Genomic DNA, 57,022 nt, shown 5'->3' on the forward strand with positions numbered 1-57,022 from the left:
CCACAACAGCCCGTTCGGATGATGCCTGATGCCCACTCTGCAGGAAATCCAAGACCTTCGATTCTCCGCTCTGGAAGAGGCCAAGGAGGAATGGGGGCGGTCGGCGCATCGCTTCGGCGGCTACCAGGACCGTGTGGAAACCTACATGCGCCGCCCGTTGAAAAGTGACTGGTCCGGCAAGGCGGCTGATGCGGCACAGGTCCGACTGCAACGCCTCGGGGAGAACTTCCATTTCGGATCCCAGGAGTGCACGCTCATCGAGGCCACCATCGACGGTTTCGTCACCGAGATGAAGGAACAGCAGAAACGGCTGAGCAAGCTGCTCGATGACGCCGCCGCGAAGGGCCTCAAGGTGTTGCCCAGCGGGGAGGTGACCTACAAGGATGAGGGTTCCATTCCGACGGGGGATCCGGATGCAGGTCCCCCGGACGCGGAGATTGAGCGGCGTGACCTTGAGGGGGAAATCCTCGGTGTCCGGCGCACCGTCGAGGAGATCGACGGCCGTTACACGATCGCCATCGCGCGCCTCCAGGCCGACCGCGGGCTGAAGGTCGACAGCCAAGAATACCGGCGGGACGCATCCGACATCTCCCAGATCGCGGGAACGGCGGTCGGCCTCAATGCCGCTCCGCATCAGGGCACGGACCCGAAAAAGGTCAACGGCTGGTGGAATGGCCTGAGTCAGGAGGAGCGGGACGAGCAGCTGGCGCTGAACCCCGAGGTGATCGGAAATCTCGACGGCATACCCGCCGAAACCCGCGACGAGGCGAACCGCGTCAATCTCGACCGGCTGATCGATGCGCATCCGCCTGGTACGCCGATGTCGGAAGCGCAGGCTGAAAAGCAGGAGGGTTACCGTGCCATCAGGGACCGTCTTGACCGAGATGATGGGAAGGTGCCCGAGCCTCTCCTCCTGGGAATTGGAGAAGAGGGGCAGGGGCGGGCCATTCTGTCGTACGGAAACCCTGATAAGGCGGACAACGTCGCAGCTTATGTTCCGGGGTTCACTACCACAATGAAGGATGTGGGCGGAGACGACGGCGACCGCGCTCACAGGGTCTGGCAGTCCGCAAGAGAGTCAGATAACAGCAAGACGACTGCATCGATCGTCTGGCTTGGATACGACGCTCCTCAGAGTGCAGAGGTTGCCCTCGAAAGCGATGGCAAGAACGGAGGAGCCGAATTTGGAACCTTCCTTGACGGAGTCCAGGCGACGCATCAAGGGGATCGGCCACATGTCACCGCGATCGGCCACAGCTATGGGTCGTTCACTGTAGGGCAGGCAGCTCAGCGTCCGGGAGGAATTCCCGCCGACGACATCATTCTCGTGGGGAGTCCTGGTACAGGGGCGCAGAAAGCGGATGAGCTCGGCGTTGGAAAAGATCACGTCTGGGTGGGGGCTGCGGAGAACGATCCAGTCACTCATGCGCCTTCCAAGAAGGAAGTCATCGGTAGCAGGTTCGGGTTTGCTGGCGGAATAATAGGTCACATGATGGATCCGCATGAATTGTGGTTCGGGCAGGATCCGGCCAGCGAGGAATTTGGCGGAAAGCGTTTTGGCGTGAACCCTGGAAACCCTGTTGATCCGGTCGATGGTGTTGATTCTCACTCTGAATACTTCGACCCGGGTTATGGGATCGAGGGTGAGTCGTTGAGGAATATGGGAAGAATTGTTTCCGGGCATCCGGATACTATCAGCGAGCAGTCCCGGAGGTGATTTAAATGCGTGCGCGTAAGGCTTTGGTCGTCGCAGTCGGTCTACTGGTTGTATTTAATGGAATTAGCGGTTGCTCTCTCCTTTCGGATACTCCCGGCCTCACTGGCGCGCAAGCTCTCCGGAAGATCGACTCAACCCTGGAAGGTGTTTTCGGGGCGATACATCCCCGAGTCAAGTGGCGGGAAGGTCCTGGCGAGATGGATGTGCACCGCAACTCGTTCACCAATAGGCCGAACGGCGTGGTGGGCGTCCACCGGGCGCGCTATCTTCGGACCAAGGTTTCAGCGCAAAAGTTCGACAAATTGACAGAATCAGTGCGCGCGTACCTGAAGAAATCTGGGTTTGAGATGGAGAGGGATTTCTCGCGCCCGCATTTCGTTTCCGCTAAATCATCCGATGGTCTTGAGGTGGGTTTTTCGGTGGAGGGGAGCGGGGGAATTGCCATCGGTGCGAGTGTGGATGCGAAGTCCCCAGGTCACGGTGGGGAAATCGAAGGCGAAGAAGGCGACAAGTTCCCCGCAGCGCCTGATGGCGGGCCGGATCACGCACCCGACCTCCGTGACCCCTACTGGTCGAAGTAACGGCCATCTCGAAGGCCGTAGTAGTGCGCCCGACCGGGTATGCGAGCCCCCTCCCGTACCCTTCTGGGGCGTTTTCCGCCGCTGAAGAATCGGAAGGACCCCCGCCCCATGACCGACCCCGCCGCTCCGGGCCCCCGCCACGTTCTCATCCTCGGTGGCACCGCCGAGGCGCGGGAGCTGGCCGGCGAGCTGGTCGCAGGCGGCGTGCGGGTCACGTCCTCCTTGGCCGGGCGGGTGGCGGCGCCGCGGTTGCCTGTGGGGGAGGTGCGGGTCGGGGGGTTCGGCGGGGTTGCGGGGCTGGTGGGGTGGGTGCGGGAGCATGCGGTGGATGTGCTGGTCGATGCGACGCATCCGTTCGCCGAGGTGATGAGCGCGAACGCGGCGGGGGCGGCCGCTGCCGCCGGGGTGCCGCTGCTGGCCCTGCGGCGTCCGGGCTGGGTGCCGCAGGACGGCGACGTATGGCATCGGGTCGGGTCGTTGGACGAGGCGGCGGACGCGCTGCCCGGGCTCGGGCGCCGGGTTTTCCTCACCACGGGGCGCATGGGTCTCGCGCGTTTCGCGCACCTCGACGCGCTCTGGTTCCTCGTACGGTCCGTGGACGCGCCGGAGGGGCCGCGTCCGCCGCGGATGGAGATGCTGCTCGACCGGGGCCCGTTCACGCTCGACGGGGAGCGGGCCCTGCTGGCGGCGCACCGTATCGACGTGCTCGTCACCAAGGACAGCGGGGCCGCCGCCACCGCCCCCAAGCTCACCGCCGCGCGGGAGGCCGGGGTGCCCGTGGTGCTGGTGACCCGGCCCCCGGCGCCCGTCGGGGTGGCGACGGTGCCGGGGCCGGCGGAGGCGGTGGCGTGGCTGCGGGAGCGGCTGGGCTGACGGCGTGCCGCCCGCCGGTCAGCGTTTGCGGGCGGGGCGGCGCCGTCGCGTACCGCGGCAGGCGCAGGCGAACGCCTCGTCGCGGACCTGACGGTAGGTCGGGGTGACCTCCCGGCCGCACTGCGTACAGCGGCACGGCCAGGGCTCGTACGCGCCGGGGCAGGGCATCAGGGGGAGGAACCCGGCGGCGTGCATGGTGCGTTCGGCGACGGTCGCCGGGGGGCCGACCGGTGCCTGGCCCGTCACCGGGGGCGCGGCGGGCGGCTGACCGGCCGGGGGCTGCGGCCCGGCGGGGGGCTCGGCGGACTGCGGAGGCTGCGGCGGGCCCGTCGGCGCATCGAGGTGCGGCGGCGGGGGCCCGGCGGGGGCGGACAACGGGACGGCGCCGGCCTGCGGCGGGGCGAGGCCGGCCGCCGGGGCGCCGGCCGGCAAGGGCGCCCCGCCGCCGTCCGCCACTACGGGCGCGAGCGGGGGCAGCGGCAACGAGGTGCTGCCGTTCGCGGACGGGGCGGGGAGCGGGGCGGGCGGCCCGTAGGGGGAGGGGGCGAGGGCAGGGATGGCGGCTCGCTCCGCGCCTGCGGCCTTGCCCTCGTCCGTGCTCGCTGCTGTGCCCTGGTCGGTGCCCGTCATGCGCTGTTCTGGACCGGGGGTTTGGCCCGTGCCGGTGGCCTGGCCGGTGCCCGCCGTGTCCTGTTCCGTGACGGGGGCCTGGGCGGCGGCTGCGGCGAGTTGGCCTGGTGCTGCGGTGGCCTGTGCAGTGTCTGCGGCGAGCTGGCCCGTTTCTGCGGCGGCCTGTGCAGCGCCTGTGGCGAGCTGACCTGGTGCTGTGGCGGTCTGTGCGGCGCCCGCGGCGAGTTGACCCGTTTCTGTGGCGATCTGCGCAGCGCCTGCGGTGGCCTGGCCCGTTTCTGCGGCGATCTGTTCCGTGTCCGCGGGACGGTCGGTGCTCGGGGGGCGGTCGGTGCCTGCGGGCCGGTTGGTGCCTGCGGGGCGTGCGGCTTCGGTGGGCCAGGTCGCCTCCGCAGTGCCGGGCTGCCCGGTGGCGTCGGCCGGTTCGGAGCGATCGGCCGGTTCGGCGGGGCGGCGCGGCTGTTCCTGCGGTGCGGGGGCCGGGGGCGGGGCGGCGGTCGTGGTCAGACGTGCGGACGGGTCCGGCGGGGCGAGGTACGGGCCTGCCGGGGGGCGCGGGGCCGTCGCCTCCGGGGACGTCGTCGGCCCGGGGAGCATCGGGGCTCCGGCGGCGACCGCGGCTTCCGGCGCTGTAGGCGCCGCGGGAGCCGGTGCAGGGGGCGCCGCGGCCGTCATGGGCTCCGCGGCCGTCGTGTGGTCCGGGGGCGCCGCGGGCTCCGGCGCGGCCGGAAGGAGAGCCGGGCGTACCGCGGGCGCGGCCACCGAGGCCACCCCGGGAACGGGCACCGGCCCCGGGACGGCCGGTTCCGCGGCGGGCAACTCCCGTGCGGGGCCCGGCAACGGGACGTGCGGAGCGGCCTGCACCGGAACCGCTCCCGGCGCCGCATACGGGTTCGGCGCCGCCGCGACCTCCGGGTACGGGGTGAAGCCCGGCGGACCCGGGGCCGGCCCCTGGCCGGGGACGGTGGGCCGGTCGGCCGTATACGGGGTGCCACCCGGTGCGCCCGGAGGCGCCGCCCCCACCACGGGCGCCTCCCCGTACGCACCGGGGACCGGCGCCCCGGCGCCCGGCAGCTGCTCGGGGACCGGCATGCCGTACCCGGCACCGGGGCCCTGGCCAGGGGGGATCGGCGCAGTGGACCCCGGTGCGGGCGCCGCTGCCTGCGGGTAATCGCTGGCGTGCCACTGGTGGAGGCAGTCGGCGCACCACCACAGGAGTTCGCCGCCGCCGTAGACGCCCTCGTCCTCCCACAGGAGGTCGGTGCCGCCGCAGGACGGGCAGGGGGTGGCCGGGGTACGGCGGCGCCGTGTGCGACGGCTCATGAGTGAGACCTGGTCATGGTTCTCCGACTTCATCTGTTCTGCGCCGTGAGGGCAAGGGCACGCCCCGCCGTCGCCCATGGTGGGCGTGGTTTCCCCGGGGCGGAAGCGGTGGCCTCCGCGCCGGGGCGGGGCGCGCACAGCAACAATGTGCCACCTGTCCGTGGACAACAGCCGACAGTTCGGTCAATTTGGCGGACCGGCCTCGCGGGGAGCGCCCCGAAGGGAGCGGGCCCGTACGGATGTCCGGGGCCGCCGTGCACTCCGCCGCGATGCCGTTCGTCCGTAACGTCCCCCGTCTCCCGTCGTGTTCACCCTCGTCCGACCCCGAATCCTCCCGGATCCGGACCCGGACTCACCCCTCCGGGTAGCGGCGCGGCGTCCACACGGAGGCGGTGCCGTCCGCGCGCGGTGCCGTCCGGGTCTGGGACGAGCCGATCAGCAGGATCGTGCGCATGTCGACCTCGGCGGGGTCGAGGTCGGCGAGGCGGACGGTGCGGACGGACTCCTCCGGGCCGCCGACATCGCGGCCCAGCACGACCGGGGTGTCCGGCGAACGGTGCTCCAGCAGCAGGTCACGGGCCTTGCCGACCTGCCAGGTGCGGCTGCGGGAGCCCGGGTTGTAGAGCGCCAGGACGAGGTCGGCGGCGGCCGCGGCGCGCAGCCGTTCGGCGATGACCTCCCAGGGCTTGAGGCGGTCGGAGAGGGAGAGGACCGCGTAGTCGTGGCCGAGCGGGGCGCCCGCCTTGGCCGCCGCGGCGTTGGCGGCGGTGACCCCGGGGAGCACCCGTACGGGTACGGCCCGGTAGCGCTCCTCGGCGGCGACCTCCAGGACGGCGGTGGCCATCGCGAAGACGCCCGGGTCGCCGCCGGAGACCACCGCGACGCGGCGGCCGCGGCGGGCCAGGTCGAGGGCGAGTTCGGCGCGTTCGGACTCGACCTTGTTGTCGGAGCCGTGCCGCAGCTGACCGGGGCGGTGCGGCACCCGGTCCAGGTAGGTGGTGTAGCCGACGAGGTCGTCGGCGGCGGCCAGCGCGCCCCGCGACTCCGGCGTCAGCCACAGCGGTCCGGCCGGCCCGGTACCGACGACGACCACTTCGCCGGAGTTGGAGCCGGAGTCGGAGTCGGAGCCGGGCTCGGCCCCGGACACGTCATCCGACGCCTCGTCGGGGGCGTGCGCCGCCTCGCCGGGCGCCCCTGACACGTTCTCGGGGACGCCCCCGGACCCGGTCTCAGGGGCGTACGCCGCGTCACCGGGCGCCCCTGACACACCCTCGGGGACGCCCCCCGACACCCCCTCGGGCACATCCCGCTCCGCGACCCGGCTCGGTACCACCGCGACCGCGAAGTACGGCACGGAATCGGGGTCGACGTCCGTCAGGGCCCCGGTCCGTTCGCCCGTCATCGTGGCGCGTTCGACGTAGCGTGCCTCCGGCAGTCGGCCCGAGCGTTCCATGGCCCGGCGGACGGCGGGGAAGGTGCGGCCCAGCTTCATGACGACGGCGGAGTCGGTGGCGGCCAGCCGGGCCGTCAGCTCCTCCTCGGGGAGCGTGCCGGGCAGCACCGTCAGCACCTCGTCGGCCTCCACCAGCGGCCTGCCCAGCCGGGCGGCGGCCGCGTTGATCGAGGTCACGCCGGGGATGACCTCGGTCGGGTAACGGTGCGCCAGACGCTTGTGCATGTGCTGGTACGAGCCGTAGAAGAGCGGGTCGCCCTCGGAGATCACGGCGACGGTGCGGCCCGCGTCCAGGTGCGCGGCGAGCCGGGCCGCGGCCTCCTCGTAGAAGTCGTCGAGCGCGCCCCGGTAGCCGCCGGGGTGGTCGGTCGACTCGGTGGTGACGGGGTAGACCAGCGCCTCCTCGATGTGGTCGGGGCGCAGATGCTCGGCGGCGATGGCGCGCGCGATGGACCGGCCGTGGCGCGCACTGTGGTACGCCACCACATCGGCCTCGGCGATGACCCCTACGGCCCTCACGGTCATCAGGGACGGGTCTCCGGGGCCGAGCCCCACACCGTAGAGGCGGCCCGGGGTGCGGGCGGCGGACTGCTGCTCGGGCACGCTCATTCCTCCTCGCTCGCCAGGGCGTTGACGGCGGCCGCGGCCATGGCGCTGCCGCCGCGCCGCCCGCGCACCACCAGGTGCTCCAGGCCCGACGGGTGGGCGGCCAGCGCCTCCTTGGACTCGGCGGCGCCGATGAAGCCGACGGGTATGCCGAGCACCGCGGCGGGCCGCGGCGCGCCCTCCTCGATCATCTCCAGGAGGCGGAAGAGCGCGGTCGGGGCGTTGCCGACGGCGACGACCGCGCCGTCCAGCCTGTCCCGCCACAGCTCCAGCGCGGCGGCGCTGCGGGTGGTGCCCAGTTCGGCGGCGAGCGCGGGCACCGACGGGTCGGCGAGGGTGCACACCACCTCGTTGTCCGCGGGCAGCCGCTTACGGGTGACGCCGCTGGCGACCATGTTGGCGTCGCACAGGATCGGCGCACCGGCGCGCAGCGCGGCGCGCGCGCTCGCCACCACGCCGGGGGAGAACGCGAGGTCGCGGACGAGGTCGACCATGCCGCAGGCGTGGATCATCCGGACCGCGACCCGGCTGACGTCGGCGGGCAGCCCCGCGAGGTCCGCCTCGGCGCGGATGGTGGCAAAGGACTGGCGGTAGATCGCCGCCCCGTCCTTCTCGTAGTCGAACACGGTGCCCTCGGTGTGGTGGGTCGGTGGGGGAAACAGGGGGTGGGGTGCGCGCCTACGGGGACGGAGCCCGGGACGCGTACCCGTTAGACGGTCACGGTGCGGTGCCGGGTGCCGCCGGGGGAACCCGGGGCGCGACGGCGTCGGCGACCTGCCGCACGGTGGCGCCGGCGGCGAGCGGCTCGGGTGGTGCCCCCGGCCGGATGACGGTCACGTCGTAGCCGCCGTCGGTCGCCAGGACGTCGATCCAGGTGCCGTGCGGGTGGCCGCAGCAGCGCGCGCAGCCGGACCACTGCACCGGCAGCGCGGTGGCCCGCCCCAGGGCCGCGGCCACGGCGGACGCGTCGGCCCGTACGTCGGTCAGGGACTTGGCGCACCCGGGGCGCCCGGTGCAGGCGCCGAGCCGGTACCAGGGCGAGTCCGGGTCGGTGACCAGGCCCGCGTCCGCGCACTCCCGCAGCCGGGCGGTGGCCACCGGTGCGCTCAGCCCGGGGACGAGGACGCCGCGCCACGGGGTCAGCCGGAGCGTGCCGTCCCCCTCGGCGGCGGTACGGGCCAGGAGGCGCCACTGTGCGCCGGTCAGCCGCCCCAGCGGCGCCCGGACGCTCAGCACACGGCGCCCGCCGGGCCCTTCGACGAGGCCGGGCGCCGGGGTGCGCGCGCCGCGCCCGGGCCGGGCCGGGACCTCGCCGGACGGGACGTACGTGGCGGATATCCCGGCGGCGCGCAGCCGTTCGCCGACGGCGCGCACGGTCGGCGCCGCGCCCCCCGGCAGCTCCCGGAACCGCCAGGCGCCGCTGCCGCTCGCCTCGACCGCGTCGAGGAAGGCACGGGCGGCACCGAGCGCGGCGCGGGCGGCATCGGCCCCCGCGATCCGGAGGGCCGGGCCGGGGCCGTCGTCGGGGCCGATGCCGTTGCCGGAGTCGGGGCCGGAGTCGGGCCCGCCGAGGAGGAGAAGCGCGGACGCCCCCGGCGCCGCGGCTTCCGATCCCGCAGCGTCCGCTCCCGCGCCTCCCGGCACCGCCACTTCTGCGACCAAGGTCACATCGCCGCCGAGGCCCGCCACATCGCCGCGGCCGTCGTCCAGGACGAAGAGGAAACGCCCCGAAAGCCGCGCCGTCCACTCCTGTCCGCAGAGCAGTTCGTCCAGCTCGCGGGCCCAGTGCCGCACGTCGGCGGGGGTGCGGCGGTCGATTCCGGCGAGCGGTGAGGCGACGAGGTTGCGGACGCGTTCATGGCGTACGGAGGGCAGCAGACCGGCGTCGGCCAGCAGTGCGGCCAGCTCGCCGCCGCAGCCGTCGCCGAGGCCGCGCAGCTCCACGTTGCCGCGCGAGGTGAGGGAGATCCCGCCGTCCCCGAACCGCTCCGCCGCGTCCGCCAGCGCCGTCGCCTGACGTCCGGTCAACTCCCCGGCGGGCACCCGGACACGGGCCAGCGCGCCGTCCGCCGCCGCGTGCAGCCGGAGCGCTCCCGGGCAGGCGTCACCGCGCTCGCGCAGCGGCGGCGGGGCCCCGTGGGGCCGGTTCGAGGGGGAGGGCGGCATGGCCGCGAGCATACCGACGCGCCACAGGGGCCGACGGTGGCCCGGGCCCCGCCCCGGGTGCTCCGACGGACGCCCGCGCCCCGGTACGGGCACCCCGAAGCGGCCCCGATCCGAACCCCGTACGGGCCCGGAACCGACCCTCGTACCGCCCGCCCGTAGGGGCACCCCGTACGGCCCGCGAGCTGGGGGCCGAGCCCTGCCCCCGCTCCACTACGGACACCCCGAGCGCCCTCCCCCGTAGTGGCCGCCCGACCCGCCCGGTACGGGCCCCACGCCTCACGGCCCCGCCCCTTCTCGTCCACCGGCGGTCGAGCCCCCCTCCCCAGCCCCTCGACCAGCCCTTACCATTCACTTCGGTGGGTCAGCCGGCCCGCCGACGCCGGAGACGGCGACGAGGGCTTTCCCGAGGGTGGGACAGCTCTCAGGGAGGAAGCCCGGTGCGAATCCGGCGCGGTCCCGCCACTGTGAGCCCGGCAGCTGCCGGGTGAGTCAGGAACTCCCGCCGTCCAACGAACCACCCGGGGCGCGGATACCCCGAGGAAGGCTCTGCGCTCGCATGCTTCTGCTGCTGTCGACCTCCGACACCGATCTCCTCAGCGCCCGCGCCGCCGGCGGCCCCGTGCCGTTCCGGCTCGCCAACCCGGCCCGCCTCGACCTCGCCGAACTCCCCGCGCTGCTCGACGGCGTCGACCTCGTCGTGGTCCGCCTCCTCGGCGGCATCCGCGCCTGGGAGGAGGGCCTGAACCTCCTCCTCGCCGAGTACCAGCACCGCCCCGTCGTCGTCCTCACCGGCGAACAGGCCCCCGACGCACAGCTGATGGAGGCGTCCACCGTCCCGGTCGGCACCGCCGCCGAGGCGCACGCCTACCTCGCGCACGGCGGGCCCGAGAACCTCGGCCGCCTCGCCCGCTTCCTCTCCGACACCGTCCTGCTGACCGGCCACGGCTTCGAACCGCCGCAGCCCGCGCCGACCTGGGGCGAGCTGGAGCGGCCCGCGGCCCGTAAGGACATCGACGGCCCGCTCATCCCGGTGCTCTACTACCGCGCCCACCACATGAGCGGCAACACCGGCTTCGTCGACGCGCTCTGCACCAAGATCGAGGAGGCCGGGGGCCGCCCGCTGCCGCTCTTCGTCGCCTCGCTGCGCGCGCCCGAGCCCGAGCTGATCGACGCGCTGCGCCCGGCCGACGCCATCGTCACCACCGTCCTCGCCGCGGGCGGCACCAAGCCCGCCGAGGCGTCCGCCGGCGGCGACGACGAATCGTGGGACGCGGGCGCGCTCGCCGCCCTGGACGTGCCGATCCTTCAGGCACTCTGCCTGACAGGTAACCGCGCCGCCTGGGAGGAGAACGACGAGGGCCTCTCCCCGCTGGACGCCGCCACCCAGATCGCCGTCCCCGAGTTCGACGGCCGCCTGATCACCGTCCCGTTCTCCTTCAAGGAGATCGACGAGGACGGCCTGCCGACGTACGCCGCCGACCCCGAGCGCGCCGCCCGCGTCGCCGGGATCGCCGTCCGCCACGCCCGGCTGCGCCACATCCCGGCGAAGGACAAGAAGCTGGCGCTGGTTCTCTCCGCGTACCCCACCAAGCACTCCCGCATCGGCAACGCCGTCGGCCTCGACACCCCCGCCTCCGCCGTCGCCCTCCTGCGCCGCCTGCGCGAAGAGGGCTACGACTTCGGCGACGAAGAGGTACCGGGGCTCGCGTCCGGTGACGGCGACGAGCTGATCTACGCCCTCATCGAGGCGGGCGGCCACGACCAGGAGTGGCTGACCGAGGAACAACTGGCCAAGAACCCTGTCCGTATCCCCGCCGCCGACTACAGGCGCTGGTACGCCACGCTCCCCCAGGAGCTGCGCGCGTCCGTCGAGGAGCACTGGGGCCCGCCGCCCGGCGAGATGTTCCTCGACCGCTCCCGCAACCCGGAGGGCGACATCGTCCTCGCCGCCCTGCGCCGCGGCAATCTGCTGATCCTCATCCAGCCGCCGCGCGGCTTCGGCGAGAACCCGATCGCGATCTACCACGATCCCGATCTGCCGCCGTCCCACCACTACCTGGCCGCCTACCGCTGGATCGCCGCCTCCGCCGACGACGGCGGCTTCGGCGCCGACGCCATGGTCCACCTCGGCAAGCACGGCAACCTGGAGTGGCTGCCCGGCAAGAACGCGGGCCTCTCCGCCGCCTGCGGCCCGGACGCCGCCCTCGGCGACCTGCCGCTGATCTACCCGTTCCTCGTCAACGACCCCGGCGAGGGCACCCAGGCCAAGCGCCGCGTCCACGCCACCCTCGTCGACCACCTCGTCCCGCCGATGGCGCGCGCCGAGTCGTACGGCGACATCGCCCGCCTGGAACAACTCCTCGACGAATATGCGCAGATCAGCGCCATGGACCCGGCGAAGCTCCCGGCGATCCGCGCGCAGATCTGGACCCTCATCCAGGCCGCCAGGCTCGACCACGACCTCGGCCTGGACGACCGCCCCGACGACGACGGCTTCGACGACTTCCTGCTGCACGTCGACGGCTGGCTCTGCGAGGTCAAGGACGCCCAGATCCGCGACGGTCTGCACGTCCTGGGCGCCGCGCCGGCCGGTGAGGCGCGCGTCAACCTCGTCCTCGCGATCCTGCGCGCCCGCCAGATCTGGGGCGGTACGTCCGCGCTGCCCGGGCTGCGGGAGGCGCTGGGCCTGGACGAGTCCGCCGCGACCCGCACCGCCGCCGACGACGCGGAGGAGCGCGCCCGCGCCCTCGTCCAGGCGATGGAGGACGCCGACTGGGCGCCGTCCGCCGTCGCCGAGGTGGCCGCCGGGCAGCCGGAACAGGTCGCCGCGATCCTCGACTTCGCCGCCCGCGAGGTCGTCCCGCGCCTCGCCGGGACCACCGCCGAGATCGACCACGCCGTCCACGCCCTGAACGGCGGCTTCGTCCCCGCGGGCCCGTCCGGCTCCCCGCTGCGCGGCCTCGTCAACGTCCTGCCGACCGGCCGCAACTTCTACTCCGTCGACCCCAAGGCCGTCCCGTCCCGCCTCGCCTGGGAGACCGGCCAGGCCCTCGCCGACTCCCTCCTGGAGCGCTACCGCGCCGACAACGGCACCTGGCCCACCTCCGTCGGCCTCTCCCTCTGGGGCACCAGCGCCATGCGCACCTCCGGGGACGACGTCGCCGAGGCCCTCGCGCTGCTCGGCGTCCGCCCCGTCTGGGACGACGCCTCCCGCCGCGTCACCGGCCTGGAGCCCATCCCCCTGGCGGAGCTGGGCCGCCCCCGCATCGACGTCACCCTCCGCATCTCCGGCTTCTTCCGCGACGCGTTCCCGCACGTCATCGGCTTGCTCGACGACGCGGTGCGGCTCGCCGCCGGGCTGGACGAGCCCGCCGCCGACAACCACGTCCGCGCCCACGCCCAGGCCGACCTCGCCGCCCACGGCGACGAACGCCGCGCCACCACCCGCATCTTCGGCTCCCGCCCCGGCACCTACGGCGCGGGCCTGCTCCAGCTCATCGACTCCCGCGACTGGCGCACCGACGCCGACCTCGCCGAGGTCTACACCGTCTGGGGCGGCTACGCGTACGGCCGCGGCCTGGAGGGCCGCCCGGCGCGCGACGAGATGGAGACGGCCTACAAGCGGATCGCGGTCGCCGCCAAGAACACCGACACCCGCGAACACGACATCGCCGACTCCGACGACTACTTCCAGTACCACGGCGGCATGGTCGCCACCGTGAAGGCGCTCAAGGGCACCGCCCCGGAGGCGTACATCGGCGACTCCACCCGCCCGGAGACGATCCGCACCCGCTCCCTCGTCGAGGAGACCTCCCGCGTCTTCCGCGCCCGCGTCGTCAACCCGCGCTGGATCGAGGCGATGCGCCGCCACGGCTACAAGGGCGCCTTCGAACTCGCCGCCACCGTCGACTACCTCTTCGGCTACGACGCGACCACCGGCGTCGTCGCCGACTGGATGTACGACAAGCTCGCCCAGACCTACGTCCTCGACCCCGAGAACCGCGCCTTCCTCCAGGAGGCCAACCCCTGGGCCCTCCACGGCATCGCCGAACGCCTCCTGGAGGCCGAATCCCGCGGCATGTGGGAGAAGCCGGACGCGGAGACCCTGGCCGCACTGCGCGAGGCGTTCTTGGAGACGGAGGGGGAGCTGGAGGGGGAGGAGTGAGCCCTCTCCACCCGGCGGGCACGGACAGCTTTCAGGGAGGGTTCCTGAGGGCTGCCCGGCCGCGGTAGGGGCACGTTCAGGAAGGCTTCCTGTTGGTTCGCGGCGGTGTGCCGTGGGACGGATCTTCAGGGAGGCTTCCTGTTGGTTCGCGGAGGCGTGCCGCGGGACGGACTTTCAGGAAGGCTTCCTGTTGGTTCGTTGGTTGGCCGCGGCAAGGCCGAGCGACCGCTGCATCAGTACAGTGTCGAGCCAGCGGCCGTGCTTGTATCCGACGGCGGTCAGCCGGCCCATGTCGGTGAAGCCGAAACGGCGGTGCAGCGCAAGGGAGGCATCGGTGCCGGCGTCGGCGATGACGGCGATCATCTGGCGTACGTGGGTCCGCGCGCAGGCGGCCAGCAGGGCGTCCATGAGGGAGCCGCCGAGACCCTGGCCCGTGCGGTCCGGGGCGAGGTAGATCGAGTTCTCGACGGTGTGCCGGTAGGCCGGCTTGGGGCGCCAAGGAGCTGCGTAGGCATAGCCAACGACTTCATCGGACACTTCGGCGACCAGGAACGGCAGACCTTGGGAGCTGAGGTCGTCGAGCCGCCGGTGCCAGACGGCCACCGGTGGCGGGGTCTCCTCGAAGGTGATCACGGTGTGGCGGACATAGTGCGTGAAGATGCCGGCCACGGCGTTCAGGTCGGCCGGGACTGCCGGACGGATCACTGGCGCCGTGGCTGTCACGGCGGAGAGTGTAGGGCCGAACTCGGCTACCTCTTCCTGCCGGAGGTGTGGGGATGCGGGTACGCCACCGAGGCGTGCACGGCGGTCCTCGACTGGTTCACCGGCGTGCTCCCGGGGGAACCCGTGGTGCTCGCCACCCAGACCGCCAACGCCGGCTCGATGCGCCTCGCGGCGAAGCTGGGGTTCGTCGAGGCGGAACGCTTCCCGGCCTACGGCGCGGAGCAGTGGTTCGGCGTGTGGTCTCCGGTCGTGCCGTCCGCTTGAGCTTGGTGGGGCTGCGCGGGACGTCACCCCGTAGGGGGTGCTTCCGGCCCGTGCCTCGCGCGCATCCAAGTCCCTTACGGGTCCTGGAAGTTGACGGCCGATGCCCTTGACGGCCAGGGGCATCGGCCATCGGCCATCGGCCCCCTACGGATCACGGGCTCGTTCTGATCGTCTTCATCGTCAGATGGGATTCCAGGCGGCGGACGGCGGGCAGGCCGCTGAGGCGGTCGGACAGGAAGGCTTCGTAGGCGGCGTGGTCGGCGACGGCGACGCGGATGAAGTAGTCCGGGCGGCCGTACATCCGGCGGAATTCCACGACCTCTTCGAAGGACGCCACGGTGGACTCGAATTCCTCGAAACTCTTGCGGTCCTGCGCGTAGATCTCGACGTCGATCAGGACCTCCAGGCCGCGTCCCACGGTCTCCGGGTCGATGACGGCGCGGTATCCGCTGATGACGCCGGACTCCTCCAGACGTTTGACCCGTCGCAGGCAGGGCGGTGCGGTCAGCCCGATGCGTTTGGCCAGCTCAACGTTTGTGAGCCGCCCGTCGTGGCGCAGTTGAAAGATAATTTCGCGGTCGATCGCATCGAGTGGTACTTCCTTGCTCATATCCTGAGAATACAGGGTTGATCGGCAATCATATGAGGGGGAAGTTTTCCTAAAATTGCGCCATGGAAATACCCCTTGCCGCCACCGAGGCGCCACCTCGGCCTGCGCCCGTACCACCGCCCCCGAAAACCTCCCAGGCGCGCGCGGCGTTCAAGGATTCGGCGGGCGCCGGCCTGGCGTTCATCCCGCTCGGCCTCGCCTACGGGGCGCTCGTGACGCAGTCGGGTCTGGACTGGTGGTGGGCGGGGCTGTCCGCGCTGGTCGCCTTCGGCGGCTCGTTCGAGTTCCTGCTGATCGGCCTGGTCACGGCCTGTACCCCGCTCGCCTCCATCGCGGTCTCCGCGTTCATGGTGAACGTCCGGCACGTCTTCTACGCGCTCTCCTTCCCGCTGCACCGCGTGACCGGCCGCCTCGGGAAGACGTACAGCACCTTCGCGCTGTGCGACGAGGCGTTCGCGCTGACCTCGGGGGAGCAGGCCCGCTCCTGGCCCGGCGGGCGCATCCTGTGGCTGCAGTTCTCGCTGCACCTGTATTGGGCGGCAAGTTCGGTGGCCGGGGCGCTGCTCGGTTCGCTCATCCCGGAGGGCGTCACCGGTCTGGACTTCGCCCTCACCGCGATGTTCACCGTCCTCGCGCTGGACGCGGTCCGGGACCTGCGCGGCGACCTGCCCACGCCCGTGATCGCCCTGCTCAGCGCGGTGGTAGCCCGGCTCCTCTTCCCGGACGAGATGCTGCCGGTCGCGTTCGCGCTGTTCACCGCGGCCCTCCTGGCCCGCCACTTCGCCACCGGGAGGAAGACCGGCCATGCCTGATACGCGCTACGCCATCGCCGCGGTCCTCGTCACCGCGGCCGTCACCTGGGGCCTGCGGGCGCTGCCTTTCGCGGCCCTCACCCCGCTGCGCACCAGTGGCACGGTCCGTTTCCTCAGCACCCGTATGCCGGCCGGCGTCATGCTGATCCTCCTGGTGTACTGCCTGCGCGACGTACCCGTCACCCACACCCGCGCCCTGGCCCCGCTGACCGCACTCGCCGTCACCGTCGGCCTGCACCTGTGGCGCCGCAACGCCCTGCTGAGCATCCTCGCCGGCACCGCGGTCCATACGCTTCTGGCCAGTCTGGTCTTCACGGGCTGAGGCCCGGCCGGACGGCCACCGGGGAGCCGCCCCCTACGGGCCCCGCGTCACCCCTCCCCGTCCACCGGGAAGTCCGCCCCGACCGTCAACGTGACCTCCCCCGGTATCGCGTCCGCCGCTTCCCGGGGCGTGAGGTGGCCGGGGAGGCGGGCGGCCAGGACCTCGGCCCGGTCGCGTAGGCCGGCCGGGTAGGTGAGGGAGGTCGGGCCCGGTGCGGGGGCGTTGCCGGTGGTGGTGACGGTGAAGCCGAGGGTGCGCAGGTCGGCGGCGGTGGTGGCGGCGCGGCCGGGGGCGCCGGTGCCGTTGAGGACGCGGACGCGGACGGAGGCGGCGGTGACGGGGTGGGCGGCGGCCGCGGTCAGCCGCCGTTCGGCGGCGGCGTCGATCTCCCGGTCGTGCGCCAGATCGCGGAAGACGTCGCCGGCCTGCGGGTACTGCCAGACGACGTTGGCATGGTCGGTGGGGACGTCCGCCTCGCGCGGATAGTTCGGCACGGTGAGGAACGTGAGCCGGTCGGCGGGGATGTCCTTGAGCGTGGCGGCGAGGTCGTAGAGGGGTTTGATGCCGGCCAGATCGCGGTCGGTGGTGAGGGACCTGGTGGCGGAGTCGAGGAAGTCGTAGAGCGAGCCGGGGCTGGTCAGCTGGGCGCGGGCCTTGGTGCCGAGCGCCTTCAGGAACTCCTGCTGACGGCCGATGCGGCCGAGGTCGGAGCCGTCACCGACGCTGTAACGGGTGCGGACGTAGCCGAGCGCCTGCTCATCGCGAATGTTCTGGCAGCCTGCCTGAAGGTTGAGGTGGGCCTTGACGTCGTGGATGGCGTGCCGGGGGCAGACCTCTATGCCGCCCAGGGCGTTGACCATCCCCTTGAAGCCCTGGAAGTCGAGCGACGCGAAGTGGTCGATGCGCAGCCCGGTGGCGGTCTCGACCGTCTTGATCGTGCAGCTGGCGGCCTTGCCGATGTCGCCGCCGTCCCCGCCGATCGAGAACGCCTCGTTGATCTTGAAGTGGTGCGGTGCGGACCGGCTGCCGTTGCCGCGTACGCAGGAGGGGATGCGCACCCAGGAGTCGCGAGGGAAGGACAGGGCGGTCGCCCAGTGCCGGTCGGCGGAGAGGTGGAGCACCATCAGCGTGTCCGACTGCATGGTGGTCAGGCCCTTGCCGTACCCGGCGTTGGCGCCCGCGCGGCTGTCGGAGCCGACCACGAGGATGTTCTTGGAGCCGGGGCTGAGGTTGGCGGGCCGGTCGCCGAGCCCGTCGTCGATGTCGGCGCCGCGGATGTTGGCGTCCAGATGCTGGTAGATCCAGGCGCCCGCGCCGGTGGTGCCCAGCAGCACCGCGGCGAGGACGGCTCCGGCCCAGACGACGACGCGGCCGCGGCGGGTCATCCGGAGCTTCCCGGGCGGCGCGGCCGGGCGGCCCGGGGCGCCCGCGGCGACGGCCGCCGGACGGGGGCGGGCCCCGGGAGCGGGACGGCGCGCGGCCGCCGCTTCACGCCGGGGGGCGGGGACGCCGCGGGGGCCGGCGCCGGGCGGGGCGTCACGGCGCGCGGCGCCTGGCCGGAGGGGCCCGCCGCCCCGGGAACTCTGCCTGTCGTGCACGCCGTTGGCCCCTCTCGCTCTGCGGATGCTACGTCGGGGAACGCGGTACCGGGAGCCGTCACGGACGACGCGGACGGCGGCGGGAGGGCCGGATACGGCGGCCGGGCCGGGCCGGGCGGCGGGCCCGGCGCGGTGGGGGCGGGCGTGACGGGGCGGACCGGCGCGGGCGCGCGGCCCGGACGTACCCCTGCGGCTGTCGGGAGCAGCGGCGCGCGGGGGGCGCGCGGAGCAGGGCGCGCACGCCCCGGGTGCGGGGGCGCTCCCCGGTGCCGGTGGGTCAGATTCCGGAGCTGGGGAGCAGGTGGATGGTGTCCGGGTCGTACCGGAACCACCGGGGCGGCGGGCCGCCGGGCGTGGTGCGCATCCGGCACCACTGGGCGCCGTCCTCGTCCGTCCACCATGCGGTGATCCGGCCCACCGCCCAGTGTCCGTCCGGGAAGTGGACCTCGACGGGCTGGTAAACCCATCGCACCTCCGCGTCCGGTGGCGGGCAGTCCCAGCCCGGGAGTGTGCACCTCGTCGCCATCTCCCCCTCCGAAAACACCCGTTACGGCCGTGTGGAGGGCCAGCGTACCGGCAATATCTACAGTGTTGTAGAACTTCCCGGGAGCTGTGACGGAGCGCTTCCGCCGGACCCGCCGCGCCGGGGCGGGCCGAGCGGGGCCCCGGAGCCGTCCACAGGGCGATGGGTCCATCTCTGACCTGCGGCTTCCGTGGCGAGGGGGCGATCCGCCCGGCGCAGGAAGGTGCGGGCGCCGCGGAGCGTGGTGCGCACCGTGCGCTGCGTCCGCGTGCTGTCCAGGCGGACGTCCAGCGGCCCCGGGGGGCCGGTGTCGGTGCGGCGGCCGGCCGGGAGCGCGGCGGCGTCCAGCGCGTCGCGTTCGGCGATCAGGACCCCGAGCGCGTGACGGCTGACGGCGTCCGGCCCGGCGAGATGGCACACGCCCGCGCGGTCGGATGCGGCCAGTTCGAGGAGGGCGCCGGCGAGGTCGGCGACATGGACGGGGCACCGGATGTCATCGGTGAACAGCACGCCGCCGCGCCGCCCGGTGGCCAGATCGTGGACGAAGCGCTCGTGCGCGGAGTCGCCGTCGCCGATGATCAGCGAGGTGCGGGCGACGAGGGCGGACGGAACGAACAGCCGGATCGCCGTCTCGGCCGCGGCCTTCGCCGCCCCGTAGGGGGTGACCGGATCCGGCAGGGCCGACTCGTCGTAGTGGACGTCGGCGCCGGAGAAGACGGCGTCACTGGAGACGTGCACCAGCCGGGCGCCGTACCGCGTGGCCGCCCGCGCCAGATGGATCGCACCGTCGGCCGTGATTGCCCGGTCGCCTTGGCGGTACGCCGCGTTGAGGACGGCGTCCGGCCGGACTTCGCCGAGCACCCGGGTGATCTCCTCGCCGCGGCGGAGGTCCATGGGCAGCCACCGGACGCCGGGGAGGTCACCGGCGCGGGTCGCGAAGGTCGCCGTCACGGTGTGTCCGGCTGCCCGCGCCTGCCGGACCGCCTCGCGTCCCAGGAAGCCGCTGCCGCCCACGATCAGAAGGTCCATGACCGGCCACGGTAGGGCCTGGAGACCGGCTCCCCTATGGAGAGGCCGGAAAAGCGGCCCCCCAGGGACGGGACCCCGCGCTCACAGCGGTGTCGCGGCCTTGAGGATGAGGACGAGGGCGATCGTGGAGTTCAGGGAGGCGAGGGCCGAGGTGGCGGTGCCGGCGGCGGCGACCAGGGTGGCGAGGCCGGTCGGGGTCAGGGCGTGCGGCCAGCTGCCGGTCGGCGGTACGGGCGCGAGCAGCGCCGCCACCCGGCGCGGCACCGGACCGGTCTCCGCGGCGGCGAAGTGCGCCAGCTCCGGATAGGGGGCGCCCGCCCGCCCCACGAGCGCCGCCTTACCGACCGCGTGCGCCGTCACCCGGCGGTCGCCGACGGCGCGGGCGGCCTCCTCGTCGGCCCACCGCTCCGTGGCGTACGCCGCCGCCGAACGCAACGGCAACAGCAGCGGATTGAGGCACCCGGCCAGCCGTACGGCCAGCAGATAGCGGTGGTGGTGGCAGTCCAGATGGGCCCGTTCGTGCGCGAACAGGGCCCGCCGCTCGGCGCCGTCCAGGCTGTCCAGCATCCCCTGCGACACCACGACCCGCCCGGAGCGCGCGGCCCGCCCCGGGCGCCCCGGGGTGCCCGGCACGGCGTACGCATACGGTGTCGCGTCCGGGAGGACCGCCGGGTCGTGGCCCGGGGGCAGCGCGGCGAGCGCGTCGTGGGCGCGCGCCCGGATGCGGCGGTGGCGGCGCAGCGCCCCGACGCACGCCACGCCCGCGGCGGCCAGCGCGGCGATCGCGGCGGTCCCGGCGATCTCCGCCAGGGGCACCGCGGCGCGTACCTCCGGGTCGGACCAGCCGTCCGGCAGCGGGTTGCCGGGCAGTTGCGCGGTCCCGACGACCATCAGCAGGCCCAGGCAGAGCGTGCTGCACACGGCGAGGACGGTGGACAGCAGGGTCAGCAGGCGGGTCGAGGCGCGGGGGTGGAGGTGCTGGCCGGCGAGTTTGGCGATCGGCAGCGCGGTGAGCGGCAGGACCAGGGGGAGGAAGACGAAGAACCCCACGGGTCAGTCCCCGTCGGGCGCCGGGCCACCGTGGGCGGCGCCGTCCAGCAGGGCGCGCAGCACCTGTTCGTCATGGGCGGACAGCGCCGAGACGAAGCTGGTCAGGACGGCGTCCCGGTCCGGTTCGCCGTCCAGGACCCGGCGCATCCGCAGCGCCGCGAGCCCGGCTTCGTCGGCGGCGGGCGTCCAGAGGTAGGCGCGGCCGGACCGCTCCCGGGTGACGGCCTTCTTGGCGTGCAACCGGGACAGGATGGTCATCACCGTCGTGTAGGCGAGGTCGCCGCCGAGTCGTTCCTGCACCCAGGCGGCGGAGACCGGTTCCGGCGCGTGGTGCAGCGCGGTCAGGACCTGCGCCTCCAACTCGCCCTGGCCGCGGCGGCGGGCGCGTTCCGGGCCGCCCGCGCGGTAACCGCCGGGGGCGCCGGCGGAACCGCCGGATCCGCTGTGTCCGGAGGGCGCGCCGAGCGCTCTTCCGAAGGATTTCCCGCCCATGCCGTCGCCTCCCGCCGTGCCGGGCGTCCCGGGGCCGGGACGTCGGGGCATCTTACGACCGCGGCCGCGGCCCGTACCGCGCGGCCGGATTCCCCCGCCGGTCCCGGAGGACAGGCCCCGGGGCGTGCCGCAGGGGATGCCCCGTAGGGGACGGGCCGTGGGGGAGAGCCCGTACGGGACGGCGTCGCCGGGCCGCGCCAACTTCTACAGTCCTGTAGATTTTAACTCCGTGCGCCGCATCTGTCCTGTCCGCCGACCCGGGCGCCGGCGGTGCGGCGCCGTGCCCACCTCATAGCCCTCATAGCTCTGAAACCCGATACGCCGGTCCGTGCGCGGCGCCCCGCGCACACCGGGCGCCGATGCGTCCGGCCCGTGCGCGCACCGGCACATCACCTGGAGGTACACCATGGGAGTCTCGCTGGCCAAGGGCGGCAACGTCTCGCTGTCGAAGGAGGCGCCCGGCCTGAGCGCGGTCACCGTCGGCCTCGGCTGGGACGTGCGGACGACGACGGGAGCCGACTACGACCTGGACGCGAGCGCCCTGCTCTGCACCGAGGCGGGCAAGGTCGTCTCGGACCGCCACTTCGTCTTCTACAACAACCTGACCAGCCCCGACGGTTCGGTCCAGCACACCGGCGACAACCTCACCGGTGAGGGCGAGGGTGACGACGAGTCGATCAACATCAACCTCACCGAGGTCCCCGGCGAGGTCGCGAAGATCGTCTTCCCGGTCTCCATCCACGAGGCGGAGAGCCGCGGCCAGAGCTTCGGCCAGGTCCGCAACGCCTTCATCCGCGTCATCAACCGCCTCGACGGCGCCGAGCTGGCCCGCTACGACCTGAGCGAGGACGCCTCCACCGAGACCGCCATGGTCTTCGGCGAGCTGTACCGGCACGGCGGCGAGTGGAAGTTCCGCGCCGTGGGCCAGGGCTACGCCTCCGGTCTCGCCGGCATCGCCGCCGACTTCGGCGTGAACGTGTGACCCACCGCCGAGCCGTCTGACCGCAGCGCCGGTCGCCACGCCGCCCGGCCCCGTACGGGGAGTTCCGTACGGGACCGGGCGGTCGTGCGTGCGGCCGCCGTGTGCATGGCGGTGCCCGTAGGGGCGGGTCTGTACGGGAGATGCCGTACGGACCCGCCCCTACGGGCTTCCCCGGCCGGGCGTTCCCTTACGGGTCCGGCCGCGGGGTGTCAGAGGTCGAACTCGCCCGGGTTGATGTCCAGTGCGAAGCACGCCTCGCGGACCACGGCCTGCTCGGTCTTGTCGAAGTCGCCGTCCGCGCCGCCGATGACGATGCCGATCTGGATCACCGCACGCGCCTCGACCGGCTTCTTCTTCACCTTGCCGATCTCCTGCATCACGGCGACCTTGCCGAAGTCGAAGTCGGCGGTCAGCTTGTCGAGGTAGCCGTCGAAGCGACGCTGGAGGTCGTCCGCCGCGAAGTTCTGCAGCACCTCGTTGGTGCCGATCAGCTGTGCCACCCGGCGCCGCTCGGACGGGTCGATCGTGCCGTCGGCGGCCGCCACCAGCGCGCACATCGCCATGCTGGCGTCCCGGAAGGCGCCGCTCTTGAGGTCGTTCTTCTTGGCGACGAGCTGGTTCTGCATCGTCTGGGCGGAATCCTTGATCCGGTCCCACAGTGCCATCGGGATCTCCTGGTCGTCCTCGTCCGTTGTTCCGTGTGCCGGCGCCGCACGGCCGTGCCGGACGGACGGTGCGACCCGCGCCGCGGGCACGTCACGTCCGGCCGACCGACAGCCGGTTTGGTCATGCGTAGGTAAAATCTACAGGTATGTAGAGGTTTGTGGAGGGGCAGGGTCCGACGAGATCGTTTCCGGGTGGCCGGGGAGCCCGGGGCGTTCGCCGTGCGCCGCCGCCCGCCGGTCCGCCCGTCCGTCACCGTCTCGCCCGCACCGGCCCTCGCTCCGGACATTCCGCCCATTGTTGGGCAAGTTGGGGTTACGGTGGAGTGACCGGGGACCGCCCGCCGGAACGAGGCCCGTGTGCGGCTCCGCCGAGGTCCCCGGGGCCCCGTGCCGGAAGGCCCGGACCGTGAGGCCCGAGTGAGGTGAGCACGATGCAGATCGCGTTGACCGTGATCGTTCTGCTGGCACTGATCGCCCTGGGCGTACTGTTCCTCGCCCGGGTCAACGCCCAGCAGGCGGGCCGGATGGCGACGCACAAGTACGCGACGCTGCAACCCTCCTTCCGCCTCCGGATGCGCCGATGGCCGCACGGCGGCGGCAGCCGCCCCGGCCCGCACGCCGCCGGGCCCCCGCCGCCGACCCCCGGCGAACGGGGCGACGGCCGACCCACCGGATCCTGACCGCGGCACCTTCCGCACCACCCCCGGATCCTGGCCCATGTCGCCGACCCCACCCCGCCGCGCCCTGCTCCACGGCTGCCGCCACGAACGACGGCTCCCGCCCGGGGCGCCCGCCCGGTCACCTACGGGCGCACCCCCGACGGGCTTTCCCGTACGGCACCTCCCCGACAGGCTTTCCCGTACGGCACTTCCCGTACGGGCCGTCCCCTGCGGGCCTCCCCGCGCAGCACTTCCCGTACGGGCCTCCCCCTACGGCCGTCCCCCTACGGCATCTCCCCCAGGGCCGTTCCCCTACGGCTCCGCCCCGTACGGGATCCGGTCGGGCAGCCCTGCACCCCTGACCCACCCGCACCGGGCCACCCGGCCCTGGAGCACACCATGAACCCCACCGCCACCGGAGCCACCACCGGAATCACCGGATACACCGGGATCACCGCCACCGCCCGTCGGCAGCCGCACCACGCGCCGCCGCCCGTCGCCCGGCTCGCCATCGCGCCCGCGACCGGCGTCGCCCGCCGTACCGACGGCGTCTGGTGGCCGCGCACGGCCGACCTGGAGGCCGAACTCCCCGAACTGCTCCCGGCGTTGCCCTTCGACTGGCCCCGCATCACCCACGCCACCGTGAACGGTGCGCTCTGGACGCCGCTGCCCACCCTCACCCTCGTCGCCGGCCACGTCATCCGCCTGCGCCGCCTCCCCGACCGCCCGGGCCCGCCCAGCCTCTGCCTGGTCGCCGCCGGACTCGGCCGCTGGGACCTGCGCGTGCTGCCGCCCCGCACCGCGGAGGCCGACGCCGTACGCATCCTGGCGGGTGTCGCCACCGGCGCGTTCCCTGCTGATGCGCCCGTACCGGAGGAGGGCCCGGCGCCCCGCCGCCCGGAGCGCTCGCGGGCGGCCCGGCCAGGCCATCCCCACGCGGTCCGCAACCGCTGACGGCCGCCGCGGCCCGGTCCCCCATGGGGCGTCGGGCGGCCGGGTACTGCGGTCGAGTGGTGTTCGTCCGAAGAACGGCGCCGCGCGTGCGTCGGTCCTCCGATCCTCCCATTGCGTACTCATCATGAGAAAGCACCACAGAACCGGCGGAACAGAAGCGGTGGCCCGCCACCGTTTTCCGGCCCGGGACTGCGGTGCACCACGTACCGAACCGAGGTTCCGGCGGCCGACCGCCGGTACGCGAAGGAAAGCGAGGGACCATGGCTGCGACCAAGGTCGTGAAGTTCTGGGCGGTGTGCCTTGCCGTGCTCGGCAAGCTGCTGGCGATGTTCCGCTACGCCGCCCCGGGTGCGGCCGCCTGCCGCCGGGCCGCCCGGTACGGCGACTCCCTGTACGGCGCCACCCCGTACACCCGGGCGCTGCGCACCACCGCGTACGTCCCGGTCGCCCCGTACACACCGGCCCCCCGCGCAGTCCTCGGCGCACCGCGCACCGCGGCCACCGCACCACCGGTACCGGTGGCGGCGGGCGATCCCGGCCCCGCACCCGGCGCCCCCACGCCCCCCGCGGCACGGACGGCCACCACCACGCGCCCGCCCCGGGCATCGGCTCCCGCACCGGCCACCGCACCCGCCGCCGTCACCCCCGCCGCCCGCCGCGCACCCGAGGACCACTTCCCCGAGCGGCCACCGGCCCCCCGCAACCGGCTGCGGACCGCGGGCCCGCTCCTCCCCTCGCCCCGTATCGCCGGCGCCCACGTACCGGAGATGCGTCTCTACGGCGGCCCCCAATTGCCGCCCACCATCAAGCAGCGGATCCGCGCCGAGGCCCACGGTTCCTCACCCACCACCCGCAGCCGGCTCGCCACCGGGACCGAACCCTCGCGCACCGTCCCGGCGGACGATCCACACGCCGACCCGGCGGACGAGCGGTCCGCGGCCATCGTCCCGGCGGCCCGCAGTCGCGAACACACCGCCTGTACGACGTGACCGGGGGCCCGACGCCGCCGGGGTGAACAGCCCCGGACCCACGCCACATGCGCGGCGCTCCCGAGCGCCGCGCGGCAGCGTGCCCGGCCGCTCCGGTCCAGGCCACGGCAGTGACAGAACAGATGCGGTGACAGTGAAGAGATGAGACGGCAGGGAGCCGGTATGGCGCGGCGACGGAAACGGATGACGCGTCGGACACCGCACCCTGCCGCTGACGACGCGACCGGCACGCGAACCCGTACGGGCCGGTCAGGGGAGAAGTAGGGGAAAAGGCGGGGGCGTTCGGCGCGTGAGGTGACCGCGCCGGGGGATGAGGGGCAGGGGCCGTACGTCGTGTCTCCGCGTACGGCCAGGGGGTTGAGGGGAAATCAGGCGAGGGTCTGGCCGCGCCGGAACATGAGCGCGCCGCCTGACCGCCTGCTGTGACGTCGGTGGCCCGGATCGGTTCCGCATCTCGCGGCGGCGCTCGCACGGCGCCCGTCCACCCGCTCGCAGCCGCAGGACATCCGCTTCTGCGCCCGCACTCGTACGACATCGGCTCCCGCGCCCGTACGACGCCGGATCGCAGCCACGCTCACCCCGCGCTCGCCGCCGTACGTGCCCCTTCCGGGCCGCTGTCCTCACGCAGGGTCCCTGCCACTTTCCGGCACGCAGGATCCCGTACGCGCTCGTGCCGCGCCCGCCTCTACACCCGGCGCCGGGACGCCGCCACCCGGCCTTCGCCACCAGGCCGGGCACGACCACCCGTCATGACGGGGAGGGGGAAGGAAAACAAGCCAACTAGCAGGCACAGAAGAGAAGTTGAGAATTTCTGACGGTCATTGCTCCGATGCGGGGTGTGCGCTCCCCGCGGTGCCCGGCGGAGCGTCTCCGAGGCTTCCGCAACAGCAGCCAGCCGGGTGAAACACGCGCATTTCAGGCTCAGCAGACGTGCCGAAAAGCATATTGCCCGGTTTCTTGGGTCGTGCCCACGGCCGTGGCGGACCTCGCGTCACGGCGTCGCCGGAGCATGGAGGAAACCGTCATGTCGTCAGCGTTTGCCAAACGGTCCGTCGGAACCATCCTGTACATGCTGGTCGTTGTCCTGAGCGCACTCGGCCTCGGCGGCCAGAGCGCCACCGCGGCAGCGGTCCCCACCGCCCCGGCCGGACCGGTCGTCCCGGCGGGCACCGACTGGGACCGCATCGCCCACTGCGAGAGCAGCGGCAACTGGCACATCAACACCGGCAACGGCTACCACGGCGGCCTCCAGATCGCCCCCTCCACCTGGCGGGCCTACGGCGGCAAGAAGTACGCCCCGCGCCCCGACCTCGCCACGAAGTCCCAGCAGATCGCCGTCGGGGAACGCATCCGCGCCGACCGCGGCCTCCAGCCCTGGCCCGTCTGCGGCCGGTTCGGTGCCACCGGCCCGTCCGACGGCGTCAGCAGCGCCACCCCGGAACGCCCGGCCACCAGGCCCGCACCGGCACCGCAGGCCCAGCGCCACCCGCACCACCACGTCCAGCGCCAGCACGTCCAGCGCCAGCACGGCACCACCGCCCACCGTCAGCAGAGCGCCCTGACCGGCAGCAGCTACGTCGTCCAGCCCGGCGACTGCCTCTCCGTCATCGCCCAGCGCGCCCACACCCCCGGTGGCACCCAGAAGCTGTACGAACTCAACCGCCACACGCTCGACGAAGGCCCCGACCACATCTACCCGGGCCAGCACCTGAAGCTGCGCGCATGAGCCGGGGAGAGGTGACCGGGGCCGTGGGGACCGCTCTGGAGCCGGGGACCGAGAAGCTCGGTGCCGGTAACCGGGGCGTGGATTCCGCCGAAGTCATCGGGACCCTGGAATCAGTGACTGCCGACCGGGTTGACGAAGGTACCGGGGTGGGTGGCAGCGGACTGGTCCAGGATCGAGCCGCCGAAGGGCCACTCCAGCTTGAAGGGCTTGGTCTCGTTCGGCGGGGTGATCGTCACCATGCCGGGGGTGACCTTCCTGTCGCCCGAGTCGGTGCTGGGCAGCAGCGCGAAGGTGAAGCTGGTGTGCGCACCGGGCTTGAGGGTGACCGCCTGGGCCGCCTGGTTGGAGCGGCGCAGGTCCCAGGTCTGGCCCTCGGTGCCGGTGATGCTGACACCCGGGAAGCCCTTGATGGTGCAGGTCGAGCTGCCGGTGTTCTTCAGCCAGACCGCCGTGATCTGCTGCTCGGAGCTCTCCATGTCGGGCCTGCCGCCACCGTCGGCGCCCCAGCCGGCCTCAAGACCGTCGGTGTGGCAGCGCTCCGTACCGTTCGAGGCGCGCGAGCCGGACTGGGCGTCCTGGCCCCGGCCCGCGGCGGACGGCGCGCCCTCGTCACCGGACTGGCGGGCCTCGGCCCCGTTCGCCTGGCCCGACGAGTCCCCGTCGGCGGCCTTCGCGGGGGTCGAGTCCGCTGCGGCGGCCGACGACGCCTTGTCCGAGCCGCCCTCCTGGCAGGCGGTCAGGCTGAGCGCGGCGGCGGCGACCAGGGTGGCGGCGGCGGTCCTGCGGACCAGACGGAGCGTGGCGGTGCGCGACATGGGGTCCCCCTCGTGGGTTCGGCGGGTGCGGTCCGTTGCTTCGTTCCGCACACACCACATTGCTGCCGCCCACTGGTGATCGACTAACAGCACGCTAACGTCCCGGAACCGCCCGGCGAGCACCCGCTCCGCCAGGGTCCGCCCACCGTCGTTACCCCTCTCCATCAGGGGAGATGCGGTAACGCCGCCGAGCGTTCCCTTCTGCCGTGAGCGATCTGAGGCATGCCCGGCGCATGGCGCCACGAGGCCGCTGCCGTAGGCCCGGTGGACCCGCCGCGCGCATTCCGTCGAGCGGCTGCGCACGCCTGACGGCCGAGGCCCGGACGGGGTTCGCCCGCCCGCGTCGGCCCCGCCCCGTTCCGTCCGCCGCGCTACCGCCCCGCGACCGCCTCCGCCAGAGCCAGGATGCGACGGGCGTCCTCCACATGGAGGTTCTCGATCATGCGGCCGTCGACGGTGACGACGCCGCGGCCCTCCCGCGCCGCCTCGTCGAACGCCTCGATGATCCGCCGCGACCGCTCGATCTGTGCCTCCGACGGCGCGAACACCTCGTTGCACGGCGCGACCTGCGCGGGATGGATCAACGTCTTGCCGTCGAAGCCGAGTTGACGTCCCTGGACGCACTCCGCCTCGAAACCGGCGGGATCCTTCACGTCGTTGTAGACGCCGTCCAGGATCACCTTGCCGCTCTCGCGGGCCGCCAGCAGCGCCAGCGACAGTCCCGTCAACAGCGGTGCGCGGCCCGGCACATGCTCGGCGTGCAGCTCCTTCGCCAGATCGTTGGTGCCCATGACCAGCACCGACAGCCGCTCCCCGGCCGCCGCGACCTCGCGCGCGTCCAGCATCGCCCGCGGCGTTTCGAGCATCGCCCAGACCGCCGTGTGATCCGGTGCCCCGGCCGCCTCCAGCGCCCGCTCCACCTCCCGTACGGTGGCCGCCGATTCGACCTTCGGCACCACGACGGCGTCCGGACCGGCTGCCGCGGCGGCCCGCAGGTCGTCGGCGTGCCAGGCCGTACCGGGGCCGTTGACCCGGATCGTCACCTCACGGTGGCCGTACGCACCGGAGGCGGCGGCTTCCGCCACCCGCTCCCGGGCGTCGGCCTTCGCGTCCGGTGCGACCGCGTCCTCCAGGTCGAGGATGAGCGCATCGGCCGGGATCGACCTGGCCTTCTCCAGGGCGCGGGCGTTGGCGCCCGGCATGTACAGCACGGAGCGGCGGGGCCGCAGCGTGGGACCGGTCACCGTACTCACTCCTCTCCGGCCGCGTCGTACGCGGCGCGCAGCTCGGGGTCGCGGGTGGCGAGGGCGTCCGCCAGCTCGACCACCACCTGGCACTGCTTGAAGGTCGCGTCGTCCTGCATCTTGCCGTCGAGCATCACCGCGCCGGTGCCGTCGCCCATCGCCTCGATGACCCGGCGGGCCCAGCGGACCTCGTCCGGCGACGGCGAGAAGACCTTCTTCGCGATGCCGATCTGCACCGGGTGCAGGCTCCACGCGCCGACGCACCCCAGCAGGAACGCGTTACGGAACTGGTCCTCGCAGGCGGTGGTGTCCTTGATGTCGCCGAACGGCCCGTAGTACGGCAGGATCCCGTGCGCCGCGCAGGCGTCGACCATCCGCGCGAGGGTGTAGTGCCACAGATCCTGCTGGTACGTGGCCCGGTCCGCGTCCGCGTCCCGGGTGTCGGGGTCCTGGCGGACGAGGTAGCCGGGGTGGCCGCCGCCGACGCGGGTGGTCTTCATCCGGCGGCTGGCGGCGAGGTCGGCCGGGCCGAGGGAGATGCCCTGCATCCGGGGGCTGGCCCCGGCGATCTCCTCGACGTTGGCGACGCCGGTGGCGGTCTCCAGGATGGCGTGGACCAGGATCGGCCGCCGGATGCCGGCCTTCGCCTCCAACTGTGCGAGCAGCCGGTCGATGTAGTGGATGTCGGCGGCGCCCTCGACCTTCGGCACCATGATGACGTCGAGCTTGTCGCCGATCTCGGTGACGAGCGTCAGCAGATCGTCGAGGACCCACGGCGAGTCGAGGCTGTTGATCCGCGTCCACAGCTGGGTGTCGCCGAAGTCGGTGGCGCGGGCGATCTTCACCAGCCCGTCGCGCGCCGCCTCCTTGCGGTCGGCGGCGACCGCGTCCTCCAGATTGCCGAGCAGCACGTCGACGGTGGGGGCGATGGCGGGGATCTTCGCGGCCATCTTCTCGTTGCCCGGGTCGAAGAAGTGGATCATCCGGGACGGGCGGAACGGCACCTCCCGCACCGGTGTCGGCGCCCCGACGGCCAGCGGGCGGAAGAAGTCCTTCGGAGAGCGCATGCAGTCTCCCTGCTCGGATCGAGGGTTCCGGGGGCCGCCTGCGCGCACGAACGCCGACGGCGTGCGGCTCACTCTAGAGGCGGCGTCCACGGATGCTACTGGTCAGTATGTGTGCCGTTGGTCACCGACCGCGCACGCCTCCGGAGGCGTGCGCGCGCCGTGCGGAGCTGCCTCCGGCAGCGGCTTCGGGGTGGCTTCGGCCGTCACTCGCGGATGCCGGCCGCGGCGGTCGGTTCCGGGCGGCCCGGGACCGGTATGAGGCGGTAGGCGTCGCCCCGGGCCCGGACCAGCCCGGCGGTGGGCGGCGGGAAGTGGGTGCCGAGGAGCAGGGTGTCCGTTCCGGCCAGCGAGTCGAGGAGGGTGCGCCGGGTGGCCACGGCCTGCGCCGGGTCCGTGTCCACGCAGCTGACCACCGCCGGGTGGGCCAGCTGGGCGGGGTGGTGGACGCAGTCGCCGGTGATCACTGCGGTGCCCGTACGGCCGCGCAGCTCCACGGCGACATGGCCCGGAGTGTGTCCGGGGGTGGGGAGGAGGCGTATGCCCGGCGCGATCGCGGTCCCCGCGGCGGGCACATCGACGGGGTCGAGCTGTCCGGCATCGCGGACCGGGAGGACGGAGTCGCGGAACATCTGCCGCCGTGCGGCGTCCATCTCCGCGGCGGCCCAGTGCTCCCACTCCCGGCGGGAGGTCACATAGCGGGCGTGCGGGAAGGTGGGCCGCCAATCGCCGTCGTCGGCACGGGTGTTCCAGCCGACGTGGTCGGTGTGGAGGTGGGTGAGGAGCACCAGATCGACGGTGTCCGGCGGGAATCCGGCGGCCGTCAGGCGGGTGAGGTAGTCGGTCCGCAGGCCGTGCCAGGCGGGGTTGGCGCGGGTCTTGCCGTTGCCGATGCCGGTGTCGATCAGTACGCGCAGACCGCCGACGGTGCAGGCGAAGGTGTGGCTGCTCAGGCGGAGAACGCCGGACCCGTCCGCGAAGTCGGGCCGCAGCCACGGGGTTCGGTCGACCACCTCGGGCGTTGCGGACGGCAGCAGCCAGGGGCCCGTCTGCGGTGGCAGGGCCACCTCGTCGATGCGGTGGACGGTGATGCCGCCCAACTCCCATGCGGGCGCGGGAGGAAAGGGGAGTGGAAGGGGGAGTCGGTCCGGCGGTGTCCGCGGGCCGGGCGGGATCTGCTGTGGCGTCGGGCTGGTGGGAACCATCTTTCGTGCCTCTCCCGTTCTCTGCAAAAGCTATCTGTTTGCGTTAGTCGAGCGTAGCGCCTACTCTCAACTAACGCAATCTTTTAGCTTTAGCTCGATCGGGTGGCGGGTGCGGAACGGTCGGGCGACTCCAACCGCGCCTGTACGGAGGGATGTTCATGGACCTCGCGGAGAACGCCGCGCGCACCGCGCCGGTGGAGGCGGACGGGGGCGGCGGCCTCGGCTTCACGCCCGCGGAGGCCGCGCGGGCGGCGCTGCGGGCCGGGGTGCGGCTGCCGGTGGAGCGGCACGCCGAGGTCGCGGCCGTCGCGCACCACCTCCACACCGTGCTCGCCCCGCTGCGTCAGCTGGACCTCGGGGAGACGCCCCCGGCCGACCACACCACCGAACGGGAGACCACCGATGCACCCCGCTGACCTGACCCTCACCGAGGCGTCCGCCGCCGTGCGGGCGCGCGAGCTGTCCCCGGTCGAGCTGACCGCCTCCGTGCTCGACCGGATCGACGCCGTACAGCCGCGGCTCGGCCCCTACGCCGCCGTCGCCCGGGACGCGGCCCGCGCGGCGGCCGCCCGTGCCGCATCGGAGATCGCGGCCGGACACCACCGGGGCCCGCTGCACGGCATCCCGTTCGGCCTGAAGGACCTGATCGACGCCGCAGGGCTGGCCACCGCCGCCGGTTCCCGCGTCCGCGCAGGTCACCTGGCATCCGCCGACAGCGAGGTGGCCGCCCGCCTCGCCGGCGCCGGCGCCGTCCTCCTGGGCAAGACGCACACCCATGAGTTCGCCTACGGGCTGATCACTCCGCAGACCCGGAACGCCCGGGACGACGGCCGGATAGCCGGCGGGTCGAGCGGCGGCTCCGCGGTCGCGGTGGCCACGGGCGCCGCCACCTTCGCCCTGGGCACGGACACCGGCGGATCCATCCGCGTCCCCGCCGCACTCAACGGCGTCGTCGGACTCAAGCCGACCTACGGCCTGCTCCCGCGGCGTGGGGTGACCCCGCTGTCCTGGTCGCTGGATCACGTCGGTCCCCTCACCCGCACGGTCGCCGATGCCGCCCTCGTCCTCCAGGAGCTGACCGGCCCCGAGGGCGCGCCTGTGGGGCCGCTCCCGGATGGCGATCTGACCGGTCTGCGGATCGGCGTGCCGGACACCTACTACTTCGACCGCGTCAGCCCCGAGGTGGAGGCCGCCGTCCGCGCCGCCCTCGACCGGATGGCGGGGCTCGGCGCCACCCTTGTCGCCGTCGGGACGCCGATGGCCCGGTACGTCCAGGCCGTCCACTGGGGGCTGATGGTCCCGGAGGCGACCGCGTACCACGAGGCCACCCTGCGCGCCTCGCCCGAGTTGTACGGCCCCGACGTCCGGGTGCTCCTGGAGGCCGGGACCACCGTCCCGGCGGGCGATCATCTGCGCGCCCGGCGGGCCCAACGGCTGATGCGGGAGGCGTGGATACGCCTCTTCGAGCAGGTCGACGTGGTCGCCGCGCCCACCGTCCCGATGACCGCCACCGAGGTCGGGCGGTCCGCCGTCAGCTGGCCCGACGGCACGACGGAGAGCGTCTCCGACGCGTATGTCCGCCTCTGCGCGCCCGCCAACATCACCGGGATACCCGCCCTGACCCTGCCGGTCGGTCAGGACTCGGCCGGGCTGCCCGTAGGGATGCAGCTGATGGGGCCTCCCCTGGGCGAGCAGGTGGTGCTGCGCGCCGGGCACGCCTACGCCGTCCGGTACGGGGAGGAGGTTCCGGCCGTCGCCGCGGCATGACGCTAGGGGCGCGGGGCAGGGAGGAACGCAACGATGTTGCTTTAAGGTGGCGCCATGAGTCCCAAGCCCATGGCGCGCCCGGGTGGGCGCAGCGCGCGCGTTCAGGAGGCGGTGCACACCGCCGTGCGGGAACTCGAAGCCGAGCAGGGCCGCGCCAAGCTGACCGTCCCGGCGATCGCGGCCCGCGCGGGCGTCACCCCCTCGACGATCTACCGCCGCTGGGGCGATCTCCATGAGCTGCTGTCGGATGTCGCGGTCGAGCGGCTGCGCCCCGAGGAGCCGCCGTCCGACCACGGTGCGCTCCGCGCCGATCTGACCGCCTGGGCCCGGCAGTTCCTCGACGAGATGGCCTCGCCGCCCGGCCGCGCCTACGTCCGCGACGCGCTGCTGGGCGACCCGGACGGTTCCAACGCCGGGCAGTGTTCGGCGTACGCCGCCGGGCAGGTCGAGACGATCCTCGCCCGTGCGCTGGACCGCGGCGAGACGGCCCCGCGCGTGGAGACGGTCATGGATCTCGTGGTGGCTCCGATGATGTACCGCATCCTGTTCCGCCCGGACCCGCTGACCGCCGAATACGCCGACCATCTCGTCGAAACGGCCCTCACCGCGCCGGAGGAATCCGCCTGACGATTGCGGGCGCGCGGCCGGATATCGGGGGCCGCCGGACCGGAATTACTCCGGAAATGTTCGTATGGCGCAGGGCTCATGGGGCGGACGTGCGGGGCGTATTCCAAGCCGCTCGTCCCGGTGGATTCGGGCGCGCATCCCGAACGGCAGATTACCCACCGTAACGCGGAGTCCACTTTGCGTGGCAAAGGTTCCCCTTTCTTACCGGTGAGTACTTGAGGGGTGCGGCCATCCGTCGACTCGCCGCGCATCCTCATCGCCGGACGCTCGCCATTTGCGGGAGAAGTGCGAGAGGTGAATGCCCTGCCGTGATGGCGGCGTCTGTCAATGCCTGGCATCGGGTCGCCTCCGGTTCACGTCATCCCCGATTCGACTCTGACCTGTACATACGCCGGGAAGGGGTCTGCGGGTGTCGCGGGAAGCGGGGACGAGTTCACGTCCCCGAAAGGGGGCATGCGGACCCCGCCATGTCTCTGGAGGGTGGCCGGACGGGCGTACCAGGAAAATGGTGGATTAAATTTCCGAGAGTGGCGGGGAGTTCCCGCCGGCTCCGTTCCGTGAGCGATTCGCCCATCGAATTCCACCGGGCTCGGGGTCCGGTTTTCTCCGCTTTGAACTCCGGGGGCGATAACGGGGAAACGGCCAGATGTGCGGCGGGAGCCGAAGTAAGCAGGGCGTTAACTCCCGGGGAACCGTTGACAGTACGGATTCGCCGGTTCTACGGTTGCGGCGCCCGGTCACCTGGCTGGCAGCGCAGCTTCCGATAAAGGGGATGGGGATTCCCTCCCACTCCGTGCATTTCCTTTATCCGCCGCGCGCACCACTCAATTCCCACGACAGGAGAACTGATATGCCCGCCGCACTGCTGGAAGACCTCGACCTCGACATCCGCGAGCTTCTCGACGAGGAGGCCGACGAGACCGCCGCCAAGGGCGAGACCACCACGGTGATCCTCACCGTCCAGCCCTCCACCTGTAACTGCTGAAGCTGAGCGAACCGGTGGTCCCGGGGCCCGCGGCGAACCGCCGTCGGGCCCCGGTTCGATGAGACGTCGCCGCCACGGCACGGGCGCCGGGACGGGCGGCAGGTGAGGAGCGTGCCCAGGTGTCCGAGCAGTACCTCTTCCGGCCCGCCGGCCTCGGCATGCTGCGGGCCCCCGTCCACCCGGTGGACGCGCCCCCTTGCGCCGCCCCCGAGGGGGAAGGGTGGACGGACGGTCCGGCCGCCGCGCTGAGGGCGCTCGCCGACGGCCCGATGGTCCGCGAGGCCGTGGAGATCGCCAGCCCGCCGCTCGCCGGACTGCTGACCAAGGTGCTCGACGAAGGCCAGGACGTCGCCCCCGACCGGCTGCACCGCGCCGTCCGCGCACTCACCTCCTACCGCCTGCGGATGAGTACCCGCGCCACCCCGTTCGGGCTGATGGCGGGCGTCACCCCGGTCCGCTTCGCCGCCCCTGGCGAACAGCCCCGCGTCCGGTTCGGCGCCGCACACCGCCGTGCCGTACGTCCCGACCGGGCCTGGCTGACCGGGCTCGTCACCGCCTGGGAGCGCCGCCCCGAGGTGCTGCGCCACCTCCACGTTGTGGTCAACTCCCTCTGCCGGGTCCGCGGCGGCCGCCTGGTGCTCTCCCAGGTACAGCAGTCCGGCCGGGACGGCGCGGAGCGGACCACCCGGGCGGTCCAGGAAGTCAGCCTGCGCCACTCGAAGGTGGTGGCCGCCGTGCTGGAACTGGCCCACCGCCCGGTGCTCGGGGCCGATCTGGCGGCAGCGCTGCAACAGCGGTTCCCCGGCCTGACCGAGGAGGCGGCGGACGGCCTGATCGGCCAACTGCTCCGTACGGACGTACTGTTGACGAGGGCCAGGCCGCCGCTGGAGGAGGCCGACCCGCTCGGGTACGTGCTCGACGTCTGCGGCACGGTCGGCAACGAGACCCTGCCGGAACTCGCCGAACTCGACGGCGTGCGGAAGGAGCTGCTGCGCTACGCCGAGAGCCCGCTGGGCGAGGGTGTACCGGAGCTGCGGGACGTCGCCGCCGGAATGCGCCGCCTGCGGCCGGGGACCGATCTGCTCCAGGTGGATCTGGCGCTCGACGCCGAGGTGCGGCTGCCCGCCGCCGTGGCGGAGGAGGCCGCCCGCGCCGCGGCGCTGCTGTGGCGGCTGTCCCCGGACACCGCAGGCCCGGCGCATCTGCGCGAATACCACCAGGCGTTCCTGGAGCGGTACGGCACCGGCCGGGCCGTTTCGCTGGCCGAAGTGCTCGACCCGGACGCCGGGTTGGGCGCGCCCGCCGGATACCGGCGCCCGCCGAGCCTCCGCACCGCCCCCGGCGACGTACCCGATCGCGAGCGCGCCCGGGCGCTGGCCGCACTCGCCCAGGAAGCGCTGCTCACGGGCGCATCCGAAGTGGTCCTGGACGATGACCACCCCTTCGTACGCCGTCTCGCCAAGGACGGGGACGGCGCGCCGGAGACGCTGGAGATCTGCGGGCGGCTGCTGGCTCCGGATGCCGATGCGATGGCCGGCGGTGACTTCCGGCTCGTTCTGGCCAACGGATCGCGGCAGGCGGGCAGCCTGCTCGGACGGTTCGGGTACCTCTTCGATGCGCGGTCCGCCGGTGAACTCGCGGCGCTGGTGGGCAAGGACGACGCCCCGGAGCCGGCGTCCCACGGTGCCGGCGCGGAGGACGCCGTGCGCGCCCAGGTCGCTGTCCGGCCCGGTGACGTCCGGATCGGCAACATCGCGCAGGTGCCGCAACTGCTGGACCACCTGCTGCCGGTCGGCTGCTATGCCGACCCCGGTGATCCGTCCGTGCTCGACCCCCGCGATCTGGCGGTTTGCGCGGACCTCGACGGGCTGTGGCTGGTGGACACGGCCACCGGGAGGCGTGTGGAGCCCGCCGTCCTCCACATGCTCAACGTGGCAGAGTGCCTGCCCAATGTGTCCCGTTTCCTCTGTGAGATTGCCGAGAGCGGGCGCCGTACCTGGTCCATGTGGTCCTGGGGCGGTGCCTCCGTGCTGCCCCGGCTGCCACGCGTCCGTTACGGGCGCACCGTCCTCAGCGCGGCACACTGGACTCCCGGCCCGGAACTGCGGGCGCCCGAACCGCCGTTCGCACAGTGGTGGGAGGCATTCCGTGACTGGCAGCGGCGCTGGACCGTCCCCGACCGGGTCCAGGTCGGTTGGGGGGACCGTTTCGTCCGCCTCGATCTCACCCGGCCCGGCCACGCCCGGCTCCTACGGCGCGAGCTGCTCCGCGGCGACCGCGTCCACCTGCGCGAAGTGCCCGAGGAGAACGGCCTCCCCGACGGCTGGCTGTGCGGCCCCGACGGCCCGCACCTCGCGGAAGTCGTCATCCCGCTGCGCGCCGTCCCCGGAGCCCACACCCCGGGCGGGAAGCCCCGCGCCACGCGCCGCCCCACCCCTCGCCGCACCCCCGGCGCCGTGCACCTCCCCGGCGGCGACTGGCTCCACCTCTCCCTCTACGCCCCGGCCGACCGCCACGAGGAACTGCTGGCAACCCATCTCGCGCCGTTCCTCGGGGAGTTGCCCGACGATGTCGACCGCTGGTTCTTCCTCCGCTATACCGACGGCGACGGCCCCCACCTGCGGTTGCGCTTCCACGGACCGGCCGCCGCGCTCGCCCGTGACCTCCAGCCGCGGCTCCACGCGGCGACCTCCGCACTGCACGCCGCCGCTCTGACCCGGCGTGCGGTCTGGGACACCTACGACCCGGAGCTGGAGCGGTACGGCGGCCCGGAGGCGATGGAAGCGGCCGAGCGGGTCTTCCACGCCGACAGCGTTGCCGTGCTGGAGCAGCTGCGTCGCCGCCACGCCCGGCGGGAGCGGACCGAGCCGCTGCTGGTCGCCGCCGCGGGCTTCGCCGATCTGGCCCGGGCCTTCCACACTGCGGACGGGACGGAGCAGGGCGACCCGGCCGGCGCCGACTGGCTGGTGCGGAGGGTCCCGAAGGACGAGCAGCGCCAGCGCGGCTTCCGCGAGCGCCGCCGCGAGGCCCTGCCGCTGGTCGACCCGTACCGCGCGGGCCCGGCGGGCGACGCCGACGAGGCGCTGCGCAGCCTGTGGCGGCGGCGCGCCGAGGCCACCGCCCGCTACGGCACCCTCCTGCGCGATCTCGGGGAACGGAGCTGGTCGGACCCCGATCAGGTCCTCAGCTCCCTGCTGCACATGCACCACAACCGCCTCATCGGCACCGACCGCCCCGGCGAACTCCTCGCGCACGCCGTCGCCCGCGGCGCCGCGCAGGCCCACACCGACCGCAGGAGGCACGTCCGATGACTCCACCGCGGCCCCCGGTCCTGCGCCCGCGCGCCGCCGAGGTGGCGTACGAGGTGGCCGGGAGGCTCGCCGATCCGGAGCGCATGGCCGAACACGTCCCGGACCTGGCCCCGCTCAGCCTGGACCACGGCTACCCGGCCCTCGCCCTGCTCCACGCCGAACTGTCCTACGGGCAACCGAAGTTCCGCCGGGCCGCCCACGCCCATCTCGGTGCGGCCGCCGCCCGCCTCTCCGGACGGACGGACCAGGGGCTCTACCACGGCATACCGGCCCTCGCCCTCGCGGCGCACGCCGCCCGCCGCACCCCGAACGACTACGCCACCCTCCTCACCCGCCTCGACACCGCACTCGACCGCCTCCTCGACCGCGCCCTGGCGCCGGAACGCGCCCGCCTGGACGCGGGCCGCCCCGGGGTGCCGTTCCCGCGGTACGACCTGATCAGCGGCGTCACCGGGCTGGCCCGCCTGCTCCTGCTCCGGCGCGGGACCCACGAGGACGCGCTCGCCGAAGCCGTCGGCCACCTCATCCGCCTCACCCGGCCGCTGCCGTTGGACGGCGTGCCGGTACCGGGTTGGTGGTCACCCGACGGCCCGCACGCCCCCGGCGCCGCCGACCCGCACTACCCCCGTGGCCACGTCAACTTCGGCCTGGCGCACGGCATCAGCGGCCCCCTCGCCGTCCTCTCCGCCGCACTGCGCGACGGCGTCCCGGCCCCCGGGCTGCGCACCGCCGTCACCGACCTCGTCGCCGAACTCCTCGCCCACCGCACCGAGGACGGCGGCTGGCCCGCCCTGATCCCCCTGGAGCGGTACGGCGCCGAGCCGCCCGCCCCCGGCCGTACCGCCTGGTGCTACGGCACCCCCGGCACCGCCGCCGCCCTCCACCAGGCCGGACGCGCCCTCGGCGACACCGGACTGTGCACTCTCGCCGCCGACGCCCTCGCCGCCGACCTCGACCACCCGCGCGGGGTGACCGACCACGCCTTCTGCCACGGCCACGCGGGCCTGCTCCACTTGTGCCACACGCTCACCGAGGACGCCCCGCACCCCCGACTCACGGCCCACCGCAACGCGCTGGCAGCCCGGCTCGTCGCGGCGTACGACCCTGAACTCCCTTACGGGTTCCCGGGGGTGGCCGCTGCACCCGACGGCCCTTACGGGCCCCCGGCCCCGGCCACCCGTAAGGGTGCGGACGGCCCTGACGCCCCCTACGGGCCGCGGCCCCCGGCCACCTCGAAGCGCCCCGGGACCCCGGAACCCGCAGGGGACGACGCCCCCGCCGGCCCCGGTCTCCTCACCGGCGCCGCCGGAATCGCCCTCGCCCTCCACGCGTACGCCACCGACGCCAGGCCACGAACCCCGTGGGACGCGGCCTTCCTGCTCCGCTGAGGGGCGGGCCGGGCGGACCGGGCAGGTCCAAGCCCCGGCGTCCGGGGCGGACCGCCCCGAACGGAGGGCGGACCACCGCCTCACCCCTCTTCGCTCGCCGCCCTCCCGAACCGCACCCCCAACTCCCGCACCATCTCCTGGAGTTCCGGCGGCCTCACGACCCGGAAGTCCGCCCCGAGCGTCCCCAGCACCATCGCCGGCCACTCCAGCGCATCCGCCGTCAGCACCACCCGGCACCGGCCGCCGTCCAGCTCCTCGACCGTGCCCCACCGCCCGACCCGCGCCCGCACCGTCTCCGCCGGGGCCTCGACCACCGCCTCGGCCCGGTGCGGGCCCGGGCGGTTGCTCAGCCCGGCGCGGACGAACGCGGCGGCGTCTTCGGCGGGCAGCTCGCGTGGCCGGAACCGCTCCCCGGTACTGCGCGGCCCGGTCATCCGATCGACCCGGAAGCTGCGCCAGTCGTGCCGCCCGAGGTCGTACGCGACGAGGTACCAACGGCGCCCGGGACAGACCAACCGGTGCGGCTCGACATGGCGTTCGGAGCGGCGGCCGTCGGCGGCGGTGTACGAGAAACGCAGCGCCTCGCTGTCCCGGCAGGCGAGCGCCACCGTGGTCAGCGCCTCCGGGTCCACTCCCGCCGTGGCCGGGCCCCACTGCGCCGGGACCGTCATCGCCCGTAACGCCTCCACCCGCCGCCGCAGCCGTCCCGGCATCACCTGCACCACCTTGGCCAGCACCCGTACCGACGACTCGGCGATGCCCTCGACCGCGCCCTGTGCCGCGGCCTGGAGGCCGACGGCGAGCGCCACCGCCTCCTCGTCGTCGATCAGCAGCGGCGGCAGCGCCGCCCCGGGCGCGAGCTGGTAGCCGCCGTCCACACCGCGCCGCGCCTCGACCGGATAGCCCAGCTCCCGCAGCCGGTCGACGTCCCGCCGCAGCGTCCGTGCGGAGACCTCCAGCCGCTCGGCCAACTCGGCACCCGGCCAGTACCGGTGGGTCTGGAGGAGGGAGAGCAGCCGCAGGGTCCGGGAGCTGGTGTTCGCCATGCCGGCGATTCTTCCCGTCAATGCGGACGGAAAGTGGCCGCAATGGCTCCTAACGTGGTCGACGACCGAGGGAACGAGCCCCGGACGGAGCGGCTGCACGCGCCGTCCTGACGGTTCGCCCGGACGACCACAGACGGAGGGCGCGACGATGACCGCCGCACAGCACGCCACCACCCAGCAGACCGCCACCGGGGAGCACGCCGACCTCCTGGAAGCCCTCGCCAAGCAGCGTCACTTCCTGCGCCTCACCGCCCGTGATCTCACCGATGAGCAGGCCGGACAGACCCCGACCGCGAGCGAACTGTGTATCGGCGGTCTGATCAAGCACCTCACCTCGGTCGAGGGCGCCTGGACGCGGTTCCTCGTCGAGGGCGCGTCCGCGATGCCCGACTTCACGAAGTTGACCGAGGCCGACTTGGCCAAGCGGGCCGACAGTTTCCGCATGCTGCCGGGCGAGACGCTGGCCGGCGCCCTCGACGCGTACGCCGAGGCGGCCGACCACACCGACGCACTGGTCGCCTCCCTGCCAGATCTCGGCGTCGACCAGCCGCTCCCGAACGCGCCGTGGTTCGAGGCCGGCACCCGCTGGTCCGTCCGCCGGGTGGTGCTCCACCTCATCGCCGAGACCGCCCAGCACGCCGGGCACGCCGACATCATCCGCGAGACGCTCGACGGCTCGAAGTCCATGGGCTGAGCGCGGAGCCGTCCGCCCGTACGTCCGCACGGCAACGCCCCGGGCCCACACCGTCCATGGTGTGGGCCCGGGGCGTTGTGGGGCGTGCACCCTTCGGGCGGGCGCCCCTGACCTGCTCCTCGGGGACGCCCCCGATCCGCTCTCAGGGGCGCCCCGGGTCACTTCTCTCCGGTGCGCTCCAAACGGCTGCGCCACCAGTCGACCGTCGCCCCGATCTGCTCGTCGATCGGCGTGGGCCGGACCGTGAACTCCGCTTCGTACGCGCTCGCGTCCATGACGAAACCGCGGTCGAACTGGTGCCGGACCTCTTTCAGTTCGCGGAGCATCGGGGAGAACAGCCCCCCGAGCGTCAGCAGGAACGGCGGCACCTTCTTCACCTCGACCGGCTCGGTCCCGGCGTGCCCGGTCAGCCGCTCCACCATCTCCCGGACCGAGCGCGCGGTCGACGTCGGCACGTGCCAGGCGCGGCCCAGGGATCGCTCCTCGCCCGCCACCTCGACCATCGCCCGCGCCACATCGGGCACATAGCTCCAGCTGTGCTCCGCGTCCGGATCGCCCAGCGCCGAGACCGCCTTGGCGGCCAGCAGCCGCGGCAGCACCCGCCCGGCCAGATGCCCGCCGTCGGTCACACCCGGGCCGAAGAAGTCCGACGCCCGCACCTCGACCGCCCGGATCCGCCCGGCGTCGTGCAGCTTCTTCGCCTGCTCCCAACCGGCGGCCCGCACCCGGCCCTTGACGCCCGTCGCCGCCAGCGGCAGCTCCTCGGTCAGCGGCCCCTCGACCGGCCCGTAGCCGTACAGATTCCCCAGCATGACGAGGATCGCGCCGCTGTCCTCGGCCGCCGCACAGACCGACGCGACGAGCCCCGGCCACTCCCGCCCCCAACGCTGATAGGGCGGCGCGGCGCACTGGTGGATCACCTCGGCGCCCCGCACGGCCTCCTTCAGCCGCGCGGTGTCGGCCGCATCGCACGCGAGGTGCTCGATTCCGTCCGGACCGCCCTGCGCACCGCGTCCCGTCCGGGTGACGACCTTGACCGTATGGCCCTTCTCGACGAGCAGCTGCGCAGTGGCCGCCCCGGCGGGCCCGTACCCAATGACGACATGAATGCTCACTCGGGAACAGTAACGCCGGGGTGTGACAGGCGGGTCCCCATCGGGAAGGCCCGACTCCGTAACAGCCTTTCAGGGGAAGGAAATTCGGCCACCGCATCCGCCCCGGTGGCCGCATCTCCCGCGGCCGTGACCACCCGCCCCGGCGCCCCGCCGGGGCCGTGGGCGGACCGGTACGCCCACGGCCCGCCCACGCCCCCTAAGGGTCAACATTCATAATTTCAGGGCTACTTCAGGTATCCGAGCACTGTCATCATCCCCGACTCCGAGTGGTAGACGTTGTGGCAGTGGAGCATCCACAGGCCGGGGTTGTCGGCGTCGAAGTCGGCGTGGACGGTGCGGCCGGGAAGCACGATCGCGGTGTCCTTGCGGGGGCCCGACGTACCGAGGGAGAAGGTGTGGCCGTGCAGGTGCATCGGATGCCACATCGTGGTGGTGTTGACGAAGGAGAGCCGGACGCGCTCGCCCGCGCGGACGGGGTGGCGCCGCGCCGGGTCGTAGCGCTTGCCGTTGATCGCCCAGTCGTACTTCTCCATGGAGCCGGTCAGCCGCAGCTCGATCGTCCGGTCCGGCTTGCCGGGGCGGAGACGGACCGACGCGTCGGCCGTCAGCTGGTCGGCCCGCAGCAGCTTGCCGTCCAGCTCCTTCGGGCGCACGGTCGGCTTCGGTGCCGCACCCGAGCCGGTCCGCAGCAGCGCCTGCGCGCTCTGCTTCTTGCCCTCGGCGAGCGCGGTGAGCGGGAAGACGCCGTCCTTGACGGTGACGAGCACGTCGTACCGCTCGCCCATGCCCAGCAGCAGCGCGTCCGACTCGGCGTGGGCGACGGGGAAGCCGTCGGTGTGCGTGACGGTCATCCGGTGGCCGCCGAGGGCGACGCGGAAGGCGGTGTCGCCACCGGCGTTGATGAAGCGGATACGCACCCGGTCGCCGGGCTTGGCGCGGAAGGTCTGCGGATCGTCCGCCGTACGCCCGTTGACCAGGTAGTACGGATAGGCGACGTCCCCGGCGTCGCCGCCGAGCAGATCGCTGGTCGCACCCATCATCATCCGGGAGGGCCCGGACGAGCCGCCGGGCCCCTTCCGGGCGGCGCCCCCGCTGGCGAGCGACGCGCCGGTCACCCGACCCGCGTCGGCGGAGCGCCCCAGGCCCATGTCCATGCCCTGGTGCTCCATCTCCATGCCGCCGTGATCCATGCCACCATGGTCCATGTCCATGCCGTCCATGCCCTTGCGCAGTTCCGCGAGGACCGCGTCGGGCGTGCTGCCGTCCACGCCGTCGACCCAGTCGTCGAGGACGACGACCCACTCCTTGTCGTACCGCAGCGGCTCCTTGGGGTCCTCGACGATCAGCGGCGCATACAGCCCGCGGTCCTGCTGGACGCCCGAGTGGGGGTGGAACCAGTACGTACCGGGGTGCGCGGCGGCGAAGCGATAGGTGAACGACGCGCCCGCCTTCACCGGCGCCTGCGAGAGCCCCGGTGTGCCGTCCATGTCGTTACGGAGCGCGAGACCGTGCCAGTGGACGGAGGTGGCCTGCGGGAGATGGTTGGCGAGGGTGGCCTCCAGGGTGTCCCCGGCCGTCACCCGGATCTCCTTGCCGGGCAGTGCGTCGCCGTACGACCAGCTGCGGACGGTGCGGCCGCCCAGGTCCAGGGTGGACGGGGTCGCAGTGAGCTGCACCTTGCGGACGGCACCGGGCTTGCGCGCGGCCTCGGCGGCGGCGACCTCCTTGCCGTCCGGGGCGATGTAGTCGCGGGCGGCGCCACGGCCCGAGGTGTCCGAACCGGATCCGGAACAGGCGGCGAGCAGACCACCGCCGGCGAGAGCGATGCCGGCGCCGAGGGCGGTACGGCGGGTGGGAGTACGCATCAGGGAAAGCACCTCGTATCGGTGTGCGGGAAATGCGGGAGCGCGCGCATGCGCCGGCACCCGGGGCGTGTCATGACGACACCCCGGGGCGGCGCGGCGCGCTCCTATAGGCGCAGCACCGAGATACGGGCGAGGAGTATGCCGTACGGGGGCGGCGGGATCGGCCGCAGCGCGTACGGGAGTTGGGCGAGCGTGCCGACCGCCCCGCCCGGCACCCGGCGCGCGAAGGCCGCGCCGAGCGTGACGAGGGCGACGGCCCCGAGCACCGCCAGACAGACGGCCGCCGGGTCGGCCCCGCCGACGGGCAGGGGCGCGTGCGCACGGGGCGCGGGGCCGTCGTCCTCCACAGCGGTTGCGGAGGACGTGCCCGCGGTCGTGCTCAGGGCCGTGCCCATGCTCATGGCCATCGGCTCCGGCCCTCCGCCGTGGTGTGCGGAGGCGGTCGTGCCGGAGACCCCGGCGGCGGGGGAGGCGGGGTGCTCGGCGCAGTGGCCGAGGCTGTGCATGGCGATGATGCCGAACAGCAGCGCGGCGAAGAGCAGCAGCCGACCGCACAGGGTCGTGCCTCTCCGCTGCCCGGCCACTTCACGACCTCCCGTACGTCCGCCGACCCGTAGCCCCCGGATCGTACCGGGAGGGGGTATGCGGACGGCACAACGGGGCGCGGCGCGGGGCGGGCCCGGCCGGTGACCTGGGGCGGCGCGGGCACGGCCCGAGCGGTACGCGCCACCGAGGGGCCTGCACTGCACAGCCCCCGCAGGCGCGCGCCCGCCCCCGCAGGCCGCACCCGCCCGGCGCCCCGCGGCGGAGCAGGCGCACGGCCCGCCCCGCCGGGGGGCACCTCCTGGGGCGGACCGTCAGCGGACGGCCGGCGTCAGACCGTCACCGGACGTGGCTCCGGTGCGCCGAGCCGCCCCGTACGGGCCAGGGCCGCGACGGCGGCGGCGCAGCCCAGACCGGTCGCGGTCAGCGCGGCCCAGGTCAGCCACAGGGCGTGGTGGCGGGCCGCCCAGTCCCAGAGGGCGCCGGTGGCCAGGTTCCCCAGGGTGATACCGAGCCCGGAGACGGTGTTGTAGAGGCCGTAGTGGGTGGCGACCAGGCGGTTGCCGGACAGCGAGACGACGGTCTCCATCTCGAACGGGTAGACCACGGCACCGGCCGCCGCCAGCAGCACCACCGCCGCCACCAGCGCGGCGAGCACCGCGGCGGGCGCGTCGCCCGCGAACGCCGGCGGCAGGAACGCCGCGCCCATCAGCACCAGTCCGCGCATCAGCGCGCCCTGTGAACTCCACCGCTTCCTGGCCCAGCCGGTCAGCCGCAACTGCCCGCAGACCGCCACCGCCGCGGAGATCACGAAAAGCCCGCTGGTGGCCTTCGTCCCCGCCGACCCCAGGGCGGCGTCGGCGGCCAGCGGCAGCGCCAGATAGACCTGGAAGGTGAGCACATACGAACCGATCATGGCCAGCGAGAACAGCAGGAACGGGCGGTTGGCCGCGACCTGCCGCCACTGCCGCAGCACGCCCTCCGGTGCGGCGCCCGCGTCCGGTTCGTCACCGCGACGCTGCGGCAGCGCCCGCCACTGGAGCGCCGTCAGCGCCGCGAAGACCGTGGCCGCCACCGTGCACACCAGCCGGAAGTCCACCGCCAGCAGCGCCAGTCCGACCAGCGGGCCGAGCAGCATGCCGCCCTGGTAGCAGACGTTGAAGGCGGCGAAACCCTCCACCCGCCGCTCCCCGGTCTCGGCCGCGAGGTACGCACGGACGGCCGGGTTGAACAGCGCCCCGGCGAACCCGGTCGCCGCCGAGGCGATGACCAGCGCGGGCAGCGCGTCCACCCAGCCCAGCAGGGCGAACCCGCCGGTCCGCAGCAGGCATCCGGCCATGATCGGCACCTTGTAGCCGAAGCGGTCGGCGAGGGTGCCGCCGATGAGGAACATCCCCTGCTGGGAGAGGTTGCGCACGCCCAGCACCAGCCCCACCGCCCAGGCGGCGAGCCCCAGTTCGCCGGCGAGGTGCGCGGCCAGGTACGGCATCAGCATGTAGAACGCGAGGTTGATGGCGAACTGATTGGCCATCAGTAGTTGGGCGCTCGGCGGGAACGACCGGATGGTCCGCAGCAGCGTCCTCACGGCGCCACCACCGTGGCGTGCGGGGCGGTGACGGCCGGTACGGCGCCCCGGCCCAGCGGATCGGTCACCGTGGTGCAGCGCGTCCAGGAGGTGACGACGCGCTCGGTGGTGTCGGCGATCTCCTGCGGCGCGCTCGGGGGCGCGGCGGTCAGCAGCCCGTGCTCACGGCAGTACGGATCGGAGAAGACGGTGCCGGTGTAGCGCTGCGGACCGTCCGGGAAGACCGCCGCGATCCGTGACTCGGCGGGCATGACGGCCGCCAGCCACCGCGCCGTCAGGGCGACCGCCCCGACGCTCCAGCCGCCGGTCGCGTAGTGGCAGCGGGCCAGTCGGCGCGCCGCCCACACCGCCTCCGGGGCGGCCACCCAGTGGACCTCGTCGAAGAGGTCGTAGGCGACGTTCCCCGGATGGATGCTGCTGCCCAGCCCGCGCATCAGCCGGGGTGCGGCGGGCTGCCCGAAGATCGTGGAACCGGTGGTGTCCACCCCGACGATCCGCAGCCGGGGGAAGAACTCCCGCAGGACGGAACCGACCCCGGCGGAGTGGCCGCCGGTGCCGACGCTCACCACCAGCGCGTCGATCCGGCCCAGTTGGGCGACGAGTTCATGGGCGAGCGGACGGTACGCGGCCACGTTGTCGGGGTTGTGGTACTGGTCCGGGCACCAGGCGCCGGGGCTGCCGGCCAGCAGCTCGGCGACCCGTTCGCGGCGGGCCTGCTGCCAGCCGCCGACCGGATGCGGGGCGTCCACCAGGTGGACCTCGGCGCCGTAGGCGGCCAGCAGCTCCCGCATCATGGGCTCCATGCCCGGGTCGGTCACCACCCGTACGGGGTGCCCGTAGGTGATCCCGGCCAGCGCGAGGCCCAGGCCGAGGGTGCCGGAGGTGGACTCCACGATCGGTGCGCCGCTGCGCAGTGTGCCGCGGCGGCGGGCCTCGCCCACCATGTGCAGGGCGGTGCGGTCCTTGATCCCGCCGGGGTTCGCGCCCTCCAGCTTCGCCCAGAATCCGCGTCCCGGGCCGGTGAACGGCTCGCCCACCCAGATCAGCGGGGTGTTGCCGACCAGCCCCGCGGGGGTACGCGCGGACGGCGCGGACACGGTCGGCAGCGCGGCGGGCGGGCAGGGAGACGTCATGGCACTGACGGTGTTCATCGTCGTTCTCTTTTCGACGGCCGGCCGGCGCGGCGCACGGCCGCACACGGCCGGAGAGAAGGGTGGCCTGCGCGTCGTCGCCCGGCGCGCGCGGAACACCGCACGCCCGGCCGACGCGGCCCCTTCTAGATCCGCCACACTCCCAGCACGGCCCGCTCCCGCGGCGGCGCCCGGGTGCCCGCGATCGCCGGCGCCGGCCGCCCCGCCGGCCCCGCCACGGACGGCAGCCCGCCCGGTTCGGCCGGGACGGCGTCGGGGAAGGTCAGGGACTGCCCGGGGTGGAGCCGCGGGGGTACGTCCGCCCCGGGGCAGTGACCCGTCTCCGGCCCGGGGGAGCGGTGCACGGCGTCGGCGGCGGGCGCCACGGCGTCCACGGCCCACCGGGCGGACACGGTGAGGGAGTCCACCCGCGCCCCCGCCTCCGGCACCGGGCCGTGGGCACAGCCGAGCAGATGGACGAGGGCGGCGAGCACCACGAACAGACCGGCCACGGGCCGCCGCACGGCGCGTAACACCCCAGAGATCACATCGCTCAACGTACCGGATCCCTTACATAAAGTATTCGCCAAGGTGCAGGGCCGACCCGCTTGCCGGATCTCGCGGTCCGGGGCGGCGGCCCGGCGCGATCCGGTGCGGCCGCCCGGTGACACGAGGCGGTGGCGGGCGCGAAGAACCCGCGAACGCGGGGCGAACGGCGCGTGATCCGTAGGCGCTCCGTAGGCGTTCCGAACCGCCTGCCACACCGCCGGCCTGCGGGTTCGCCGCAGTGCGGGAAACGGGCGCGGATGCCGCCCCCGGAGATGCGCACCCGGCCCGTCGCCCCCGTACCGGGCGGCCAGGGCAGGAATTCGGGCCAGTACGAACCGGTGCGAACGCGGCCGGGAATCGTCCCTTCCGCCACACCCGCCGGGCCGGGCCCGACGCCCGCACCACCGCTCCAGCAGCGACTCGCGCTCCGCCGGCTTGAGGGCGGCGGAACCGTCGACGGACCGCCACCACTCCTTGAGCAGGGACGGGCTCGCCTCACCCGCCACGAAGCGGTCCAGGAGGACGTGGGAGAGCTCCACCTCGCGTTCCGTGTATGCCGGAGCGGCGGTGGGAACGTGGTGCTCACGTTCGCCGTCGCCCTGCGTGACGCACACCGTCATCAGCGGTGGTGTCTCGAAATCGATGAAGCCCGTCATCGCGCTGACGATATCGATGGCCCTGCTCAGACCACGCCGGAACGCCGAGCGGGCGGGGGCGTTCGGCACGCTGGCCCGCTTCACCTGTGACCAGGCCAGGACCGTGCCCGATCCCCCGACCACCTCCAGGCCCTCGTCCGTCAGCCGTATCCCCTCCCCTCCCTCACCGGTGAGGCGCCGAGCCAACAGCCGCCACCGTCGACCCAGAAGAGACCGACCATCGAGCCCCGACTCCCCGACTTCCCGGACCGCCCAGGCGGAGAGACGCCCGGTCTGCTCACGTCTGCCACTGATAGCCCCATCGTCTCGACGTCGTATGTATCCACCACATTCTTTACTCCGCGGTACGCGTCGATCGGCCAACCGTTCCTTTCCGCCAGGCAGTTGGCGGGGCATGCCGGTGAGGTGCCGCCCGGGGCGACGTCATGGCGCGTAGCCGTACGTCGCCGAGGGTGACGTCGCCATGGAGCGGGTGACGGGAAGCGAACCCGCGCGCTGAGGTGGCGAGGCGCACAGCGCTTGGGGTCCGACAACGGTCCTGTTCATCGCGTGCCGTGCACAACAGTAGAGATTTTTGTTAACCCCAATATCTAATGAATCTACGGTGAAGATCAGTCGCCAGCACCGTTCTGACCACGGTTTACCTTGTTTTCCTGTCTCAGGCGACGGGCGTAGGGAGGTCGATGTCTCACTGTTGTGTCTCGCGACTCCATGAGCACCGTGAATGCGCACTTGGTGTTTACGCCTGCTTCTCCGTACGGTCCTCATGCCGGAAGCCCAACAGGCGCAACCTTCAGGAGGCACGATGGAGTTGGCACATGATGAACAGACCGGTCTTGTTACCCGAACCCAGATCGCGGACCGCGTGGGCGTCAGGCGCCCGACCGTGTCGAACTGGGCCCGGCGGCACAGAGATTTTCCCGCCCCGGTGCGCTCCGGCGATACGGATCTCTTCCATGAGGCCGAGATCGCGCGGTGGCTGGCGAACCGCACCGTTCCACAGCCGCAATTGCGCGACGGGGAGCAGGCCGGAACCACCTACGCCGATCGATTCGGCCGGGCCGGCGGCGATCGACCGGTCGTGGAGCCCAAAGCTGCAGTAGGCCGCGCTCAGCGCAGCGGGACCGAGGACAAGAAGGCCGTCGATCAGCTGATGGACAGGCTCGCGGACCGGGTCCGGGGTCCGGCGACGATGGCAGATTTCGTGAATCTCTGTCTCATCGTGATGTATGTGCGGCATGCGGAGCCGGAGCAGTGGCGCCGTATCGAGGACGCCATGTCGGCAGGTCAAGGCGCCCGAGACGCACAATGGCTGCTCCGCTCCCTCGGTGACATGGCCCAGGACACGCTGCGCCGGCATGGCGCCAGCACCGATATGCGGAGCAGCTTGCTGCAACTGGAACCGCGAAGCTGGGACGACCTCACCACGGCAGTACGGACGGCAGCAGACACGGGCGCTGGAGCTTTCCAGCTCGTGTGGGATTCGTTCAGCGCCCGAGAAGGGCGGCAGAGCTCGGAGTTCTGTAGCCCGGTGGGCTTGGCCTCGTTGGCCGCGGCGCTGGTGCTGACTCCCGGGCAGAAGGCCACGGTGCTGGACCCTTACACAAGGGGCGGAGAGATGCTGGCGGCTGCATACCAGCACATCGGAGACGCGTCCGGGACTGTGTACGGCGAGACCCTCGACGGTCGGCTGCAGGCGGTCGCGAGTCTGTACCTTCTCCACCTCGGCGTGCGGCCGAAGCTGACCAGCACTCGGTCCGACCGATGGCCACCCCATCGCGAGCATGGTGCCGATGTCGTGCTGACGAACCCTCCGTTCAACATGAGCGACACACCAGGTCCCGGACGCCGGACGGGAAACTGGCCATACGGACCACCACCACGGGGCAATGACAATTTCGCCTGGGTGCAGTACGTCCTCGATGCGCTGGTACCGGGCGGCCGAGCAGCGGTGGTCATGCCGGTGAAGGCAGGCAATTCGGTGAACACCGCCGAGCGTGAGATCCGCCGCGCGCTTGTCCGCAGGGGGGCTGTGGAGTGCGTCATCACGCTGCCGTCCCACCTGTTCTCCGCTACGCCTGTGCCGGTCTCCCTGTGGTTGCTGCGGCGTGCCGCGCATCCGGTGCGAGAAGACATCCTGTTCGTCGATGCTCAGGAGTTGGGCGAGAAAGTCCGGCGTCGGCGAGTGCTGCGGGATACGGACCGGGACGCGATCACGGCAGTGGTCCGCCCGTGGCTCGACGGAGAGCAGTGCCCGGACGGCGAGGGGTACGCGGGGCGCGCTTCCGACCGGGGCTTCTCGGCTGCCGTCGTGCCGCGTACGGACATCGTCGGCGAGGAGTATTCGCTTCGCCCTGCCGATTACCTGGGGGGCGGAAATTACGGCGCTGCTCCCGTGGAGGACAGGCTGCGCGAAGCCAGTGACGAGGTAGCAGGGCATACGGACAGGCTGCGCTTGCTGGAGCAGCGGGCGGTGGGAGCGGAGTACGGCTACCTCATGGGCTCGGTGTCCAGCGGCTGGTACGAGGCAGTGCTTGATGACCTGTGCGAGATCCAGGCCGGCCCGTCGTATACCCGCCTTCCGGCAGGGGCGCGCACGGCGGGCATCGGTACTCCGCTCGTCTTCCCGCAGGATCTCGTCGGAGGGAAGATCGCGGACGAGCCTCCCCATCGCGTGCCGTGGGATGCGGCCGAGCGCTTCAAGAAGTTCGAGTTGCTCCCGAACGACATCGTCTGTGTCCGTACGGGAGCGCAGCAACAACCCGCGCTGGTCTCCGGATCGCAGGCCGGATGGCTGCTGAGCTCGAACGTGATGCGTCTGCGGGTACGCGAGTACGCCGAAGTCGACCCTCTGTACCTCCACGCCTATCTCGGTCTCCGGCACGCCCGCGAGTGGATGTCTCACCGCGCCGCAGCCACGGCGGCTCCCTCGCTGAGCTCTGCCGCTCTGGGCCACCTCCCCGTGCGTCTTCCGCCGATCGGGCAGCAGCGGCGGTGCGTGGACCTCCTCGGCGAACTCGGTCAACGTATCGAGGCTCATGTCTCGTACGTCGAGGCACTCGGCCGGCTGCGTGCCGAACTCGCCGAACATCTGCTGCACGGCTCGGCCGAGCCGCTGTGACGGCCTTCCACCGACTGATTTCCCCCACCCGCCTCTCCCTCTTCTCGTACGTGACCCCGAAAGGATCGAGTCCATGCCCGAACCGACAGCCCGTTCCGGACGCACCTGGAAGCTGTGGCTTGCGCTGTACGTTGCCTGTTCCATGGTGGTCGGCCTCTTCGTGAGCCTGCTGGTGCTCCGATCAGGAGCTGCCACCACCGATACCGCTCTGGCAGGCGGAGGCGGCTTCGCGACCTCGCTCGCTCTGTGCCTCGCACTTCCTGCGACCGTGCGCGAACTCAAGCGGCAGGGCTGAGCTGGGGCGGCGATCTGCGCTGCTGAGCCCGGTCCACGGGGGCCCTCAGGCCATCGGCCTGAGGGCCCCCGTCCGGGCGAGGGAGGTGAAGCGGACGCCGATGTACGAAAGCTCAGCCGGGCATTTCCCCGGTCGGATCGTGGCCACGGCCGCTCATGAATGCGGCGAAGTCCGCGATGGCCTTCCGCAGCGGTTCGGCCGCGGTCTTCGGATCGGTGCGCGTGTCCAGGCCGAGCACCAGAATGCGCCCCACCAGCCCGCGCGGCCCACGGAATTCCAGCTGGTGCTCGGAAGGTCCTTGTGGGTTGGGGTGGACCACCAGGGCGAGGGGGTTGCCGGGGTCGGTGTAGCCGGCGATGTAGGTGAGGAGTTGGTGGCGGTCCTCACGGGAGACGTTCTTCTCCGCGTAGTTCTTGTACTTCGCGTCCACGGCCAGGCAGGGCGTGGCCCCGGGGGGTGCGGCAGGCGTGGCGAAGGACAGCAGCACGTCGGGGCGGAAGGGCGGGTTACTGCTCCCGTTCCTTCCGTATGTCCGGATGTGGTGGCCCGCGTCTCTGGCCCACCGGCCACCGACAGCCACCGCTGCCTCGGCCGCCATCCTCTGGACGACGCTCTCCCAGAGATCGTCCAGCTTGAGCAACAGTCCTTGTGCCCTAAAGCCGTACGGGTTCAGCAGATCGTTGGGTCCGCCGCCGCCGAGCACCATGCGTGCCCATGCGTGGGCGGGCCGGTAGTGGTCGTTGAGTACGGAGTACTGCCCACGGGCGAGCAGTGACAACGTGTCCGGGATGCGGCGAGGGACCGGGAAGTCCTTGGCCGTGACGGTCAGCTGGTGCTTGAGGAGAGGGTCGCTCACTTGGCCGGCTACGGCTGTCAGGGCGGCTCCGCACGCCAAGTTTTCCCAGCCTCCGTCCTCGTACTCGAAGGTGCTGACGTGCAGCTGGTCGACCGCGCCGAAGCATCTGGTGGCCTGCGCCGCTACGTTCAGCCGACCCCGCAGCGTGGTGTCTACACGCTGTCGGCGTACGTAGTCCCTGCGCAGACCGCGGCGCAACAGCAGTTGGCACTCGTACAGCAAGGCGGCGGGTACCAGACCTGCGTAGCCGTCCTTGCCGAGAGGCCAGTTGCGCAGCTCCTCGGTGGTGGTGCTGTTCTGCCCGCTGGCGTACGAGAGCCAGTCGATCAGCCGATTGCCCGCGATCGGGAGCTTGGGACGGAGCACGAGCCGGATGCGGCTGAGCTCCAGAACCCCGGTGATCGTGCGCGCGGTGAGAACACAGTGGTCCAGTTTCTCGATCACACCGACGGCCTTGAGCTCACGGAGCCTGTGTAGATCGGCGGCGCTCAGGTCGGATTTCGGTACTTCGCCGGACGTGTACTCGTCGAGCGTCACTTCCCGCCTGGCGGCTCCCTGTGCCACCGGCTACCCCTCGTTCCATTCGGACTTGGCCGAGGCGCCGTCCTCGTTGAGGGGCCCGTCGGTGACGAAGACCTTCGCCAGCATGCTCGGAAGGTCCCTCGGATTCGTCTGGACGACTCGTCCCGTCCTGTTGTCCACCAGCTCGCTCAGCACGGCCTGCAGCATTGTGGGGCGGCCGAGGCAGTAGTCCGTGATGAGCGGCACGATCTCGTGGTAGAAGGCGTGCGAGAGCTGTTTCCGCGGTGGCGAGCGGCCGGTCGTCGGAGAGGAGGTATGCCTGGCCGAGCAGGTGATCCGGGCCGAATTGTGCGTCGAGCCGCTCGTTCAGACCCTCCAGCAAGGCGGCCAGCCCGAGCCCTTCGACCTCGCCGTCCAGAGAGTCCAGGTCCGGCGGTACGTCGACGAACGCGAATCTGCGTCGGATCGCGGAGTCGATGTGGCCCACGCTGCGGTCGGCGGAGTTCATGGTGCCGATGATGCGGACGTTCGGCGGCACGGTCTGCGGTTGCCCGCTGGTCGGCAGGGTGATGGAGACCGATCCCCGTTTGTCGAGTTCCAGCAAGGTGATCAACTCACCGAGAATGCGCGGCAGATCACCGCGATTCATCTCGTCCACGACTATCAGGAAGATGTCCTTCGGGGCCTTCTTCGCCTCTGCGCAGACCCGGAGGAAGACCCCTTTCTTCATCTTCAGATGGAGCCCGGCCCCGGCCGCTGCTGTGTCCGGCCGGAAACCCTCGACGAAGTCCTCGTATCCGTAGGAGGGATGGAAAGTCACCATCGTGAGCCGGGCCGCCCGCTCCTCATCTGCCTCTCCCACTTTCCCGTCGCCGTCCACCTTCTTGGGCAGTGCGGACAGTTCCGCGAGACCCGCGGCCCGCTCTCCCGGAGGCGCCTCGATCAGGTCCGCACGTCCTGCAAGGGCGAGGGCGACGCTGAGCGCCAGCCGGGTCTTGCCGGTGCCGGGCGGGCCCTGGAGCACGACCTGTCCCTTGTGCTCCAGCAGATCCCGTACTTTCCGTACGTCATCGGGAAGCTCGTCATCCGGCAGCCCGGCCCCCTTGACGGCCGCAGCCTTTCCCACGACCCTGGCGCCCTTGGCGTCAACGGTCGGATTGGGGTCTGCGTCGGCGTCGTACCGGCCTCGTCCGCGCCGGATCTCCCGCATCAAGGTGGCAGGCACCTTGGCGAGCGTCTGCTGCCAGGCGTGCCGGGGCGCATCGAAGCTCTGGGCGTACGAGGTGTCCCAGTCCACGCTCACGGTGTGGCGGTGCGTCTGCGCGTGGGGGTCGTACACGTACCCTGCCGCGACGGTGCCTACGGCCAGCACTCTCGATTTTCCTTGGTTGGCGACGACGAGATCGCCGCGCTCCAGGTCGCGGAAGGCCAGCATCTGCCGTGCAAGCCGCAGGTTTCCGCCGGTGCTGTGCGGCCACTGCTGATCCAATGCGGCCTTGAGCTCCTGGTCGCTCTCGTACTGCCCCAGGCCGCCGACTTCGTCCCAGGCGATCCGGATACAGCGATTCTGGAGGCAGTCGCCCCAGAGGCTGGCACGTTTCCCTGGCGCGATCTTCCAGATCAGGCGGTCCTGCGGACGCGGATCGTGGAAGGTGTACAGGAAGTCCGTCACCTCATGCGGACTCCACCCCTTGAACTCCTCGTACTCGCCCAGGAGTGTGAGCAGCTCGCGGTTTGCCCGCCAAGTGGGGATGCCGGAGGAGTGCGCACCAGGCCTGCCTCCCAGCAGCGCAGTGAAGTGGCGGATGTGCGCGGCGGAGAAGACGGGCAGGAACTCACCGGGGAAGTAGACCGCCAGTGCCTTGGTGGTCAGCGCCTGTCCGTATGACAGCGACTCCAGGTCGTCCAGAGGCGCGTACTTCTCTTCTCTGGCCGCGTCGAAGGCTGTCACGAACTCGGAGCGCACCTGGGCCCACGCCGCTTTGGCCCCAAGCGCGCGCAATGCGCTGGGCACGACTCGCCACTGGCCCGAACGCTGGTAGATGATGTGCTTCGCTGCGCTGCCGCCGCGGATACTGCCGGAATTGTCGGTGCCGTATTCCATCAACCGGCAGAAGGAGAGCTCGTCCCTGCGGTCGTCAGACCCCAACGCATACTGTCCCAGGTCAAGCTGTTTCCAGTTCTCCAGCGGAAACAAGGACAGCACCTGCTGCCGCTCTCCCTCCGCCATACGGGCGGCCTGCTGCGCCCCGTCCCGATCGAAGCACGCAATGCGCGCAGCGAGTCCTTCCCGGAACTGTGTGCTCTCAGCCATGTGCGCATTCTTCGGCATCAGCCCGGAGCGGCAACATCAGGGATCGGTTCCTGCCCGCTGCCCCCTCGTACCACCCGAGGCGCCTCAGGCGTTCCCGCAGGCCCGGGCAAATGATCAAAACTGGGTCCACACCGGCCTGGGCTTAGTTCCGGAGGGGGGTACTTCATAGGTGCGTATTGCTCGCGCGAAGGGGGGCTAGCTGAGCGAAGGTGGTGTGGTGGCATAAAGCCGCAGATCCAAGCGGATGGATCAGGGCGTTCGGTTGCAGCCATTTCCAGGTTTCAAGCTCACGACAGCAGTCCATGGTAAGGAGACTTTTCCGCTTATTTCAGAGTGAATCTCTACATGTTGTCGGTCGGCAAGGAGCAACTCACCGCAGAGAACGCCGGTGCGCGTGCTGACGACGACCGGATGCGTATCGGAATGCTCCGTCGTCACCCAGGCGACGACGAGTGCGCCGACCACCAGGGACACTCCCAGGACGCAGCACAGGGCAGCCCAGGCCAGTGCCCGTGTCACTCGTGCCACTTCCTGCTCGGTCCAGCGACGCAGGGCCTGCCCGCCCAGGAGTATCTCGTGCTCCGGAGTCCCGTGCGCCGCTCGTACGGCCAGGAGCGAGCCCGTAACCAGCAGCGCAAAGGCGGCTACCAGCAATCCGGTGGCGGTCGCACGGGCCGCGTCCGGCAGATCGCCGAGGTTGTCGCGGCCCTTCAGCAGGGCGAGGACCGCGAGCAGGGCTGTCAGCCCCGTGAGACCGGTGCGCCATCCTTCCGCCTGTCTGCGCAGCTCCGGAAGTCTGGTGAATTCCAGTTCACGGGCGAGTTCGGCCCAGCGGCGCTCGGATGAGGCGCTCATCGTCGGATTCGCCAGATCGCGCCGCACCCGAGGAACGACGTGTCCGGGGGCACATGGGGATGGGCGTGCCCGCACTCGCACAGGTGCACCTCCGCCAGCAGTGGCTCCGGTCCTTCCTCCGCCCTCCGTGTTGTTCCCGTCCCGAGAAGCAGGCTCAGTCTGCCCTTCGTCCCTGTTCCCGGCCGGGCCCACGGGAACAGCGTTCTGGTGGCGCCATGACAGCGTGGGCACGTCCCTGCGACGATCACACCTCCACCGTCCGGGGCCGGCTGCTGGGTGAACAGAGAGGCATCGAGCTCGCCGAGATCCTCATCGGCGTACGGCATACGGTGATCGTGTCGGTTGGCCCGCGTCATGACTTCTCTTCCCTTTCGGCGGTGCACGTCAGCTGGAGCCCGAACAGGCCTGCATATCTCTCCAGACGCCCGCGCACCCACTCGGGCGTCTCACCAACTGCCCGAGCACAGCGTTCGATCCGGTCTGGCTGGACCGGGCCGCTCAGCGCGGGAAGTTTCCCGTCGAGGCCCTCGGAGAGGAGGACCAGGTCTTGCCAGCCGG

At 72.5% G+C, this 57,022-nt stretch carries 47 protein-coding genes, 2 pseudogenes and 1 riboswitch (2 of these 50 cut by a window edge); of the genes and pseudogenes, 22 read left to right on the forward strand and 27 right to left on the reverse strand.

Annotated elements, in window-relative coordinates; genetic code table 11:
* The 4 genes from ACZ4U4_RS03400 to ACZ4U4_RS03415 all read left to right on the forward strand — a co-directional run.
* Positions 1-22: the 3' end of a type VII secretion target gene (locus tag ACZ4U4_RS03400; protein ID WP_467868747.1), read on the forward strand. The gene continues 320 nt to the left of window position 1, outside the view; 22 of the gene's 342 nt are visible here — the last part of the coding sequence; its start codon lies beyond the left edge, outside the window; its stop codon occupies positions 20-22.
* 6 nt (positions 23-28) lie between these two features.
* Positions 29-1,717: an alpha/beta hydrolase gene (locus ACZ4U4_RS03405; RefSeq protein WP_467868748.1), complete on the forward strand. Its 1,689-nt coding sequence runs from the start codon at positions 29-31 to the stop codon at positions 1,715-1,717.
* Between the two features lie 197 nt (positions 1,718-1,914).
* On the forward strand, positions 1,915-2,298 hold the full coding sequence (locus ACZ4U4_RS03410) for a hypothetical protein (protein WP_467868749.1): 384 nt from the start codon (positions 1,915-1,917) through the stop codon (positions 2,296-2,298).
* A 108-nt stretch (positions 2,299-2,406) separates the two neighbouring features.
* Positions 2,407-3,171, forward strand: a complete 765-nt coding sequence (locus ACZ4U4_RS03415; RefSeq protein WP_467868750.1) for a cobalt-precorrin-6A reductase — start codon at positions 2,407-2,409, stop codon at positions 3,169-3,171.
* 18 nt (positions 3,172-3,189) lie between these two features.
* Here ACZ4U4_RS03415 and ACZ4U4_RS03420 read toward each other — a convergent pair whose 3' ends face one another.
* The 4 genes from ACZ4U4_RS03420 to cobG all read right to left on the reverse strand — a co-directional run bounded on the left by ACZ4U4_RS03420 (position 3,190) and on the right by cobG (position 9,361).
* Positions 3,190-5,124 carry a hypothetical protein gene (locus ACZ4U4_RS03420; RefSeq protein WP_467868751.1) on the reverse strand — a complete coding sequence of 645 codons (1,935 nt, stop codon included), beginning with the start codon at positions 5,122-5,124 and terminating at the stop codon, positions 3,190-3,192.
* 352 nt (positions 5,125-5,476) lie between these two features.
* Positions 5,477-7,186, reverse strand: coding sequence for a precorrin-2 C(20)-methyltransferase (locus tag ACZ4U4_RS03425; RefSeq protein WP_467868752.1), 1,710 nt, complete (start codon positions 7,184-7,186; stop codon positions 5,477-5,479).
* On the reverse strand, positions 7,183-7,809 hold the full coding sequence (locus ACZ4U4_RS03430; protein ID WP_030289325.1) for a precorrin-8X methylmutase: 627 nt from the start codon (positions 7,807-7,809) through the stop codon (positions 7,183-7,185). The genes ACZ4U4_RS03425 and ACZ4U4_RS03430 overlap by 4 nt, the downstream gene beginning before the upstream one ends.
* A 91-nt stretch (positions 7,810-7,900) precedes the next feature.
* Positions 7,901-9,361, reverse strand: a complete 1,461-nt coding sequence (gene cobG / locus ACZ4U4_RS03435; protein ID WP_467868753.1) for a precorrin-3B synthase — start codon at positions 9,359-9,361, stop codon at positions 7,901-7,903.
* Between the two features lie 414 nt (positions 9,362-9,775).
* A riboswitch (cobalamin riboswitch) is annotated at positions 9,776-9,848 on the forward strand.
* A gap of 57 nt (positions 9,849-9,905) precedes the next feature.
* Here cobG and cobN point away from each other — a divergent pair.
* Positions 9,906-13,514 carry a cobaltochelatase subunit CobN gene (gene cobN, locus ACZ4U4_RS03440; protein ID WP_467868754.1) on the forward strand — a complete coding sequence of 1,203 codons (3,609 nt, stop codon included), beginning with the start codon at positions 9,906-9,908 and terminating at the stop codon, positions 13,512-13,514.
* 174 nt (positions 13,515-13,688) lie between these two features.
* Here the strand turns inward: cobN and ACZ4U4_RS03445 are convergent, their stop codons facing one another.
* Complete coding sequence (locus ACZ4U4_RS03445) at positions 13,689-14,237, reverse strand: GNAT family N-acetyltransferase (RefSeq protein ID WP_467868755.1); 549 nt, start codon at positions 14,235-14,237, stop codon at positions 13,689-13,691.
* 15 nt (positions 14,238-14,252) lie between these two features.
* Between ACZ4U4_RS03445 and ACZ4U4_RS03450 the strand changes: the two are divergent.
* Positions 14,253-14,501, forward strand: a pseudogene (locus tag ACZ4U4_RS03450) (GNAT family N-acetyltransferase); the annotation flags it as partial.
* 151 nt (positions 14,502-14,652) lie between these two features.
* Here the strand turns inward: ACZ4U4_RS03450 and ACZ4U4_RS03455 are convergent.
* Positions 14,653-15,111 (reverse strand): Lrp/AsnC family transcriptional regulator, encoded by a 459-nt coding sequence (locus tag ACZ4U4_RS03455; RefSeq protein ID WP_467868756.1) that lies wholly within the window; start codon positions 15,109-15,111, stop codon positions 14,653-14,655.
* Positions 15,112-15,173: 62 nt separating this feature from the next.
* Between ACZ4U4_RS03455 and ACZ4U4_RS03460 the strand changes: the two genes are divergently transcribed.
* A complete protein-coding gene (locus tag ACZ4U4_RS03460; RefSeq protein WP_467868757.1) occupies positions 15,174-15,923 on the forward strand; it encodes an AzlC family ABC transporter permease in 750 nt (249 codons plus the stop codon).
* Positions 15,916-16,245 (forward strand): branched-chain amino acid transporter permease, encoded by a 330-nt coding sequence (locus tag ACZ4U4_RS03465; RefSeq protein ID WP_467868758.1) that lies wholly within the window; start codon positions 15,916-15,918, stop codon positions 16,243-16,245. Before ACZ4U4_RS03460 ends, ACZ4U4_RS03465 begins: the two co-directional genes overlap by 8 nt.
* A 47-nt stretch (positions 16,246-16,292) precedes the next feature.
* Here the strand turns inward: ACZ4U4_RS03465 and ACZ4U4_RS03470 are convergent, their stop codons facing one another.
* From ACZ4U4_RS03470 to ACZ4U4_RS03490, 5 genes and pseudogenes are all read right to left on the reverse strand, one after another.
* On the reverse strand, positions 16,293-17,630 hold the full coding sequence (locus ACZ4U4_RS03470) for an LCP family protein (protein WP_467868759.1): 1,338 nt from the start codon (positions 17,628-17,630) through the stop codon (positions 16,293-16,295).
* Positions 17,631-18,120: 490 nt separating this feature from the next.
* Positions 18,121-18,315 (reverse strand): hypothetical protein, encoded by a 195-nt coding sequence (locus tag ACZ4U4_RS03475; RefSeq protein ID WP_467868760.1) that lies wholly within the window; start codon positions 18,313-18,315, stop codon positions 18,121-18,123.
* Between the two features lie 264 nt (positions 18,316-18,579).
* Positions 18,580-19,395, reverse strand: a pseudogene (locus tag ACZ4U4_RS03480) (SDR family oxidoreductase); the annotation flags it as partial.
* An 81-nt stretch (positions 19,396-19,476) separates the two neighbouring features.
* On the reverse strand, positions 19,477-20,445 hold the full coding sequence (locus tag ACZ4U4_RS03485) for a M56 family metallopeptidase (RefSeq protein WP_467868761.1): 969 nt from the start codon (positions 20,443-20,445) through the stop codon (positions 19,477-19,479).
* Between the two features lie 3 nt (positions 20,446-20,448).
* Positions 20,449-20,937, reverse strand: coding sequence for a BlaI/MecI/CopY family transcriptional regulator (locus ACZ4U4_RS03490; RefSeq protein ID WP_467868762.1), 489 nt, complete (start codon positions 20,935-20,937; stop codon positions 20,449-20,451).
* A 406-nt stretch (positions 20,938-21,343) separates the two neighbouring features.
* Here ACZ4U4_RS03490 and ACZ4U4_RS03495 point away from each other — a divergent pair, with 406 nt between their 5' ends.
* On the forward strand, positions 21,344-21,919 hold the full coding sequence (locus ACZ4U4_RS03495) for a TerD family protein (RefSeq protein ID WP_467868763.1): 576 nt from the start codon (positions 21,344-21,346) through the stop codon (positions 21,917-21,919).
* Between the two features lie 209 nt (positions 21,920-22,128).
* On the opposite strand, the gene ACZ4U4_RS03500 is transcribed toward ACZ4U4_RS03495, so the two are convergent.
* Positions 22,129-22,584 carry a tellurite resistance TerB family protein gene (locus tag ACZ4U4_RS03500; RefSeq protein WP_391647157.1) on the reverse strand — a complete coding sequence of 152 codons (456 nt, stop codon included), beginning with the start codon at positions 22,582-22,584 and terminating at the stop codon, positions 22,129-22,131.
* A gap of 431 nt (positions 22,585-23,015) precedes the next feature.
* On the opposite strand from ACZ4U4_RS03500, the gene ACZ4U4_RS03505 reads away from it, so the two are divergent.
* The 4 genes from ACZ4U4_RS03505 (at position 23,016) to ACZ4U4_RS03520 (ending at position 26,912) form a co-directional block, all read left to right on the forward strand.
* Entirely contained in the window at positions 23,016-23,264 is a 249-nt protein-coding gene (locus tag ACZ4U4_RS03505; protein ID WP_467868764.1) for a hypothetical protein, read from the forward strand.
* 378 nt (positions 23,265-23,642) lie between these two features.
* Entirely contained in the window at positions 23,643-24,197 is a 555-nt protein-coding gene (locus ACZ4U4_RS03510; RefSeq protein WP_467868765.1) for a DUF5994 family protein, read from the forward strand.
* Between the two features lie 260 nt (positions 24,198-24,457).
* Positions 24,458-25,186 (forward strand): DUF6344 domain-containing protein, encoded by a 729-nt coding sequence (locus ACZ4U4_RS03515; RefSeq protein WP_467868766.1) that lies wholly within the window; start codon positions 24,458-24,460, stop codon positions 25,184-25,186.
* A 1,069-nt stretch (positions 25,187-26,255) separates the two neighbouring features.
* Positions 26,256-26,912 carry a transglycosylase family protein gene (locus tag ACZ4U4_RS03520; RefSeq protein WP_467868767.1) on the forward strand — a complete coding sequence of 219 codons (657 nt, stop codon included), beginning with the start codon at positions 26,256-26,258 and terminating at the stop codon, positions 26,910-26,912.
* Between the two features lie 110 nt (positions 26,913-27,022).
* Here the strand turns inward: ACZ4U4_RS03520 and ACZ4U4_RS03525 are convergent, their stop codons facing one another.
* From ACZ4U4_RS03525 to ACZ4U4_RS03540, 4 genes are all read right to left on the reverse strand, one after another.
* A complete protein-coding gene (locus ACZ4U4_RS03525; RefSeq protein ID WP_467868768.1) occupies positions 27,023-27,727 on the reverse strand; it encodes a DUF4232 domain-containing protein in 705 nt (234 codons plus the stop codon).
* A 371-nt stretch (positions 27,728-28,098) separates the two neighbouring features.
* Complete coding sequence (locus tag ACZ4U4_RS03530; RefSeq protein WP_467868769.1) at positions 28,099-28,971, reverse strand: HpcH/HpaI aldolase/citrate lyase family protein; 873 nt, start codon at positions 28,969-28,971, stop codon at positions 28,099-28,101.
* Between the two features lie 5 nt (positions 28,972-28,976).
* Positions 28,977-30,038: an HpcH/HpaI aldolase/citrate lyase family protein gene (locus tag ACZ4U4_RS03535; protein ID WP_467868770.1), complete on the reverse strand. Its 1,062-nt coding sequence runs from the start codon at positions 30,036-30,038 to the stop codon at positions 28,977-28,979.
* Between the two features lie 203 nt (positions 30,039-30,241).
* On the reverse strand, positions 30,242-31,135 hold the full coding sequence (locus ACZ4U4_RS03540; RefSeq protein WP_467868771.1) for an MBL fold metallo-hydrolase: 894 nt from the start codon (positions 31,133-31,135) through the stop codon (positions 30,242-30,244).
* 263 nt (positions 31,136-31,398) lie between these two features.
* Here ACZ4U4_RS03540 and ACZ4U4_RS03545 point away from each other — a divergent pair, with 263 nt between their 5' ends.
* The 6 genes from ACZ4U4_RS03545 to ACZ4U4_RS03570 all read left to right on the forward strand — a co-directional run bounded on the left by ACZ4U4_RS03545 (position 31,399) and on the right by ACZ4U4_RS03570 (position 39,318).
* On the forward strand, positions 31,399-31,656 hold the full coding sequence (locus tag ACZ4U4_RS03545) for a hypothetical protein (protein ID WP_467868772.1): 258 nt from the start codon (positions 31,399-31,401) through the stop codon (positions 31,654-31,656).
* The gene (locus tag ACZ4U4_RS03550) at positions 31,643-33,007 is read left to right on the forward strand and encodes an amidase (protein ID WP_467868773.1); all 1,365 of its coding nucleotides are present in this window, start codon (positions 31,643-31,645) and stop codon (positions 33,005-33,007) included. The genes ACZ4U4_RS03545 and ACZ4U4_RS03550 overlap by 14 nt, the downstream gene beginning before the upstream one ends.
* 54 nt (positions 33,008-33,061) lie before the next feature.
* A complete protein-coding gene (locus ACZ4U4_RS03555; RefSeq protein ID WP_467868774.1) occupies positions 33,062-33,634 on the forward strand; it encodes a TetR/AcrR family transcriptional regulator in 573 nt (190 codons plus the stop codon).
* Between the two features lie 850 nt (positions 33,635-34,484).
* Positions 34,485-34,619, forward strand: a complete 135-nt coding sequence (locus ACZ4U4_RS03560) for a hypothetical protein (protein ID WP_467868775.1) — start codon at positions 34,485-34,487, stop codon at positions 34,617-34,619.
* Between the two features lie 119 nt (positions 34,620-34,738).
* On the forward strand, positions 34,739-37,930 hold the full coding sequence (locus ACZ4U4_RS03565; RefSeq protein ID WP_467868776.1) for a lantibiotic dehydratase: 3,192 nt from the start codon (positions 34,739-34,741) through the stop codon (positions 37,928-37,930).
* Positions 37,927-39,318, forward strand: a complete 1,392-nt coding sequence (locus tag ACZ4U4_RS03570) for a lanthionine synthetase C family protein (RefSeq protein WP_467868777.1) — start codon at positions 37,927-37,929, stop codon at positions 39,316-39,318. Before ACZ4U4_RS03565 ends, ACZ4U4_RS03570 begins: the two co-directional genes overlap by 4 nt.
* An 80-nt stretch (positions 39,319-39,398) precedes the next feature.
* On the opposite strand, the gene ACZ4U4_RS03575 is transcribed toward ACZ4U4_RS03570, so the two are convergent.
* Entirely contained in the window at positions 39,399-40,364 is a 966-nt protein-coding gene (locus tag ACZ4U4_RS03575; RefSeq protein ID WP_467868778.1) for a helix-turn-helix transcriptional regulator, read from the reverse strand.
* A gap of 148 nt (positions 40,365-40,512) precedes the next feature.
* Between ACZ4U4_RS03575 and ACZ4U4_RS03580 the strand changes: the two genes are divergently transcribed.
* Positions 40,513-41,058 (forward strand): DinB family protein, encoded by a 546-nt coding sequence (locus ACZ4U4_RS03580; RefSeq protein ID WP_467868779.1) that lies wholly within the window; start codon positions 40,513-40,515, stop codon positions 41,056-41,058.
* Positions 41,059-41,216: 158 nt separating this feature from the next.
* On the opposite strand, the gene ACZ4U4_RS03585 is transcribed toward ACZ4U4_RS03580, so the two are convergent.
* From ACZ4U4_RS03585 to ACZ4U4_RS03610, 6 genes are all read right to left on the reverse strand, one after another.
* Complete coding sequence (locus ACZ4U4_RS03585; protein WP_467868780.1) at positions 41,217-42,173, reverse strand: NAD-dependent epimerase/dehydratase family protein; 957 nt, start codon at positions 42,171-42,173, stop codon at positions 41,217-41,219.
* 224 nt (positions 42,174-42,397) lie between these two features.
* Complete coding sequence (locus tag ACZ4U4_RS03590) at positions 42,398-44,038, reverse strand: multicopper oxidase family protein (RefSeq protein ID WP_467868781.1); 1,641 nt, start codon at positions 44,036-44,038, stop codon at positions 42,398-42,400.
* Positions 44,039-44,142: 104 nt separating this feature from the next.
* Positions 44,143-44,622, reverse strand: a complete 480-nt coding sequence (locus ACZ4U4_RS03595; RefSeq protein WP_467868782.1) for a hypothetical protein — start codon at positions 44,620-44,622, stop codon at positions 44,143-44,145.
* Between the two features lie 290 nt (positions 44,623-44,912).
* Positions 44,913-46,166: an MFS transporter gene (locus ACZ4U4_RS03600; RefSeq protein ID WP_467868783.1), complete on the reverse strand. Its 1,254-nt coding sequence runs from the start codon at positions 46,164-46,166 to the stop codon at positions 44,913-44,915.
* On the reverse strand, positions 46,163-47,299 hold the full coding sequence (locus ACZ4U4_RS03605; protein WP_467868935.1) for a PLP-dependent cysteine synthase family protein: 1,137 nt from the start codon (positions 47,297-47,299) through the stop codon (positions 46,163-46,165). The genes ACZ4U4_RS03600 and ACZ4U4_RS03605 overlap by 4 nt, the downstream gene beginning before the upstream one ends.
* 143 nt (positions 47,300-47,442) lie before the next feature.
* On the reverse strand, positions 47,443-47,844 hold the full coding sequence (locus ACZ4U4_RS03610) for a hypothetical protein (RefSeq protein WP_467868784.1): 402 nt from the start codon (positions 47,842-47,844) through the stop codon (positions 47,443-47,445).
* 1,462 nt (positions 47,845-49,306) lie between these two features.
* On the opposite strand from ACZ4U4_RS03610, the gene ACZ4U4_RS03615 reads away from it, so the two are divergent.
* A complete protein-coding gene (locus tag ACZ4U4_RS03615; RefSeq protein WP_467868785.1) occupies positions 49,307-51,622 on the forward strand; it encodes an N-6 DNA methylase in 2,316 nt (771 codons plus the stop codon).
* A 73-nt stretch (positions 51,623-51,695) separates the two neighbouring features.
* Positions 51,696-51,917 carry a hypothetical protein gene (locus tag ACZ4U4_RS03620; protein WP_467868786.1) on the forward strand — a complete coding sequence of 74 codons (222 nt, stop codon included), beginning with the start codon at positions 51,696-51,698 and terminating at the stop codon, positions 51,915-51,917.
* A 112-nt stretch (positions 51,918-52,029) separates the two neighbouring features.
* Here ACZ4U4_RS03620 and ACZ4U4_RS03625 read toward each other — a convergent pair whose 3' ends face one another.
* The 4 genes from ACZ4U4_RS03625 to ACZ4U4_RS03640 form a co-directional block, all read right to left on the reverse strand.
* Positions 52,030-53,217: a 5-methylcytosine restriction system specificity protein McrC gene (locus ACZ4U4_RS03625; RefSeq protein ID WP_467868787.1), complete on the reverse strand. Its 1,188-nt coding sequence runs from the start codon at positions 53,215-53,217 to the stop codon at positions 52,030-52,032.
* Between the two features lie 16 nt (positions 53,218-53,233).
* Positions 53,234-55,609: an McrB family protein gene (locus ACZ4U4_RS03630; RefSeq protein ID WP_467868788.1), complete on the reverse strand. Its 2,376-nt coding sequence runs from the start codon at positions 55,607-55,609 to the stop codon at positions 53,234-53,236.
* 249 nt (positions 55,610-55,858) lie between these two features.
* Entirely contained in the window at positions 55,859-56,491 is a 633-nt protein-coding gene (locus tag ACZ4U4_RS03635; RefSeq protein ID WP_467868789.1) for a hypothetical protein, read from the reverse strand.
* 325 nt (positions 56,492-56,816) lie between these two features.
* A protein-coding gene (locus tag ACZ4U4_RS03640; RefSeq protein ID WP_467868790.1) for an HD domain-containing protein crosses the window boundary here: on the reverse strand, positions 56,817-57,022 show its final stretch. 4,897 nt of this gene lie beyond the right edge of the window; 206 of the gene's 5,103 nt are visible here — the last part of the coding sequence; its start codon lies off the right edge, out of view; the stop codon is at positions 56,817-56,819.

The sequence above is a fragment of the Streptomyces sp. NPDC029159 genome (assembly GCF_055564055.1).

What these genes read in the sequence shown, in the direction of transcription:
- ACZ4U4_RS03405 (WP_467868748.1), top strand. Translation starts at nt 29, where the DNA reads ATGCCCACTCTGCAGGAAATCCAAGACCTTCGATTCTCCGCTCTGGAA.
- ACZ4U4_RS03410 (WP_467868749.1), top strand. Translation starts at nt 1,915, where the DNA reads ATGGATGTGCACCGCAACTCGTTCACCAATAGGCCGAACGGCGTGGTG.
- ACZ4U4_RS03415 (WP_467868750.1), top strand. Translation starts at nt 2,407, where the DNA reads ATGACCGACCCCGCCGCTCCGGGCCCCCGCCACGTTCTCATCCTCGGT.
- ACZ4U4_RS03420 (WP_467868751.1), bottom strand. Translation starts at nt 5,124, where the DNA reads ATGAGCCGTCGCACACGGCGCCGCCGTACCCCGGCCACCCCCTGCCCG.
- ACZ4U4_RS03425 (WP_467868752.1), bottom strand. Translation starts at nt 7,186, where the DNA reads ATGAGCGTGCCCGAGCAGCAGTCCGCCGCCCGCACCCCGGGCCGCCTC.
- cobG (WP_467868753.1), bottom strand. Translation starts at nt 9,361, where the DNA reads ATGCTCGCGGCCATGCCGCCCTCCCCCTCGAACCGGCCCCACGGGGCC.
- cobN (WP_467868754.1), top strand. Translation starts at nt 9,906, where the DNA reads ATGCTTCTGCTGCTGTCGACCTCCGACACCGATCTCCTCAGCGCCCGC.
- ACZ4U4_RS03455 (WP_467868756.1), bottom strand. Translation starts at nt 15,111, where the DNA reads ATGAGCAAGGAAGTACCACTCGATGCGATCGACCGCGAAATTATCTTT.
- ACZ4U4_RS03460 (WP_467868757.1), top strand. Translation starts at nt 15,174, where the DNA reads ATGGAAATACCCCTTGCCGCCACCGAGGCGCCACCTCGGCCTGCGCCC.
- ACZ4U4_RS03465 (WP_467868758.1), top strand. Translation starts at nt 15,916, where the DNA reads ATGCCTGATACGCGCTACGCCATCGCCGCGGTCCTCGTCACCGCGGCC.
- ACZ4U4_RS03470 (WP_467868759.1), bottom strand. Translation starts at nt 17,630, where the DNA reads ATGACCCGCCGCGGCCGCGTCGTCGTCTGGGCCGGAGCCGTCCTCGCC.
- ACZ4U4_RS03490 (WP_467868762.1), bottom strand. Translation starts at nt 20,937, where the DNA reads ATGGGCGGGAAATCCTTCGGAAGAGCGCTCGGCGCGCCCTCCGGACAC.
- ACZ4U4_RS03495 (WP_467868763.1), top strand. Translation starts at nt 21,344, where the DNA reads ATGGGAGTCTCGCTGGCCAAGGGCGGCAACGTCTCGCTGTCGAAGGAG.
- ACZ4U4_RS03500 (WP_391647157.1), bottom strand. Translation starts at nt 22,584, where the DNA reads ATGGCACTGTGGGACCGGATCAAGGATTCCGCCCAGACGATGCAGAAC.
- ACZ4U4_RS03505 (WP_467868764.1), top strand. Translation starts at nt 23,016, where the DNA reads ATGCAGATCGCGTTGACCGTGATCGTTCTGCTGGCACTGATCGCCCTG.
- ACZ4U4_RS03510 (WP_467868765.1), top strand. Translation starts at nt 23,643, where the DNA reads ATGAACCCCACCGCCACCGGAGCCACCACCGGAATCACCGGATACACC.
- ACZ4U4_RS03515 (WP_467868766.1), top strand. Translation starts at nt 24,458, where the DNA reads ATGGCTGCGACCAAGGTCGTGAAGTTCTGGGCGGTGTGCCTTGCCGTG.
- ACZ4U4_RS03520 (WP_467868767.1), top strand. Translation starts at nt 26,256, where the DNA reads ATGCTGGTCGTTGTCCTGAGCGCACTCGGCCTCGGCGGCCAGAGCGCC.
- ACZ4U4_RS03525 (WP_467868768.1), bottom strand. Translation starts at nt 27,727, where the DNA reads ATGTCGCGCACCGCCACGCTCCGTCTGGTCCGCAGGACCGCCGCCGCC.
- ACZ4U4_RS03535 (WP_467868770.1), bottom strand. Translation starts at nt 30,038, where the DNA reads ATGCGCTCTCCGAAGGACTTCTTCCGCCCGCTGGCCGTCGGGGCGCCG.
- ACZ4U4_RS03545 (WP_467868772.1), top strand. Translation starts at nt 31,399, where the DNA reads ATGGACCTCGCGGAGAACGCCGCGCGCACCGCGCCGGTGGAGGCGGAC.
- ACZ4U4_RS03550 (WP_467868773.1), top strand. Translation starts at nt 31,643, where the DNA reads ATGCACCCCGCTGACCTGACCCTCACCGAGGCGTCCGCCGCCGTGCGG.
- ACZ4U4_RS03555 (WP_467868774.1), top strand. Translation starts at nt 33,062, where the DNA reads ATGAGTCCCAAGCCCATGGCGCGCCCGGGTGGGCGCAGCGCGCGCGTT.
- ACZ4U4_RS03560 (WP_467868775.1), top strand. Translation starts at nt 34,485, where the DNA reads ATGCCCGCCGCACTGCTGGAAGACCTCGACCTCGACATCCGCGAGCTT.
- ACZ4U4_RS03570 (WP_467868777.1), top strand. Translation starts at nt 37,927, where the DNA reads ATGACTCCACCGCGGCCCCCGGTCCTGCGCCCGCGCGCCGCCGAGGTG.
- ACZ4U4_RS03575 (WP_467868778.1), bottom strand. Translation starts at nt 40,364, where the DNA reads ATGGCGAACACCAGCTCCCGGACCCTGCGGCTGCTCTCCCTCCTCCAG.
- ACZ4U4_RS03580 (WP_467868779.1), top strand. Translation starts at nt 40,513, where the DNA reads ATGACCGCCGCACAGCACGCCACCACCCAGCAGACCGCCACCGGGGAG.
- ACZ4U4_RS03590 (WP_467868781.1), bottom strand. Translation starts at nt 44,038, where the DNA reads ATGCGTACTCCCACCCGCCGTACCGCCCTCGGCGCCGGCATCGCTCTC.
- ACZ4U4_RS03605 (WP_467868935.1), bottom strand. Translation starts at nt 47,299, where the DNA reads ATGACGTCTCCCTGCCCGCCCGCCGCGCTGCCGACCGTGTCCGCGCCG.
- ACZ4U4_RS03615 (WP_467868785.1), top strand. Translation starts at nt 49,307, where the DNA reads ATGGAGTTGGCACATGATGAACAGACCGGTCTTGTTACCCGAACCCAG.
- ACZ4U4_RS03620 (WP_467868786.1), top strand. Translation starts at nt 51,696, where the DNA reads ATGCCCGAACCGACAGCCCGTTCCGGACGCACCTGGAAGCTGTGGCTT.
- ACZ4U4_RS03630 (WP_467868788.1), bottom strand. Translation starts at nt 55,609, where the DNA reads ATGGCTGAGAGCACACAGTTCCGGGAAGGACTCGCTGCGCGCATTGCG.